General features: G+C 51.5%; 41 protein-coding genes and 1 other RNA gene. 22 read left to right on the top strand and 20 right to left on the bottom strand.

Going from position 1 to position 41,720, the window contains the following annotated elements; genetic code table 11:
• From AADEFJLK_RS24760 to AADEFJLK_RS20665, 9 genes are all read right to left on the bottom strand, one after another.
• Positions 1–1,364, bottom strand: a 1,364-nt coding sequence (locus AADEFJLK_RS24760; RefSeq protein ID WP_211299293.1) for a sacsin N-terminal ATP-binding-like domain-containing protein, incomplete at its 3' end; no start/stop codon positions are given.
• Between the two features lie 76 nt (positions 1,365–1,440).
• Positions 1,441–1,866, bottom strand: coding sequence for a type II toxin-antitoxin system VapC family toxin (locus tag AADEFJLK_RS20700; protein WP_103975600.1), 426 nt, complete (start codon positions 1,864–1,866; stop codon positions 1,441–1,443).
• On the bottom strand, positions 1,853–2,089 hold the full coding sequence (locus AADEFJLK_RS20695) for a FitA-like ribbon-helix-helix domain-containing protein (protein WP_103975599.1): 237 nt from the start codon (positions 2,087–2,089) through the stop codon (positions 1,853–1,855). The genes AADEFJLK_RS20700 and AADEFJLK_RS20695 overlap by 14 nt, the downstream gene beginning before the upstream one ends.
• Positions 2,090–2,329: 240 nt before the next feature.
• Positions 2,330–3,082, bottom strand: a complete 753-nt coding sequence (locus AADEFJLK_RS20690) for a tetratricopeptide repeat protein (RefSeq protein WP_103975598.1) — start codon at positions 3,080–3,082, stop codon at positions 2,330–2,332.
• Between the two features lie 337 nt (positions 3,083–3,419).
• Entirely contained in the window at positions 3,420–3,851 is a 432-nt protein-coding gene (locus AADEFJLK_RS20685) for a desulfoferrodoxin family protein (protein WP_103975597.1), read from the bottom strand.
• A gap of 40 nt (positions 3,852–3,891) precedes the next feature.
• Positions 3,892–4,677 carry a hypothetical protein gene (locus AADEFJLK_RS20680; protein WP_088618319.1) on the bottom strand — a complete coding sequence of 262 codons (786 nt, stop codon included), beginning with the start codon at positions 4,675–4,677 and terminating at the stop codon, positions 3,892–3,894.
• A 72-nt stretch (positions 4,678–4,749) separates the two neighbouring features.
• The gene (locus AADEFJLK_RS20675) at positions 4,750–5,172 is read right to left on the bottom strand and encodes a YqaA family protein (RefSeq protein WP_103975596.1); all 423 of its coding nucleotides are present in this window, start codon (positions 5,170–5,172) and stop codon (positions 4,750–4,752) included.
• Between the two features lie 223 nt (positions 5,173–5,395).
• Entirely contained in the window at positions 5,396–6,313 is a 918-nt protein-coding gene (locus tag AADEFJLK_RS20670) for a cupredoxin domain-containing protein (RefSeq protein WP_103975595.1), read from the bottom strand.
• 96 nt (positions 6,314–6,409) lie between these two features.
• The gene (locus AADEFJLK_RS20665; protein ID WP_088618316.1) at positions 6,410–7,003 is read right to left on the bottom strand and encodes a hypothetical protein; all 594 of its coding nucleotides are present in this window, start codon (positions 7,001–7,003) and stop codon (positions 6,410–6,412) included.
• Between the two features lie 274 nt (positions 7,004–7,277).
• On the opposite strand from AADEFJLK_RS20665, the gene pgi reads away from it, so the two are divergent.
• The 6 genes from pgi to AADEFJLK_RS20635 all read left to right on the top strand — a co-directional run bounded on the left by pgi (position 7,278) and on the right by AADEFJLK_RS20635 (position 13,228).
• Positions 7,278–8,912: a glucose-6-phosphate isomerase gene (pgi, locus tag AADEFJLK_RS20660; protein WP_088618315.1), complete on the top strand. Its 1,635-nt coding sequence runs from the start codon at positions 7,278–7,280 to the stop codon at positions 8,910–8,912.
• Positions 8,913–8,982: 70 nt separating this feature from the next.
• Positions 8,983–9,549 carry a D-sedoheptulose-7-phosphate isomerase gene (locus AADEFJLK_RS20655; protein ID WP_249028102.1) on the top strand — a complete coding sequence of 189 codons (567 nt, stop codon included), beginning with the start codon at positions 8,983–8,985 and terminating at the stop codon, positions 9,547–9,549.
• Positions 9,550–9,887: 338 nt separating this feature from the next.
• A complete protein-coding gene (gene hldE / locus AADEFJLK_RS20650) occupies positions 9,888–11,315 on the top strand; it encodes a bifunctional D-glycero-beta-D-manno-heptose-7-phosphate kinase/D-glycero-beta-D-manno-heptose 1-phosphate adenylyltransferase HldE (protein WP_103975615.1) in 1,428 nt (475 codons plus the stop codon).
• The gene (rfaD, locus tag AADEFJLK_RS20645; protein WP_103975593.1) at positions 11,312–12,268 is read left to right on the top strand and encodes an ADP-glyceromanno-heptose 6-epimerase; all 957 of its coding nucleotides are present in this window, start codon (positions 11,312–11,314) and stop codon (positions 12,266–12,268) included. Before hldE ends, rfaD begins: the two co-directional genes overlap by 4 nt.
• A gap of 4 nt (positions 12,269–12,272) precedes the next feature.
• On the top strand, positions 12,273–12,449 hold the full coding sequence (locus AADEFJLK_RS24755; RefSeq protein ID WP_170065197.1) for a hypothetical protein: 177 nt from the start codon (positions 12,273–12,275) through the stop codon (positions 12,447–12,449).
• Between the two features lie 173 nt (positions 12,450–12,622).
• Positions 12,623–13,228, top strand: coding sequence for a DUF3782 domain-containing protein (locus tag AADEFJLK_RS20635; protein ID WP_103975591.1), 606 nt, complete (start codon positions 12,623–12,625; stop codon positions 13,226–13,228).
• An 18-nt stretch (positions 13,229–13,246) separates the two neighbouring features.
• On the opposite strand, the gene AADEFJLK_RS20630 is transcribed toward AADEFJLK_RS20635, so the two are convergent.
• Entirely contained in the window at positions 13,247–15,112 is a 1,866-nt protein-coding gene (locus AADEFJLK_RS20630; protein ID WP_146054686.1) for a M48 family metallopeptidase, read from the bottom strand.
• Between the two features lie 298 nt (positions 15,113–15,410).
• On the opposite strand from AADEFJLK_RS20630, the gene AADEFJLK_RS20625 reads away from it, so the two are divergent.
• From AADEFJLK_RS20625 to AADEFJLK_RS20615, 3 genes are all read left to right on the top strand, one after another.
• A complete protein-coding gene (locus tag AADEFJLK_RS20625) occupies positions 15,411–16,718 on the top strand; it encodes an NAD(P)/FAD-dependent oxidoreductase (RefSeq protein ID WP_088618310.1) in 1,308 nt (435 codons plus the stop codon).
• 31 nt (positions 16,719–16,749) lie between these two features.
• The gene (locus AADEFJLK_RS20620) at positions 16,750–17,283 is read left to right on the top strand and encodes a YcxB family protein (protein WP_088618309.1); all 534 of its coding nucleotides are present in this window, start codon (positions 16,750–16,752) and stop codon (positions 17,281–17,283) included.
• A gap of 272 nt (positions 17,284–17,555) precedes the next feature.
• Positions 17,556–17,753 (top strand): hypothetical protein, encoded by a 198-nt coding sequence (locus tag AADEFJLK_RS20615; protein ID WP_088618308.1) that lies wholly within the window; start codon positions 17,556–17,558, stop codon positions 17,751–17,753.
• A gap of 82 nt (positions 17,754–17,835) precedes the next feature.
• Here the strand turns inward: AADEFJLK_RS20615 and AADEFJLK_RS20610 are convergent, their stop codons facing one another.
• The 5 genes from AADEFJLK_RS20610 to AADEFJLK_RS20590 all read right to left on the bottom strand — a co-directional run bounded on the left by AADEFJLK_RS20610 (position 17,836) and on the right by AADEFJLK_RS20590 (position 20,611).
• Positions 17,836–18,768 (bottom strand): hypothetical protein, encoded by a 933-nt coding sequence (locus AADEFJLK_RS20610; RefSeq protein WP_088618307.1) that lies wholly within the window; start codon positions 18,766–18,768, stop codon positions 17,836–17,838.
• Positions 18,769–19,716: an Rpn family recombination-promoting nuclease/putative transposase gene (locus AADEFJLK_RS20605; RefSeq protein WP_103975589.1), complete on the bottom strand. Its 948-nt coding sequence runs from the start codon at positions 19,714–19,716 to the stop codon at positions 18,769–18,771. It abuts the gene before it with no gap.
• Between the two features lie 168 nt (positions 19,717–19,884).
• Positions 19,885–20,067, bottom strand: a non-coding RNA gene (ssrS, locus tag AADEFJLK_RS20600) — 6S RNA.
• Positions 20,068–20,088: 21 nt separating this feature from the next.
• A complete protein-coding gene (locus AADEFJLK_RS20595; RefSeq protein ID WP_088618305.1) occupies positions 20,089–20,388 on the bottom strand; it encodes a cell division protein ZapA in 300 nt (99 codons plus the stop codon).
• Positions 20,381–20,611 carry a TIGR02449 family protein gene (locus AADEFJLK_RS20590; RefSeq protein ID WP_088618304.1) on the bottom strand — a complete coding sequence of 77 codons (231 nt, stop codon included), beginning with the start codon at positions 20,609–20,611 and terminating at the stop codon, positions 20,381–20,383. Before AADEFJLK_RS20590 ends, AADEFJLK_RS20595 begins: the two co-directional genes overlap by 8 nt.
• 117 nt (positions 20,612–20,728) lie before the next feature.
• Here AADEFJLK_RS20590 and AADEFJLK_RS20585 point away from each other — a divergent pair, with 117 nt between their 5' ends.
• The 3 genes from AADEFJLK_RS20585 to ubiH are packed head-to-tail and all read left to right on the top strand — an operon-like array spanning position 20,729 to position 23,754.
• Positions 20,729–21,247: a UPF0149 family protein gene (locus AADEFJLK_RS20585; protein ID WP_103975588.1), complete on the top strand. Its 519-nt coding sequence runs from the start codon at positions 20,729–20,731 to the stop codon at positions 21,245–21,247.
• Positions 21,248–21,256: 9 nt separating this feature from the next.
• Entirely contained in the window at positions 21,257–22,567 is a 1,311-nt protein-coding gene (gene pepP / locus AADEFJLK_RS20580) for a Xaa-Pro aminopeptidase (protein WP_103975587.1), read from the top strand.
• Positions 22,567–23,754, top strand: a complete 1,188-nt coding sequence (gene ubiH, locus AADEFJLK_RS20575) for a 2-octaprenyl-6-methoxyphenyl hydroxylase (RefSeq protein ID WP_103975586.1) — start codon at positions 22,567–22,569, stop codon at positions 23,752–23,754. The genes pepP and ubiH overlap by 1 nt, the downstream gene beginning before the upstream one ends.
• Positions 23,755–23,807: 53 nt before the next feature.
• On the opposite strand, the gene AADEFJLK_RS20570 is transcribed toward ubiH, so the two are convergent.
• Both AADEFJLK_RS20570 and AADEFJLK_RS20565 read right to left on the bottom strand, forming a co-directional pair.
• Entirely contained in the window at positions 23,808–25,952 is a 2,145-nt protein-coding gene (locus AADEFJLK_RS20570) for a multicopper oxidase domain-containing protein (protein WP_103975585.1), read from the bottom strand.
• 124 nt (positions 25,953–26,076) lie between these two features.
• Positions 26,077–27,939 (bottom strand): sensor histidine kinase, encoded by a 1,863-nt coding sequence (locus AADEFJLK_RS20565; RefSeq protein WP_146054685.1) that lies wholly within the window; start codon positions 27,937–27,939, stop codon positions 26,077–26,079.
• Positions 27,940–28,047: 108 nt separating this feature from the next.
• On the opposite strand from AADEFJLK_RS20565, the gene AADEFJLK_RS20560 reads away from it, so the two are divergent.
• From AADEFJLK_RS20560 to AADEFJLK_RS20550, 3 genes are all read left to right on the top strand, one after another.
• Complete coding sequence (locus tag AADEFJLK_RS20560; protein ID WP_088618298.1) at positions 28,048–28,653, top strand: LuxR C-terminal-related transcriptional regulator; 606 nt, start codon at positions 28,048–28,050, stop codon at positions 28,651–28,653.
• A gap of 270 nt (positions 28,654–28,923) precedes the next feature.
• Positions 28,924–29,451 (top strand): hypothetical protein, encoded by a 528-nt coding sequence (locus AADEFJLK_RS20555; protein WP_103975583.1) that lies wholly within the window; start codon positions 28,924–28,926, stop codon positions 29,449–29,451.
• A gap of 162 nt (positions 29,452–29,613) precedes the next feature.
• Positions 29,614–30,129: an adenine phosphoribosyltransferase gene (locus tag AADEFJLK_RS20550; protein ID WP_088618296.1), complete on the top strand. Its 516-nt coding sequence runs from the start codon at positions 29,614–29,616 to the stop codon at positions 30,127–30,129.
• Positions 30,130–30,141: 12 nt separating this feature from the next.
• On the opposite strand, the gene AADEFJLK_RS20545 is transcribed toward AADEFJLK_RS20550, so the two are convergent.
• The 3 genes from AADEFJLK_RS20545 to hpnH form a co-directional block, all read right to left on the bottom strand.
• On the bottom strand, positions 30,142–31,155 hold the full coding sequence (locus AADEFJLK_RS20545; protein ID WP_211299292.1) for an MlaA family lipoprotein: 1,014 nt from the start codon (positions 31,153–31,155) through the stop codon (positions 30,142–30,144).
• Positions 31,156–31,167: 12 nt separating this feature from the next.
• Entirely contained in the window at positions 31,168–31,788 is a 621-nt protein-coding gene (locus AADEFJLK_RS20540) for an ABC transporter substrate-binding protein (protein ID WP_408630481.1), read from the bottom strand.
• A gap of 409 nt (positions 31,789–32,197) precedes the next feature.
• Complete coding sequence (gene hpnH / locus AADEFJLK_RS20535; RefSeq protein ID WP_088618294.1) at positions 32,198–33,304, bottom strand: adenosyl-hopene transferase HpnH; 1,107 nt, start codon at positions 33,302–33,304, stop codon at positions 32,198–32,200.
• Between the two features lie 480 nt (positions 33,305–33,784).
• On the opposite strand from hpnH, the gene AADEFJLK_RS20530 reads away from it, so the two are divergent.
• From AADEFJLK_RS20530 to AADEFJLK_RS24155, 7 genes are all read left to right on the top strand, one after another.
• On the top strand, positions 33,785–34,885 hold the full coding sequence (locus AADEFJLK_RS20530; RefSeq protein WP_103975582.1) for a phytoene/squalene synthase family protein: 1,101 nt from the start codon (positions 33,785–33,787) through the stop codon (positions 34,883–34,885).
• 11 nt (positions 34,886–34,896) lie between these two features.
• Complete coding sequence (gene shc, locus AADEFJLK_RS20525; protein WP_103975581.1) at positions 34,897–36,870, top strand: squalene--hopene cyclase; 1,974 nt, start codon at positions 34,897–34,899, stop codon at positions 36,868–36,870.
• Positions 36,867–37,595, top strand: a complete 729-nt coding sequence (locus AADEFJLK_RS20520) for a phosphorylase family protein (RefSeq protein ID WP_088618291.1) — start codon at positions 36,867–36,869, stop codon at positions 37,593–37,595. Before shc ends, AADEFJLK_RS20520 begins: the two co-directional genes overlap by 4 nt.
• Before the next feature lie 259 nt (positions 37,596–37,854).
• Positions 37,855–39,246 (top strand): aspartate aminotransferase family protein, encoded by a 1,392-nt coding sequence (locus tag AADEFJLK_RS20515; protein WP_103975580.1) that lies wholly within the window; start codon positions 37,855–37,857, stop codon positions 39,244–39,246.
• A 1-nt stretch (position 39,247) separates the two neighbouring features.
• Entirely contained in the window at positions 39,248–39,598 is a 351-nt protein-coding gene (locus tag AADEFJLK_RS20510) for a copper resistance CopC family protein (protein WP_088618289.1), read from the top strand.
• Positions 39,599–39,606: 8 nt separating this feature from the next.
• Positions 39,607–41,253, top strand: a complete 1,647-nt coding sequence (locus tag AADEFJLK_RS20505) for a copper resistance D family protein (protein ID WP_103975579.1) — start codon at positions 39,607–39,609, stop codon at positions 41,251–41,253.
• Between the two features lie 327 nt (positions 41,254–41,580).
• Positions 41,581–41,720: 1-deoxy-D-xylulose-5-phosphate synthase N-terminal domain-containing protein (locus AADEFJLK_RS24155; protein ID WP_146054684.1), on the top strand; the 140-nt coding region annotated here is incomplete at its 3' end.

Below are 41,720 nucleotides of genomic sequence, written 5' to 3'. Positions count from 1 at the left end.
TTACACCAATTATGCACATGCTCTTTTTTACATACAAAACTCGGAAATAAATCAAACGTAAATTGCCAAATGTTATTCTGTATCGTTTCAGTATAAGATTTTAATGGAAACCTAAGCTCTTTTATCGATTTTCTATCATCACCCGCATTTTCTGGTTCAACAATTTTTGCATTAAAAACAAACTCTCTAATTGGTTTTTGAATAGCGTCTTTATACCAGGCTTCGTCAAAATACTTGTCATTTGTAGCAGGCATTTTAGTTTCCGCGAGATTGTATAAATCAAAAAAATCACCCTTTGAAATCTCCGAAATTAGATTTTTATACAATTCAACAGCGCACTTTAAAAGCTCCTGATTTTCTCTTACCTCGGTATCATCGTTATGGCTTTTTAGCCATACCCCATCTCTTTCTGTTTGAGGGTGAAAAAAGAAGCTATTTACAATGACAGGAAAATGAAAGTTTTCAGTCCCAATAAGTGGGAAATCACAGAATAATTTTGGAAGATTCTTGATGCATTTGACTGAAAAACCTTCTTTAGTCTTTTCAACCTCAGTTGCAACAGTAACTCTATCGTCCGTAGCCTGTAATATTAATATTTCCGATGTTTCTCCATTTTCATTTTTCTCAATAGCGGTTATTAAATTATTGTTTAATGAGTTAGTGCTTATAAAAGTAGTGGTTAATTTCATGGTGTTGTCCATGATGTCCACACAACTTATCTTTGGGATAAAAGATAATACAAAAGGTATAAGTTTCGAAAACTCATTCAAGCCGATTCTTGCTATTTCTTTTTGTTCTGCTGTATCTAACAAATAGCAAAAAGATGTGTTAAATTGATTATGATCGTACTCAATTTCTAACTTTTTGGCAGAACGGTGAAATTCTGTCCATGCATTTTCAATTTTTGGGATAAGTTGGCTTGTAGTTGCGCCTAATCTATCCAACGGGAATTGAAATGTATAAAAATCGTTACTCTCTGTTTTTACAATGCCTTTTATTTGAACTACTTTCGATAGTAAGTGCGTCGTTAAAAATCCTGTTCCAAACCGACCTGTCCTTTTTGTATGCTCTCCTTCCTCGACTTCTTTAGACGAAATTTGGTTTATTAGCCCTCTAATGTCCCGTTCCGTAAAGTGAGTTCCATTATGTCTAAATTCAACGCTTTTTTCGTCAAGTATAATCTGAACTGATACTGTTCTATCTTCTTCAGCAATACTATCTTTGGCATTTTGCAAGAGTTCCCAAGCCCAACGGCCTTGATTGTTTTCCACTGTTTTATTAAGCTCACCTAGCCGTTTTATTATTTTTTCGGCGATTGAGCGATTTCCATCCTCTTTTCTTCCTGCTTCGATTGATTCAATCATAATGTTTTTATTGGGCATCTGGATAAAGACAGCGCCTATATGCTAAAGCATAAGGCTTGAATTTTTATTTGTGTTGCTAATTTGTATCTGTAAAAGGGTTCAGTAGGCGTACTCCCGTATGCTCAAAGTCTTTAACATTCCTTGTTACTACGGTCAGATCATAAGTGAGCGCGGTGGCGGCAATGAGTTTATCGAGTGGGTGCTGGGCATCTGGAACGCGTAGTTTTCCCCACAGCAGGGCAGTGTCACTGTCAATACCAAGAATATGGTTTTGATAGTCTTGGAGTATGGCAATTAACCAATTTTCCAAGAGTTGGCCTTGGATGCTATCGCCACGATGTAGAATTAAATCAACGCCCCGACGTAATTCGCCAATGGTGATGGCTGAAAGATAGAGCTGTGTATTTTGGGCAATGGCGACCTCGAAAAATTGGCGAACACCTAGATTAGCATTGTTGCCCTTTCTGATTTCACTGATAACATTGGTATCAATTAAATACATCGGCAGCGTGGATCTCGCCGTTAACCCTCTGGAAGTCAGCATCAATACCCACATTGGGAATAGTTGCTATAGCTTCGGCGAAGGATTTACGGGGCGGTTTCAGTAAAGCCTCTGCCAAAATGGCGCGATGTTCTGCTTCTGCCGAGCGATGATGTTCCATTGCCCGTTGCTTAAGCGCATTTATAATGGCTTCGTCAATATTTCTGACAACTAAACTTGGCATTGGACTTTCCAGTAGGTTAATTTACTGTCAATGCTAGCATATCTCAAGGTAATTGCAATAATACGAAATTAATGATTGGATTGGCGTGTGCTTGTCGGATGGGTAAGCCGGAACCAAGGGGCGGCCTTAGCATCTATTGGCTAAGGCGGATTACCTGCGAACGTCATTTGGTTGACTTACCCGAAGAGGGAGGATTTATATCCTATTTTGCTGTTACCACTATTAAGACTTACGGCAACGTTACTTTTTCGCCGCCGCATAAGCATCATAAAGCTGTTTCAACAACGGTTTGTTCAATTCGCGGGTATGGCGGTTCCAGCGCACCATTGACTCGTCGATAGCGACTTTCAGGCGGGTGGCGGTGTCCAAATCGCCGCTGCGTAACGCCCAGATAGCGTATTGCACCAGCGACTCAAAGCTGCCGAACTGTTCGGCGGCTAGGGCGAATTCGATTTGCGCGGCTGTGTTGTCATCGAGTCCGGCGTAGGCGCGGCCCAGTAAAATGGCGAGCTGTTCGGCGCGGAAAGCGGGGTCGTCGGCACGGATGGCGGTCAGGTGCGCTATGGCTGGAGCGTATTGCCCGCATTCGACAAAACACCGCGCCGCGCCAAAACGGATGACCGGATCGGTAGCGAACGGGCCTTTTAGACAGGCTTCGTAATGTTCGGCGGCTTCTTCGGCGCGGCCTGCTTCTAATAGGGCGGCGGCAAAGCGTGTCCGGTTTTTGACCGTGCCGGAGTATTCAAATTCGGCGCGGGCTTCGCGCAATTCGCGGGTGGGGTCTAGGACTTTCGCGGCGACGGCGACGGCTTTTTTCGCCCCGCTTTCTATGCGCGAGTCAGGCAGGTAAATGACGATAAAGTAGACGAGGCTGCCCAACAACGGGAATGAAAATAAGATAAACAGCCAAAACAGTTGCTGGCCGCTACGCAGGGCGTGGATGGCAAAAAATATCGCGATGATGACATGAATACCAATCCCTAAAATCGACATAACTTCTCCAGAATATAGAATGCTTGAGTGGCCAACGTTGCGCCGCCTATTAAGCGGATATGCATATATCTTTTAACGCTTGACATTGGCATCTCTGTAACCCCCTCCCAGCCTCCCCCTTGCCAGGGGGAGGGGCTTGTTCCCCCTGATTTTCGCCTGTTCGACGGGGAAGATGCTCCCTCCCCTGCGAAGGGGAGGGCTGGGGTGGGGTTTAATTCACGAATGTTAAAAGGTATATGCGCACCTACTTAAGCAGTATGCCTTAAAGCGGCGGTTTGGCAATTGGCGCTAGTGGCGCAGGCCGCGCAAGACTGCTTGCCCGGCCTGCCCGATAGGCTTACACTTCGGTGGAATTGACCCATAAATCATGCTTGTTGCACAGGCTGAGCGCGTATAAGGTGCCGCTGTAACCGTCTAAGGTAAACGTCGAGATGGGGGCTTTGTCTTCCATCGGGTTGAACAGCTTTTCGGCCAAGAATTTATGGTTTTTGTCTAACAAGACATGCTTGACGATGTAGTGTTCGTAGCCTTTCATTTCGTGGGCGGTGACGACTTTTACCGTGACTTTGCCGTCGGCTTTACTGATCTCAATAGTCGGCAAATGCGTGGCGACTTTGCCGCTCCAGCGTCCGGCGGAGTCTTTGGTATAGTATAAATCAGCCGTTTCGGCGGCTACGGCGGGTGCCGTTTCGGCTTGGCTAAGGGCGGGAACCAGTAGGCCTGTTGCCAGTCCGGCGGCGCTTAAGTGTATAAAATCACGACGTTTCATATCATTTTCTCGCTATTGATGGGGGAAAGACAGTGCCGGGCTATTCGTTACCCGCACCCTGATAAGCATTTTTTCGAGCTTTTTGTAATTTGCAATAGTCACGCGCTCGGCCTGCCCAAGCCATGACTAACGGTGCGCCACCGATAGCCACCGCATCCACTAAACAGTACCACGCGGCAACACCGCTGGGCGGGTTGCCTTGCGGCAAGTGCAGGACGGGGTCGATGGCCGCCCATTTCCAAGTGCCGACGGCGGTGCCGATCAGCTCCAGCCAAGTGGTGATGAAAAACGCCGCCAAATAGACCATCGGCGAACGGCCTTTAAACAGGTAGGCTAAAAATACCACAAACAGCAACGCCCCGACATAGTCGCCTTGGTCGGGAATGCCGCTGATGCCCCATAATGACCACAAACCGCAGACGGCTACCACAAAGGCGGCGATTTGTCTGGCATGGGTCAGAAAGAAGCCTGACCGCGCCAGTGCCACGGCGGTCAGATAAACCATGCCATGCCCCGGCGGCACATAAGCAGGGACGTTGCTGAAACGGTAAGTGTACCCGCCCATGTAAGGGGAGGCAAAATGTTCGCCGATAGTGGCGAACAGCACGGCAATTAAGACTTGCACCCGGACATCTTTGGCTTCACCCAGCAATAGTCCGGTCAGAAATACCCAGCCGCACACGCCTAAGGCATTTTGCTTCGCCATATCGGCGTTGGCATCGCTGATAAGGCACACCGCCACGCAAAAAAAGGTGAAGGCGGCGATGAAATAATCTCTTTTTTTATGGGGGTAGAGCAAATGGGGTTGGGGAAAATGCCGCAGCACAAGTACCTCTGTCTGATAGTGTAGCGCCGCTTGCCAAAAGTGTAAGCGGCTGTTGTTTAAGAATAGAGCTGGCTAAGTGAAAAACCAAGCCACTGCCGCATAGCGGGCCAATTTGCCCAGCATAATCAGCAGACACGCGGGCCAAAACGCAAGCCTTAACCAGCCGCCAGCAAAGCACAAGGCATCACCCAGCACGGGCAACCAAGAAAACAGCAGTGTCCACAAACCGTATTGCCTGACCAGGTTTAAGGCTTTTTGGCGGTTTTTCGGCAGCAAGTCGGCGACCGGAAATTTTTTCGCCGCCAACACCCCCAAGCCCCAAGTGGTCATCGCCCCCAAGGTGTTGCCTAAGGTCGCCACCAGCAGCAACTGTCCGAGCGGATGCTGGCCTTGGCTAACCAGATAAGCCAGCACCACTTCCGAGCCGCCGGGGGCGATTGTCGCGGAAATAAAGGCACTGGCAAACAGTCCTGTCAAACCGCTTAAACTGTCCATGATGGGTTTTCCTTTTATATTCTAAACGGTTGGTTCAATTTTTACTGCCTCAGAAGAGCGCGAAAACTTGCCCGTTTTAAGCGTCAGACTAAGAACAATAAGGCTAATAAATCTGCCCACAAAACAATAACGATTAAACGCTTAGCCAAATTTGGCAAAAAAGCCACCGCCAAAAAAAACCCCTGTGCGGTTAGAGGCACAGGGGTTTTTCTGATGCTCAGCCTTAAACTTTAGGCAACACGTTGCTTTTGTTACCTGAGACTAATTTTAACAAAGCCGATAACAGCTTAACGCCGCGCTCAACCAGCAGGGCAACGCCTTCAAAAATCGTGGCGATAATTTCCGACGCGCTCATGCCGTGGAATTTACGCGCCAAATACGGCCCTAACAACAAGCCGGCGGCCAATCCGATGACCATTACGCCAGAAAAAAAGCCTTCCGGTTGCGCAGGCACCGCTGTGCTGGCCGCAGCAGGGCTGATGACATCAGGCGCAGGCGGCGCGGCGGCGGCCTGTTTATCGGCTTCGGCGGCTGTGGCAATCAGTTCGGGCAGACCAACTTTATAATCATCGGCGATAACATTAGCCGTCACGCCGGGAATACTCGGCAAATCGCCGTCGCCTTTACCGACCTTAAGCTGGGCTTTCATGCCCTTTTCCATGTGCTGGGCAATATCACAGTGCACCAGATAGGTTTTGTCGCCGGGCGGCAAAATCAAGGTGCCGGAAATTTTCGCAGGTCCTGACACTTCCAAATGGAACATGCCTTTAGGGTACAAATACTTCGGCAAGCCGTGCATCATCCATTGGTGGCGGATTTTGTCCTCATTAACAAAATGCACCGTCAGCTTAGTACAGGGTTTGAATTGGTATTCTTGGGTATCAAAAGCAAACATCCGGCCAGGGAATTTTTCGGCGTATTTATGGCCGGCATGGACGGTAATCTCTTTAGTTTCGGAGATACTGTCGCAACCGCCGGGCAAAGTGTCGGCGTTTTGCCCCATGACCATGCCACCCGCCATGTCCATCAGATGGCCGTCACCATGGTTCATGAGCATACCGTCATGCTCTTGGTAATCTACTGCCGCAACCGAAGCGGAAAACAGGATAGCAAGGCCACCAACCGCTAAAAACTTCACCATTATTTGTCTCCTTTTTGATTAGAAATCAGCCAGATGCAGGGTATTATAGCGTATTGCCCAACATCTGGCACCCCCAAACCCGCCGTATTATAAGCCTTAGAATTTTTTCGCTTTACCTAACAGACCGTCAATAGCGCCTTTAAATCCGGCATGGGACAGATACAACACATACAAGCCAGCGAAGGCAAAGAAGGCGTATAATAACAGACTGCCTTTACCTACCGCCCCGCCGCTGCCGGCCTTAAAGCTCATGTGCGCATCCAAACGCTCGCCTTGGTCAGGGATTAAGGTGATATGAATCAAATACTGGCCCGCTTCGGGTACGCCGTTAGGCAGTTCCAAGTTGACCGTACCGGCTTTATGCTTTGCCGCAGGCAGGAAGAACACACGGGTACCTTCAGGTTCTTTGGTCACTTCAAACTCAACCGTCATGTTTCTGTAACGCATGTCTTGATAGTCGAACACCAATTGGGTTTTAGTGTCAATGCCCGGCAATTTACCGCAAAACTCTTCAGCAGAATAGGCAACTGGCTGATAAGCCGTATAATGTATCCAATGGGTCGGTTCCAATTCAAATTTACATTGGTCGGTATCCGTACCTGCCGCACCACCGTGCGCCCATACTGAAGCGGAAAAAACCAAGCCTAATAGTGCCAAACAACCTTTTTTTACAATGTGTGCGGTTTTCATAATACTTTCCCGTCTCGATAAATAGTAATTATTATATAAATATTCTGTGCCCTTTAACGTAGAGCTAACCGTAAATAACCTTATTTGCTGTATTATTATCGGATAGCAACTATCAACTCTAGCATATCAAGCCCAGCAAATAAAGGCTTCGATAACAGCAAGCTTACCATTAATAATAGCAGAAGCAAATCGTCGTGCTATTGCGCTGGTATTGCTATACTTTCCGCCTTTTCGTAGACTTAAGCCATCATCATTTAACCGGAGCCCCCAGCACATGTCATCATTGACTACATCAAAAGCTTGGTCTGCCTTACAAGACCATTACCATCACATCCAAAATTTTGTCTTACGCGAGGCTTTTGCCCAAGACCCCCAGCGCCATGCCAAATTTTCCTTGACGTTCAATGACATTCTTTTTGACTATTCAAAAAACCGCATTAACGACGAAACCCTGCCTCTGCTGATTGCTTTGGCGGAGCAGCAAGGGTTGGCAGAAAAGATCGCCGCGATGTTTTCCGGCGCGGCCATCAACACCACCGAACACCGCGCCGTTCTGCATACCGCTTTGCGCAACCGCAGCAACCGGCCCATCTATGTCGACGGCAAAGACGTGATGCCCGATGTCAACCGCGTCTTGGCAAAAATGCGCGGTTTTTGCGAAGCGGTGCGCTCCGGCGCGTGGAAAGGCTATACCGGCAAGACCATCACTGATGTGGTGAATATCGGCATAGGCGGCTCCGGCCTAGGCCCGAAAATGGTCTCAATGACACTGACCCCGTACAGCACCAGCGCCTTAAAAGTCCATTATGTGTCTAATATCGACCAGACGGATATTGTTGAAAAGCTTAAGCCGCTTAACCCCGAAACCACGCTGTTTATTGTCGCGTCAAAAATATTTTCCACCCAAGAAACGATGATGAACGCCACGTCGGCGAAAAATTGGTTTTTGGCCACCGCCCAAGACCCTGCCGCCGTTGCTAAGCATTTCGTCGCCATTTCCACCCACGCCGAAAATGTCGCCGCGTTTGGCATCGACACCGAAAACATGTTTGAATTTTGGGATTGGGTCGGCGGGCGTTTTTCGCTATGGTCAGCTGTTGGCCTGTCGATTGCCTTGTACATCGGCATGGATAATTTTGAGGCCTTGCTGGAAGGGGCGTACGAAGTGGACGAGCATTTCCGCACCGCTCCATTTGCGCAAAATATCCCGGTCATCATGGCCTTATTGGGGATTTGGTATAATAATTTCTTTGATGCCGATTCCCACGCCTTACTGCCTTATGACCAATCCATGCGCTACTTCGCCGATTATTTCCAACAAGGCGATATGGAAAGCAACGGCAAAAGCATCACCATGGACGGCGACAAAGTCGACTACAGCACCGGGCCGATTATTTGGGGACAACCGGGCACCAACGGCCAACATGCGTTTTTCCAGCTTATCCACCAAGGTACCAAACTGATACCTTGCGATTTTCTGGTCGCCGCCAACAGCCATTATAAGTTGCCCGGCCACCATGACATTTTAGTGTCTAACTTTTTGGCGCAACCGGAAGCCTTGATGCGCGGCAAAACCCTAGACGAAGTGAAACGGGAATTGACCCCCGCCGAAGGCGAAGACCACGTTTTGGTCGCCTCGAAAGTGTTTGAGGGCAACAAGCCGTCCAACTCGTTTTTATGCAAAAAAATGACCCCCAAAACCTTAGGCTCCTTCTTGGCGCTGTACGAACACAAAATTTTTGTCCAAGGCGTAATCTGGAACATCAACTCCTTTGACCAAATGGGGGTCGAATTGGGCAAAATCTTGGCTAAAGCCATTTTGCCGGAATTGCAAAACGACGCGGTCATCACCAGCCACGACAGCTCCACCAATGGTTTGATCAACGCTTACAAACGTTTGAAAGACTGATAGGCCATAACAAAGCCAGGCGGGGGGCTTGCCCCCTACCGAAACCCCACTGTTTATCTTAGGAGTTTTTTTGCGCACTTTTATAGCTGAGCTTGAGCAACATCAAGCCATGATGACCCGATTGGCCGCTTGTCATGAAGACATTACGGCGGCGGGTGATGTCTTAATCAAGACCTTGCAACACGGCGGTAAAATCCTGCTGTGCGGCAACGGCGGCAGCGCTGCCGACTGCCAGCATATCGCCGCTGAACTGGTGGTGCGCTATGAAAAAGACCGCTCCGCCCTAGCCGCCTTGGCCTTGACTACCGATTCGTCTATCCTTACCGCCCACAGTAACGATGTCGGCTTTGAGAGTGTGTTTTCCCGTCAAGTCGAGGCCTTGGCAAACCCGCAAGACTGTCTTATCGCCATTTCCACCTCCGGCAAAAGCCCGAACATCCTTAAAGCCGCCGAAGTGGCGCAACGTAAAGGCATGGCGGTGATTGCCCTGACGGGCGGCAACGGCGGGCAACTGCTCGCTTTAGCCAGTGCTGCCGTGGTGGTGCCATCTGATGTGACCGCGCGTATCCAAGAGGCGCATATCTTAATTGGGCATTGGTGGTGCGGAGCCATTGAAAGCCATTTTGCGGGCGCATAGCCATGCTAAGGCATGGGTAGGAAATATTTAGGCAAACGTTAAAAGGTACGGAACTTGGAGCGTGGGCATCTTCCCCGCCTTCCAAAGATGCTTATGCCGATGTACCAACGCTTTTTAACCTGGACTTTTTGCAGGACTAGCGTCCTATATTTCAACCAGCCAGTTAAGCAAACATCGCGCTAATCCGCCATCAGGATTGCCAGAAAAGGTTTTGCTTATTGTTATGTTTTGTTAACAATGGGCCGTGTATAACCCTAAATATTTACAAGGGTCAGAAATAGATGCACGCCAACTTACCGCTCAGCCGCGCCGATTTTTTAAAATTAAAGGAACGTTTCATGCTAGCCACTTTACCTGAGTTCAGTCAGGCGAAAATTATTGTTATCGGCGATGTCATGCTCGACCGTTATTGGTCTGGGCAAGCGGCGCGGATTTCCCCCGAAGCCCCCGTGCCGGTAGTGCGGGTCCATAACAGCGAAGATCGGGTCGGCGGCGCGGCCAACGTCGCCCTGAACATCGCCCATCTGGGTGGGCAAGTGACCTTACTGGGCGTGGTCGGTGATGATGCCGAAGGTGAAGAATTAAAACGCCTGCTCCAAGCGCAAGGCGTGGAATGCCTGTTTGTTGTCCAGCCCGGTCTGCGCACCATTTGCAAACTGCGCATTATGGCCCAGCACCAACAACTGATCCGCGTCGATTTTGAAGACCTGCCGCTACAGTTTGACCGTAGCCTGCTGCAAGCGCACTTACAGCAGCTCTTGCCCGAACACGATGTGCTGGTGTTTTCCGACTACGGCAAAGGCACCCTAACCGATGTCGCCAGCCTGATCCCATTAGCCAAACAAGCCGGGTTGCAAGTGCTGGTCGACCCTAAAGGCACCGATTTCCAACGCTATGCCCATGCCGATGTCATTACCCCTAATCTAGGAGAATTACTGGCCGTGGTCGGCAGTTGCGCCGACGAATCGGCGCTTTTGGCAAGAGGCCGCAAACTCCTTGCCGACCAGCAAATCGCCACCTTATTGCTGACGCGTGGCGAAGCGGGTATGACCTTAATCCAACCTGACCGCCACGAATCCCTGCCCGCCCAAGCCAAAGACGTGTTTGACGTGACCGGGGCGGGCGATACCGTCATCGCCGTCATGTCCTTAGGCATGGCACTGAATTTGCCCCTACCCGAATCCATGTACTTGGCAAACTTGGCGGGCGGCATTGTCGTCGGCAAGCTCGGCACTTCCACTGTGTCTAAAGAAGAGCTGACCCGCGCCCTGCACGGCGACCCTAACGACGCGCAATATGGCATCGTCTCCGAAGACGAGCTGGCCTGCCTGATCGAACATGCCAAAGCGGGCGGCGAACGGGTCATCATGACCAACGGCTGTTTTGACCTCTTACATGCCGGCCACGTCAGCTACCTGCAACAAGCCAAAGCCTTAGGCGAACGCCTGATTGTCGCCGTCAATGCCGACGCGTCGGTGCAGCGGCTCAAAGGCGAAACCCGCCCGATTAACGGCCTGCAACAACGCATGACCGTCTTAGCGGCCTTGGCCTGTGTCGATTGGGTGGTGGCGTTTGAGGAAGACACCCCCGAACGCCTGTATTGCCGCCTATTGCCCGATGTCATCGTCAAAGGCGGCGATTACAGCCCCGATCAAGTGGCGGGCGGCGACTGCGTGATTAAAGCGGGCGGGGCAGTAAAAATCTTACACTTTGTGGAGGGGCATTCCACCACATCAATGATTAACAAAGCACGGGGTAGCGAATGATTATAGTGACAGGCGGGGCGGGTTTTATCGGCAGCAACCTCATCCGCGCCTTAAATGACCGCGGCGAGCGCGATATTTTACTGGTCGATAATTTGGCGAACGGGCGCAAAATGCTCAACATCGCCGATCTGGACATTGCCGACTATTGCGACAAGCACGATTTGCAGGCCAAACTTGCCGACCGCCATTTTTTGCAACGCGTCCGCGCCATTTTCCATCAAGGCGCTTGCTCAGCCACCACCGAATGGGACGGCCAGTATGTCATGCAGAACAATTACGAGTATTCCAAGCAACTCCTACATATTTGTCTGGCGCAAGGCATCCCGTTTATCTACGCCTCCTCGGCCTCGGTGTACGGCAACGGCGCGAAAGGTTTTAGCGTCGACCGCGCCTGCGAGCAGCCGATCAATATGTACGCTTACTCAAAATTCCAATTTGACCAATACGTCCGGCGCATCCTGCCCACCGCCACCTGCCAAATTGCCGGGTTCAGGTATTTTAACGTCTACGGCCCGCGCGAGCAGCACAAAGGCGCGATGAGCAGCACCGCCTTCCACTTCAACCAGCAAATCATCGCCAGCCAAACCGCCCGCCTGTTCGCGGGCTGCGACGGCTACGCCGACGGCGAACAGCAACGCGACTTTGTCTATGTCGGCGATGTCGTCGACGTTAACCTGTGGTTTTTAGACCACCCCGACCAATCCGGCATCTTCAACGTCGGTACCGGCCAAGCCGAACCTTTCAAAGCCGTCGCCGAAGCCGTCATCGCGTGGCATGGGCAGGGGCGGATTGAATACATCCCCTTCCCTGAGCATTTAAAAGGCGCTTACCAAAGCTATACCCAGGCGGATATTAGCGGGCTACGCGCGGCGGGGTATGACAAGGCGTTTTTGAGCGTTAAGGAAGGGGTTGGGCGGTATTTGGCTTGGTTGAATGGGGGAGGGGAAAGCTAAAACCATGTGGCAAGACCCGATAGTGAATGAAACCCGTGCGCTCCGTGAAGAATACGCCGCTAAGTTTAATCATGATCCTAATGCCCTCTTTGAGGATATTCTCAAACGTCAGGCTCAGGCAGGGAAGAAAGTGATGCCTTTGCCGCCACGAAAACCCTTATTGGCACCGAAAGCCGCCTAACTACCCACAAGGCCGTTTGAAAGTTTCCGAGGGTTTTTACTGTGATTTGCCCATTCGGCCCATTTCGCTGGTACTTTTGCGTTGAATCCATAACACAATGGTAAAAATACTTGTCACAAAGTTTGGCGTATAATGATGTCTGACCTTGGCATATTTTTAACCCTACCACAACCATGACCGACCAAGAATTAAAAGACCTTGTTGCCAGCCTAGCCATCAACCAGCAAAAAATGTCTGAAGAAGCGGCTCTTTCCCGACAAGAAGCGGCCATTTCCCGACAAGAAGTAGACCGGGCATTAAAAGAAACCGATAAAGCCATTAAAGAGCTGAGCAAGCAAATCGGCGGTATTGCCAATAAATTCGGCAGCTTTACCGAAGGTTTGGCCTTGCCCTCCATGACCAAAATCCTCTCCGAACAATTTGGTATGACTACTATTAACCCCAGCGTACGGGTGAGGGATAAAAGCGGTAACGAGCAGGAAATTGATGTGTTGGCTTACACAAACGGCGACATCAACACGGCGATTATCGTCGAGGTAAAAAGCCATCTGCGCGAAGAAGGCATTGAGCAGTTATTGAAACAATGCCGTAATTTTCGTGTGTTGTTTCCCGAATTAGCCGATAAAAAGCTCTATGGCATTCTTGCGGCGGTAGATGCCAGCCAACAATTACAGCAAAAAGTCTTGGCGCAAGGTTTATACTTCGCCAAAATCCATGACGAGCAGTTTTCTTTATGTGTGCCCAAAGATTTTAAGCCGTTTTGTTTTACTGCGCACTAAGCCCCGCAAAAGCGGCCCTTAAAATAGCTGCACTCCCTCTTTGATGGCCTGCTTGGCGACCACCTTACTCTTGCCGCCTTTCATTACCACAAAACACAGGCCTTCTATCTCCAATTCGGCGACCAGTCTTTTGACTAACGCATCTTCACTGCTATAGAGGGTCTTTTCAAAGGCCAAGACATAGGTTTTGGCTTCTGGGTAATGCCGCATAGGTTTTTCCGCCAACCAAGCGTGTTTTACACCGGGCAGGGTATGGATTTGCTCGCGGATTTGTTGGCATATCTCCGCGTGGTTGCCGGGACTGACCAGAAGGTCGGTATTGGCGACAAAAGCCCGTTCTTGTTGTGCAGCTTGGTTGATGTCATATTGCCGCTCGGCCTGTTCTTGCCAGTACGCGACCGCCGCCGTGTCATTTAGCTCCCGATAATAATAAATCAGCCAATCACAGCCGTTTAGGCGCAAATCCTCCTGCTTGTCCATTGCCTGTTTTATAAAATCCAACCCGGCGGCATCTTGTTTCGCCAGCAATAGCCTGCCGATGGCAAAATCAGCTTTGGCCTGCTCCGGCTCTTGGGTTTTGTACCGCTCAAACAAAGCCAGGCAATCTTGGTCGGGGGCGAATTCTTCCGTCAGCACCGCCAACTGCCACAGTTGTTCCGAGGCCATCCCGGCCAATGGCGTGGCCTGTAAAGCTGCCAGCTTGGCGCGGCCTTCCTGCATATAATGGTAGCGTTCTTCCCAACGGCTTTCATTTTGTTGCCGCCATTGTTGGTCAAAATGCGCCATAATATCGGGTAACTGCCCGACAAACCAAGCCTGGGCGGCGGAATAACTGACCCGCTCTGGCGGGCTGGCAGGGCATTTTAAGGCTGCCAAGCGGTCTTTTAAGGCGGGATGGGTATCGTAATAGCCGGTTTTGACCGCCATTGCCTTATCGATTTTGCTTTGCAAGGCATGGCTGTCAAAGGTTGCCGCTTGTAAAAAATCCAAAAGCTGGCTATACGGTGAACCCGGTGGCTGCGGAATACTGTCTGCTTGGCGGATAAACGGTTGCCAGTAGTGTTCGTTGACCCAACCCTGCACGACATGGGTGTTGATTAAGGCATGGGCAATGTCTTCGGGTGAAGTCAGTTGGGCGGCGACCGCATCGGCGTTATATTCATTGGCGCGGGCTAAGGCGAAAGAATAGGCGGCAAAGGTGGGGGCGTACCAGTTGAAGAAGCGGCGCAGCAGGTTAGTGCCAAAATTATTCTGCTGGCTTAAGCCGTTGACAATCCTGTCCCAACTCAGCCGGACGCGGTAAATCCAGCCGGAAAAACGGCTGTGCTTGCCGGATAAATGGCCTAATTCATGGGCGATGACCGAGCGCACTTGTGCAGGCGATTGGCTGAGCAACAATTCCACACCTAAAATCAGGGTGTTTTTATACCAGCCGAACACACCCAAACGCGGGGTTTGGACAATGGCGGCGTTATATTCGGGGGTAAGGATAACCTGATGGACTTTCGGGGCTTTGAGCTTGCGGCTAAGGCTTTTCAGTTCAGTAAAAATTGCCGGATACTGTTTGGCTTTTACGCGATAGCCGACCGGAGCCTGAAAACGTACCCATAACGCCCGCAACAAAACATAAATCATGATGAGCAAGGCAAAAATCAGCTTAGTCTTGAACAAAAACAGGATGAAAGCGGTACTGGCTAAAGCCGCCCAGCCGAGGCCGCCGACCAAGCCGATTAACACCAGTAACATGCCAAAAATGACGGCATAGCCTAGCAATGCCAACAAAGCGACCTTAATCGTGTAACGTCGGGGATTGTGCTGAATATCGCGTTCGGCGGCGGCGATTAACTGCTCAAACCGCTCTCTGCGTTGGGTGGTCGATTGCATGGGTAGATCCTGCCAAGAGTTACCGGGCCGCCGGGTCAAGCTGGCCCGGCGGGTATGGGACACGCGCTAGAGTTGTTTTTATATTACTAAAAAACGAGGCATGATAGCAGTTTTTTCGCGTACAGCCAGAGCGGCAAGGCATTTTATTTGCGGAGCCTGCCCAGCCTGCGGTTACAAAAACACCCTGCCAAACCCTTACCGTTCCCTAAAGCAAATAATCTCTGCGCAAAACCAGTCAGCGGGTCACGGATTCGTTATAATGTCACCATCGATAATCACAGACAAGGGTGCAAACACTATGGCAGATGAAAGCAATGCGATACATAAAATAGTCATCGTTGGCGGCGGTGCGGCGGGTCTTGAGCTGGCGACGACTTTAGGGTATAAGCTGGGCAAGAAAAAGTTGGCGGAAATTACGCTGATTGATGCCACCACCACGCATATCTGGAAGCCGTTGCTGCATGAAGTGGCGGCGGGGACGTTGGACGAATCGGAACAAGTGGAATATATGGCACAGGCGCACCGCAGCCATTTCCGCTTCCGCCTAGGCAAGATGGAAGGCCTGAACCGTACCGCTAAGGAAATTTATGTCAGCCCGACTTTTAACGAGGCGGGCGAAGAGCTGATCCCGCGCCGCACCTTTGCTTATGATACCTTGGTCATGTCAGTCGGCAGTGTCAGCAATACCTTTAACATTAAGGGGGTTGCCGAGCATTGCCTGTTTTTGGACACCACCTCGCAAGCGTTTAAGTTCCAAAAGCAATTGTTTGAGTCGTATATTAAAAATTATATCGGCAAAGATAGCGCGACAGTTAAGCCCTTATCCATTGCTATTGTCGGGGCGGGGGCGACCGGGGTGGAACTGGCCGCGCAACTGCATGAAGTGACCGACGTACTGGCGATTTACGGCCTGAACGAGACCAGCAATGTTAAACTGACCATTATCGAAGCGGCCACGCGCTTATTGCCTGCCCTGCCGGATAAGCTGGCGTTGGCGACCCAACAGCAATTGGTAAAACTGGGCGTGGACTTAAAGCTGGGGCGGCGGGTGATTGAAGTCACTTCCGCAGGCATCACCACCCATGATGATGAATTTATCGAGGCTAATATTAAAGTCTGGGCGGCGGGCATTAAGGCACCGGATTGGATGAAAAACCTGGATGGCCTGGAAACTAACCATGTTAACCAATTGGTGGTCGACCGCACCTTAAAAACCAGTGACGACAATATTTTTGCAATGGGCGATTGTGCGGCGTGTGCATGGACAGGCCGTACCGGCAATGTGCCGCCCCGCGCCCAAGCCGCACACCAACAAGCCACGGCGGTGGGCAAGTCCATCATCAACCGCCTAAAAGGCGGCAGTCCGGTCGAGTTTGTTTATTATGATTACGGCTCTTTGGTGTCGTTAGGCAAGTACACCACGGTCGGCAACCTGATGGGCAATTTGATGGGTACGGTCAGTATCGGTGGGTTTATCGCCAAAATTGTGTATTTGTCGCTGTATAAAATGCACCAAATTGCTATCCACGGCTATTTCCGCACCGCCATGCTGACGCTTTCCAACGCCTTTAGACGCAGCGTTTATATCAAAATAAAAATGCACTAAGCCCTTTTTTAACAACAACAAAAATAACAATATGTTTGAAATTGAATATGAGTTCCGCGAACAAGACCTGATCCATTTTAATGAGTTGCAGTTCTCTAAAAATGATGAAATCCAGCACAATATCAAAAAGAACCGCCTGATGGTACCCGGGGTGATTTTTTTAATTGGCGCGTTCTATTATTTTTATTATAACGACGTGCAAACTACCGCTTATGTGATGGTCATCGCGTTGTTATGGGCGTTGCTGTCACCGAAGATCATGATGTTGGATTTGCATCGGCAGATTTTGAAAAGCTATACGCCGAAAGAAAAAAATGACATGTTCGGCAAGTACAGCCTGACCATAGACCCCGCCAACCCGAAATATTTGCTGGAAAAATCGCCCAGCGGCAAAAATAAGATGGGCTGGGATGAGTTGTTGCGGGTGGAATATGGCAAAGGCTATGTGTATTTTTACCTCAACCTGACCACCGCGCTGGTGATTCCGGTCGAAACCGTAACCAAAGGCAATTTGGAAGAGTTTTCCGAGCAAGTGGAAAAAATGATTGAGCGGTTTGGCGAGTAAGTTGATGCGTTAAAATGGCGGGCGGATGGCTGACGGCGATCCGCCCGTTTTTTATGGCTATTTTTGTAGTGGCGATAAAGCTTATAGTACGGCTTGTGCCCGCGCTCCGAAGAAGAGGCCGTATTTTATGCACATTCCTTATTCAAAGTCGGATTAAGGAAAGCGTTTGTGAATTATAGAAAACTTAGCTTGTCAGAAAGCTTAAGCTAGACGGGCCGTTATATACGGGGATAGCCAACAATCTCCCTTACCAACACTATCAGGAAACCCCTATGCAATTTTTTGAAATCGAAACGGAAGAAGGCAATAAATTGCTTATCAATAAAGACTATGTCGTCAAATTAGCGGCGGTGGATAATGATTTTAAAAAGGGTGCGGTATTGCACCTGTCCATGACCTCGTCCGAGTGCGCCTGTATCCCCGTTACCGCAAAAGAGTCGGCCAAGGTCAGGTCTTGGCTGTTGAGTTAAGCATCCTAATCCCTATTTATAAAGGCCGCCGCTCATTAAGCGGCACAGAGACAAGCTGGCCTGACAAATTGGGAGGCGCGGGTTAAATAAACGCTTGCGGCGAGTTGTTCAACGCTTGGTCTTGGCCGGCAATCCGCACATCAACATGGTCGCCGGGTGTTAAGCCCTCACCTTCAGCCAAGTGGAACACAAAGCCGCAGTGTTCGTAATAGTGCGGGTTTTGGCGGATGACATCCCGCCGCGATAGCTGAGTGCTGACGCTTTGCCGATAAGTGCCGTTAATAAACAATTCCAGCATGAGCGGGTCGTTATGGAGGGTGGATAAAGCCCAACCCGTGATCTTTTGTGCTTCCAGCAGGTCGATATAGCCCAAATAGGCTTTGTTCGCGTTAATGGCCTTAAAATTGACCAAGGTGTTGGTATAGGTCGGCGGTGACGGGTTGATAAATTGCGCAGCTTCCGTGCGCTGTTCGGGGTTGTCTGCCAAACCGAGAAAGTCAGCCAGACCCGCGATAAAATCATCAGGGAACAGCAAGGCTTTTTCGTAAGAAGCGATAAAGATAGGCCGTTTGGTTGTCCATAAAAACAGCAATAGGGCAAAATTAAGCCCCAACACTTTAAACATTTCCGCCAATAAAGAAATATTGTAGATAGTTGTCCGGCGGTTGGCGGTAGCGAAAATGTCGCGGACAACCACGACATAGACCCGTTCCCGGAACAGCCGTTCCCAACGCCACAAGCGCAGTTTTTTCACGCCCCAGACCGGATAACTGGCGTCGCGCTCTTTAATGATTTTTTTAGCCTGTTTTTTGTCGTTACGTTTCAGGCAATCCAGCAAGGTGCTGTCCTGATAACGCGACGATAGCCCGTCACCCATATAAATGCCCAGCTTAGATAAGACCCCGGCCACCATAGAGGTGCCGCCACGCCCGATACCCAGCACCAGGATAGTTTTTTGCGGCAAAGCGGCGGCGGTGCCGTTGATGGTGGCAAAGCCCGAATTTTTATTGCTCATTTAATTGTTTACCTGCGCTAACAGCCGTTCCACTTCGGCAAGTTCCAATTGTAAAACTCCCGCGATAGTCTCAGCGGAAAGCCCCATGTTATGGGCATTTTGCACCGCCAATAGGCGGGTTTTAGCAATGCCTTTTTCAAGCCCGATCTCCACGCCTGTTTCCAATCCTTGTTTGATACCTTGCTCACGACCTTCTTCTAGTCCTTGCTTACGCCCCCGCTCATGCCCCTCCTCCCAAGCGGTGTCGGTGACATTCTTTAAATCCCAATAATATTTCAAGCTGTCACGGTAGGCCGTTTGCTCCGAGCGGCTGAATTTGGCGATTTTCGCCACGGCGAAGACTTTGGCAAACACGTCTTCTTTCAACTCCGGCGGAATATCGTCGAATTCGTGCAGATGCCTAAACACATACAGCCATTTGTCTTGCAGATTGTCCAGTTGCGCTAAGGTTTTACGAAAATGCGGCAAGGTCAGGTAGATGAAGGTCAGCTTGTCATAAAACACCCGCCCGTGCTGGTTTTTCAGTTGGATAGCGTGGATGACCTCCTGATCGCCTGTTTTGGCATCTTCGTCGAAGACAAAATCTAAGATGCCGATAGTATAGACGGCTGCCAGTTGGAAATCCCACTCGCCCCGCTGCGCTTGTTCTTGGATAGGAAACGTGGCGTAGTAAACGCTACGGTCTTTAAAGAAATTCTGTTTGGCTTTTTGCAGTTCGACGATAAAACGTTCGCCTGTGGCACTTTTGCAGCTCAGGTCGAAGATAGCCTTCCGGTCTAGGGCTGTTGCGCCTTGGTGTTCGTTTTTGCTGTACTGCAAGCTGGCAATCTGGTGCTTGTCCGGCAACAGCGTATTTAAAAAACTGATCAACAAATCTTTATTCGGCTCTTCGCCAAACAGTTTTTTAAAGCCGAAATCGGTGAACGGGTTAACAAAAACGTCTTGCATGGCAGCGGTGCGGCGAGTGGGGAGAGTTGGGCAGAGTGTAGCACAGGCACAGGGCGGCTGTCAGGTGGGTATAAGACAGGCAAATCCTGCGGCACGGGGATTTTTGGGCGACGAAAAAGCCTAACCCGCCAGCCTAGGCAATCAGGCCGGAAAGGTCTTTGAGGGTATGTATCTCCCGCCTGTGCCGATACGCACTTTCGTCCTTGAACCGACAGTTCAAGTGGGGACACGGCTAGCCATTCAGGCTTCTTGTCTAAAACAAGCATGCACACCATGAGCTAAGCAACAAGCCCCCGGGGTTAATACAGGTTCAGGAAACACCCAGCACACTGTCGAACACCGCAGGAGATACAGGCCAATAGTTTAACGCGTTTAAGAGTTTTCCAAAACGTTTTCTATTTTATTGCCGATATTGGCCAAGCTGTCGCTGAGCTGCTGCTTGAGCATTAGGTTTTGATTTTTAGCGATTTGTAGTTCATGCGCCAAATTCAGCGCGGCGATCACGGCGATGCGGTCAGCACCGTTAACTTTGCCGGAGTCGCGCATTTTGCGCATTTGCATATCGAGCTGCTGCGCGGATTGGAGCAAATCGTCCTGTTCTTCAGGATCGCAGGCAATCCGGTATTCTTTGCCCATAATCATTAAGGCAACGGCATGGGGTCGGTTAGTCATGGGCTTGCTCCAAAGCTTTAAGACGCGTAATCATAGCCTCCACACGGCTTCTTGCCAAGGCGGATTTTTCCAAAAGCTGGGTCTTTTCTTCCAATAATTCCTGCTCGCGCAACCGTAACAGGCGATTATCGTTCTTAACGGCCTGGTATTGTTCGATAAGGCGGTCGAGTTTTTCTTCAAGTTCTTGTAATGCTAAAGGTTGGTCAGTATGTGATGCGGTCATGATGGCGGCTCAAGCGTTGCGGTTTGGGATGAACAAACTATTATCCAAGTTAACAATCAATGGTAGCATAAGCAGTATTTTTATTTTAGCGATAGTGCAATTTATTATGCGGAAATTATGCCTTACACAACCGTCAATAGCTTATTAAAGCAAACCCACCCCGACCTAAGCGCCGCCGAGGCGCACGGTATTGCCACCGGCATGTTGTGCGTCAACCGCCAGACCACCCCGGCCTATTGGCTGGACGCGCTGTTGGAGCCGACCGCGTCGCCGTCCGATGCCGAGCCCTTGCTGGTCCGGCTCTTTGAAGAAACGCGCCGCCTGCTCGCCAGCGACAGCTTTGAATTTGCGTTGTTGCTGCCCGACGACGAGCAGCCCTTGCCGGAGCGGCTCTTGGCTTTAAAAGACTGGTGCCACGGCTTTTTGTTCGGCACAGGCTGCGGTCAGCCTAACACCGCCTTAAGCCACGATACCCAAAGCATCCTAAGGGACGTTGCCGAGTTTACCAAACTGGACACCGCCGCCGAAGGCGAAGAAGATGAGTCTGCGTTTGTGGAAATCACCGAATACCTCAAATCTTCTGTCCTGTTATTGCGCGAAGAACTGGGCGATGACAGCGGCAGGGCCCTTCACTAGGAGTGTGATATGCAAGCCAATGAATTTAACAAACGCCGCCAACGCTTAATGCAGGATATCGGGGTCGACAATATCGCCCTGATCGGCAGCGCCATGCCGCGCACGCGTAACCGCGATGTCGATTACCCGTTCCGCCAAGACAGCGACTTTTTCTACCTGACAGGCTTTAATGAAGCTGATGCCTTAGCGGTGTTTGTACCTGGCCGCGAAGAAGGCGAATACATCCTGTTTTGCCGCGAATTTGACCCGACCAAAGCCCTTTGGGAAGGTGCCCATGCCGGCCTGGAGGGCGCGACCAAGCATTATGCCGCCGATCAGGCCTTTCCTATCGAAGACGTGCCGGAACGCCTGCCTGAACTGTTGGCGGGTAAGCGTAAAGTCTTTTATCCGCTGGGCCATGATGCCGATTTAGATGCCAGTGTTTTGGAATGGCTTAAAGAACTGCGCCAAAAAGCCCGTTCCGGCGTGTCCGCCCCGCATGAACTGAGTGCGCTGGAGCAGATCCTGCACGAAATGCGCTTGTTTAAAAGTGCTGCCGAACTGAAACTGATGCGCCATGCCGCCGAAGTGTCGGCACAAGGCCACATTAAGGCCATGCAGACCTGCAAGGCCGGGCGTTATGAGTATCAGGTGGAGGCGGAACTGGTCTACCATTTTATGCAGGCTGGCTTACGCGCCGTGGCCTATCCGTCGATCGTCGCGGGCGGCAAAAACGCCTGTACCCTGCATTACACGACCAATGATTGCGAACTGCAAGACGGCGATTTATTGCTGATAGACGCAGGAGCGGAATGCGACCATTATGCCGCCGACATTACCCGCACCTTTCCGGTGTCGGGGCGGTTTAGCGACGCGCAGCGTCAGCTTTACCAATTAGTGCTGGATGCCCAATATGCCGCCATTGCCGAAGTGAAACCGGGGGCGACCTGGATACAGCCGCATGAAGCGGCGGTCGAAGTCCTGACCCGTGGCTTGGTCAAACTCGGTTTGTTAAAAGGCAGTGTGAAAAAGTTGGTTAAAGACGAAAAGTACAAGGCTTTTTATATGCACCGCACCGGCCACTGGCTGGGTATGGATGTCCATGATGTCGGCGATTATAAAATCGATGACACTTGGCGTACCTTAGAGCCGGGCATGGTGCTGACGGTCGAACCGGGTTTGTATATCCCTGCCGACTATAAAAAAGTCGACCCGCAATGGCGCGGTATCGGCATCCGTATCGAAGATGATGTGTTGGTCACCGAAGACGGCCACGAGGTGTTAACGCACAGCGCCCCGAAAACCATTGCCGAAATTGAAGCTATCATGCAGGGGGTCTAATGGCACACGATTACGATTTGCTGATTGTCGGCGGCGGCTTGGCGGGTAATTGTCTGGCTTTGGCATTGCAAGGCTGTGGCTTGCGCATCGCTATTGCCGAAGCCAATAGCCGCGCCCAATTACAGGCTTCGGCAGCGGGCGACCGCGCCCTAGCCTTAGCCGCAGGTACGGTCAACGCCTTAGAAGCCTTGGGGATTTGGCAAGACATCGGCGCGAAAGCTACCGCCATCGGCCATATCCACATTTCTGACCGTGGGCATTTTGGCAAGACCCGTTTGTCCGCCGCCAAAGCCCAGGTTCCTGCCCTAGGCTATGTCATCACCGCTCGTGATCTGGAAGGCCATGTCGGCGATTTGGTCGCACAAAGCCCCATCACCCGGATCACCCCGGCGCGGGTGGTGGGCTTAATGTCCGGCAGCGAAGCCATGAATGTCAGCCTGAAACAAGACGGCGATTCCCTGAATGTCAGCGCAAAATTAGTGGTCGGGGCTGACGGTGGCCTTTCCTCGGTGCGCACCTTGTTGGACATCCCCCAACACAGCACCGATTATCGGCAAACCGCCTTGGTCACCACCGTCAAAACCACCCTGCCCCACCGCAATACCGCTTACGAACGCTTCACCGCGTCGGGGCCCCTAGCCTTATTACCGCTAGGCAAATACCATTGCTCGGTGGTCTGGACACGCACCACCGATGAAGCTGAAGCGCTGATGCTGGGCAGTGAAGCCGATTTTCTCAGTGAGTTGCAGGACTGCTTCGGTTATCGCTTAGGCGGCTTAACCTTAACCGCCCCCCGCCGCGCCTTTCCTTTGTCACTGATCCGCGCCGACACCATGCAGGCCGACCGCGCCGTAATTATCGGCAACGCCGTCCACCAACTGCACCCTGTCGCCGGACAAGGCTTTAATCTGGGTCTGCGCGATGTCATGCAACTCGCCGAGGCCTTAAGTGCCGCCGCCCACAGCCAGCAAGACCTCGGTAGCCGTGAGGTCTTGTCCCGCTACAGCCAAGCCCGCCGCAAAGATCACGCCCGCGTCATCGGTTTTACCGACAGCTTGGTGAAAATCTTCTCTAATGACTGGTTGGCTCTAGCCGCCGCGCGAAATGTCGGCCTCACCTTGCTGGACCATATCCCCGCCGCCAAAGCGGTGCTGGCGAAACAAGCAATGGGTTTGGCGGAAGGATAAGTTTTTTGTTGTCGTGTCTGGCGGGTACTGTTCACCCTGATCGCCAACCCGCATCAATTTGACACCCTATAGGGCCGCATCATCTCATTGTCTTCGTGATCGATGATGTGGCAATGCCAGACATAATCGCCTAAGGTCGGATCAAATGGGAACAGGTTGCTGCCGATATAGGATTTGCCTTGCACTACCGGGGTGTCGGTTGGAGTCCAGCGCACCAAAACTCTGAGCACTTGTTTGGCGTGGGCGGTCGCCGTGTCCTTCCACCCGGTTTCGCCCACATCAGGCGGGATTGGGCTACCCAAAAGGAAAGGCCCCAGCGCAGGATTGCCGCCGACCGCCCCATCGGCATTAGGGGTGTTGTAAGCCAACGGCGGCCCGTAACCTGGGCAGTATTTGCCGAGGGCACATGAGCTTGGCAGCGGTGCCGGCCCAGTGCCAAATGCACGGTTCCAAGCGGCAAGATACCCTTTCAAGTTGATGGCTTGGCGGTTAAGGACTTGGAATTGCGCCAGATGCGTGTGTATCGGATGGGTTTGGGCGGCCACGCCGGGCGAGTAGATATTAATGATTTCCCACAACTCGACCGCGCCGACGCGCGGGGTCTCGCTAACACCGTCTTGAGGGAATTCGGCGGCGATGCTGGGCGAGAGTAGCCCATCCCATTTGGTGTTGTTGACAAATTCTTCAATATTGTTCGGATAATCAAAATTTTCGTTGATCACGAATTGCCGGACTTTGTCAATTTTAACGCTAGGCAACACATGCCCTTGGCCATCGGTCAGCCGTGCCGCTGGCACTGGCCATGTGCAGTATCCGGGTGTCCCAGGGAGTTTGGCAGGGTTGCAACTGGTGTCGCCAGACTTTAGCGCGGTATTGACACGAAATTGCATAATGTCGGGCAGTTGGTACATCTCGCCCGGTTCATCGTTTGCCAAGGTGACGGTCTGGCCTGCCAATTTACTAAAATCCACAATCAGATCGGCACGTTCGCCAGGGCTTAAATGCACGTTGCTGATTTTTACGGGTTTGCCGAGATAGCCCTCATCCGCGCCGATTTGGTAAGCGGCGGCGCGGCCAAAGGTCAGGTCATAGCTCCTGTGGTTTGAGCCGTTCAGGATACGCAAGCGGTAACGGCGCGGCTCCACATTCAAATAAGGCCAAGGCGCCCCGTTGACCATCGCCACATCGCCTTCAAACATCACCGACCAGTACGGATGGGTCTTAACCGTGGTTTCGGTCGGAAAGTACAACTGACTGTTGGTGTCAAACTGGCGGTCTTGGATAGCCATCTCCAACTCATAGGCACCATTGGGGAGTTTTTTCGGCTCCAGGGCCGGGTTCCTGATGAAATAGAAGCCCGCCAACCCGGCGAGTACGTTAGTGCGGGTCACGCCCAAGGCATGGTCATGGAACCAAAGGGTTCCCGCTTCCTGGTCGTTAACATATTGGTAAATGGCTTCGCCAGTGCCGGGTTTACCCAGCGAATTATAGCTTGAGCCGATTTTGCCGTCAGGTGTGAACCAAGAATCCGGCCCGCCATCAAACCGCGCCGGGATGACTGCCCCGTGCAAATGCACCGTGGTGGGGACGGGCCCCGTATAAGGCAGGCAACAAGCGTTGCTGGTATTTTCCGACAATGAGCAATCCCTGGTGGTCATGCCGCACATTTTCTGTAGCGGATCGGCCCAATGCAGGGTTTGATCCACCGCTATCAGCCCCTGCACCAACCCCGGCCCGTAAGGGCTGGCGGCATTGAAGCTCGGCAACTGATTGACAAACGTCATTTGTGTGGCCACTTTGCTCCGGGTTTCAAGCGTCACCGCAGGCCAATTGGCAGGGCCTAAGACTTGGTTGGTGGCAGAGTCGGCAGTCTCGTAAGCCCAGACGCGGGTTTTGCCAAACGTCACCCCTTTGCCGCAAGTGTCGGTAAGCCCCTTAGGCAAAACCGTCTGGTCAATTTCCTTCATCGTGACCGTCAGCTTGCGGTGCGTGTAGGCATCGACACGCGGAATAGAATCCGCCGGCCCGAATACAGGCAGTGAAACTGAAAATTTCGGTATGCAACTACCGTCCAAATGGGTCTGGGGGACAAGACTGCTCGCCTGGATATTGCCGACTGCCCAAACCGACAGGCAAGCCACGGTAAAGGCGCGGCAGAGTCGCGGGTAACCGCCTGTTATTGCGTTAATTTTTCGCATTATTTTATCCTCGTTTATTGAAAACCCAACAAAATTTTTACGGGATTTCACTATAAAGGCAGATAGGTTTGGCAACAATAAGGTGATGTCCGTAATTTAGTGACGGGCGCGTAACTGCCGGGGCTTATCGTTCAGTAATACAGTCCGCTAAGGGGATTTTGATGGCAAACACACTGCCCTTGCCCAATTTCGAGGTGACTTTTAACTCATAATGGCATTGTTGGCACAGGGTTTTGACAATAAACAACCCTAAACCGTAACCAGCCTCATCACGGTGCTGCCCTTGCCGGAACGGCGACATCAAGGCTAAACAATCGGCGGCAAATAAGCCCACCCCGCTATCCAGCACCTGAATTTCAATAGCATCCGCCCGGCGGCGCACGCCCACCAACACACGGCCCTTGTGGCTGTAACGGATGGCGTTGCCAATTAAATTACTGAGGATGCGGTGTAACAGCAAGGCCGAGCCCTTGATTTCAATAGTGCTGCCCACGGTGTCAAGCCGCAAACCTTTTTTGGCGGCGGCGGCGGCAAATTCACTGTGCAAGCGGTCAAACAATTCAAATAGCAAGACACGGTCAGCCTGGTCATCGCCTATCTCCTGGCGAGCCTGGTGTATTAAGCCCTGGATCAGGCCTTGGGCATAATCCAAGGTTTTATTGATGTGCTGGGCGACAGGGTCGGCCTCTTCCCTAACGCGTAATGCGTCAATGGCAAACCGTATCGAGGCTAACGGTTGCGATAAATCATGGCTTGCGCAAGCCAATAAAAGCTGCTGGTTTTTGGCTTCTTGCAGGGCGGCCAAACGCTCTTGCTCGGCTTTGACCAACAACTCGGTTTCGGCTTGCCGCTTCACCCGCAACTCGGCTTTTTGTTCATCAAAACGCCGCAACTGGTTCAGCACCGCGATGATAAAAAACACCGGCTCCAGAATATAGGCGATTTTGGGATAAGTGAAAATTGACAGCATCGGGAACGGGTTTAGGCCAAAAATACTCAACAACATCAAAACGACATTAAAAACAATCAGGGAAAGCGCCCCCAACAAATAAAACCGCGCCGCCGGGACGTGCCGGCGCACCGCCAAAACACCCGCCACCACCGCCACCGTGGCGTATAAGACCACGAGCAGGGATACCCATTCGGTGAAATAGGCGTTGCCATATAGCGGCACACTGCAAAAGGCTAGGCCGATAAGCGCGACAAAGCTAAAATATAAGCGCCGGAACCGTTGCTGCACTTGTAAAAACCGCAAGCTAAACCAAGCATGGGTAATGACGGAACCGATGCCTATCAAACCGGGGGCGAACCTGTTCCAAGCGGCCTGTTCAGGCCACAAAAACTGGAAGTTATAGCCTTGGACTTGGCCTAAAAACAATAGGCTAAATACAATCAAGCCTGCATAATTGCGGCTTTCGGCATGGCCTACGCCTTTGTGGTTGAAAAACAAGAGAGCGGCCAACACCAGTAACACCCCCAACAAAACACCGTTGAGGACATCATTTTTCGTGTCCTGTTGCGCGAGGGTTTCGGCAGTCAACAGACGCGCTTGCAAGGGGGTTTTGCCGTGGGTGCGGTAGGCAAGATAAAGCGTGGTAGGGGCGTTTGCCGCCAAGGTCAGCGGGACATACAAAAAGCGGTTAATGACCGGACGTTGGGTAAAGGTCGTGGTTTGGTCTATGCTGTACACGGTTGCCAAACGGCCATTTTGGGCTTGAAAAACCGCCAGAAAAAACGCATCGGGTAGGCCGACCGCCAATAAACGCCGTATGTCGGAAGCATTGGCGTTATCGATGTCAAGCCTTAGCCAGTGTGCCGCGCCAGAATTAAGATTGTCTGCCATTAGGGGCTTGCCCGCCAAACCGACCCAAGGAACCGTAGCCGGATCCAGCGTCTGCATACAAGCAGTTAAGGCCAATTCTGCTTGGGTTTGTAATTGGCAGACCGCCTTAGCCTCTGCCGTTGCTATATTATTAATGGTTAACAACACGCTAAGGATAAATAGTTTAATTGCTAAGGCCAATCGTCCCCCTAATAGACATATCTGTGCTACATTCGGCACTTTACCGTATTATCCTGACCTATATCCAATCCCATGCGCATTATTTTGGCAGACGATCATGCGATTTTTCGCGAAGGCTTAAAGCTGTTGTTACACAGCCGCCCCGATTTTTGCGTGGTTGCAGAAATTGCTGATTTAGAACACCTTAAAACGCTATTGTATAGCCAACAGGCCGATTTGCTGATCTTAGACTACCATATCCCCGGCGGCGATGCGGTGGCCTTACTGGCTTATTGCAAGGCCCGCTATCCTGATTTAAAAGTCATTGCCCTGACCGGTAGCCACTCAGGCCCTATTTTAAAACAATTGGTCGCGGCCAAAGCCGATGGCGTGTTGTTAAAAGACAGTGCGGCAGCGGAATTGTTGCTGGCTATCCAGCAGGTGATGCGGGGCGGACATTATGTGTCCGAAGCGGTGGGTAACACCATAGCTGATATTGAACTGCCTTTAAGCACACGCGAATTGCAGATTTTAAAACTGATTTTTTCCGGTCTGGTGACGCGGGAAATCGCCGAAAAACTCGCTTTGTCACCTAAGACCGTTGATAAACATAGGGAAAATATCATGCGCAAACTACAGGTTAATAATCTGGTCGAACTGATTAATAAAACCCATCAGCTCAAGTTGTTTGAGCTTTGATTGACCGTAGGCCCGTTCTTTTTCAAGGTCGGCAGGGTGAAGCGGACAGATACCGACAAGGCAAATGGGGATTGCCTGACGGCAACATAAATAAGCGGCGCAAACAGCTACGCCGCCGTGCTAATTGCCGCCGCCACATTGACAAAAAAATCCCCGCATTGTAGCTTAGTGCCGCATTTTGCTATTTTAGCACCGCCGTTGTCAGCCAATGGTTTTGAACGGTTCCGTGCCGCATAAGACACTTTTCACTCTACTCAAATCAAGATGACTATGGACAACGACCAACAGAAAGTGCTGCTTGCCGCCGCCAGTTTCTTTAACGAGACCGCAAAAAAACGGCTGACGACCGAACGCGGCTTACACGCGGAAACGCTGATTATGTCGGTGGCGCGGCTATCGGGTAGCCTGATGTACAAAAGCTTTGGCCTTGATGACAAACTGGCTCCCGGCACAACGGTGTTATCCGAGCAGGCCAACCAGCACGGCCCCAAGCTTATGGATATGATGCTGGTGACCTTACAACAACTGGGACAACCCATCACCGAAACTACCGTCGATACGAAATATTTGGATGCCAAGTTTTCGCAACTGAGTTTCCAAGAGTCCTACGAACGCTTAGCGCCGTTTTTTCTTGCCTATTGCCAAGCCGCTCCCTTGCCGTTTCGGGAGGCCGCCATAGCGGGGGCTGTGGCCACAGGCATCCTGATACAAGAGTGCCGCACGGTTTTACCCGTTGCTGGCGGTGCCGCCTTGGGTATTTACGGTTTTATTGAGGGCACTAAAACCGTGCCCTATTAATCGTGGCGCAGAAAATCTATAGGGCGTTTTAGGGCCGCTATCTTGCAACGGTTTAACAGATACCCTTGGCTAAAGAGACCCAAAAACCGCTATAAAGCCTTTGCTTAGATACACTTGCCCTGCTTCATGAGTACCCCTATCCCAAACCACTACGAGGCCATTATGCACCGACTCCGCAGTAAAATACGCGACATCCCTGACTTTCCGATACCCGGAATTATTTTTAAGGACATCACCCCCTTAGTCAAAGACCCGGCGGCATTACGCTTGGCAGTGCATTTGTTGTTGCAACCATTTTTAGGCCGCCCTATTACGGCAGTGGCAGGGATGGAGGCGCGGGGCTTTATTTTTGGTTCGTTGGTCGCGTGGGAACTGGGCCTACCGTTTGTGCCGCTGCGCAAACCCGGCAAATTGCCTTATGATGTGCAGAACGTGTCTTATGATTTGGAATACGGTTCGGCGATGCTGGAAATACACAGCGACGCGCTGGCAGACACCGACAGGGTGTTGCTCATTGATGATTTGCTGGCAACTGGCGGCACGGCAAAAGCCAGTTGCGAGTTGATTGAAAAGCTGGGCGCAACGGTGGAAGCCTGCGCGTTTGTCGTGGAGTTGGATTTTCTGCAAGGCAGGGACAGGCTAGACGGTTACGAAACCCATTCCCTGCTGCACTTTTAGATTAACCCGAAACTAATGGGCAGACCCGTTTTTTAGCTTACTTAGCCTGTCCAGTTTCGCATTAATGCCTTGAAAGGCTTGTGCCGTCGCATCAAAAGATTGCGCCGTCCCCGCAAATGACGGTGGGGCCGACGCAGCGGTAGGCTTAGGTTCGGCAACAGGCGCAACAGTCCTTGGGCTAGAGCTGACCGCCGGGCTAGCGGCCTTGGCGGCTGGGATTTTTTCGGGCGGTTTTTTCGGACTGGAACTGGCCTCGGCATCATTCGCGTCTAACTCGGCATCCAGATCGGTGCCCTGGGTGTTTTTGCCGTCGCTCGCCAAACTTTCGCGCCATTGCAAGTATGATTCGCGGGTGAACACATAAGGGTCTAAGGCGGCTTCGTCAATAAACTTTAACGCCCCTTCGGCATTGGAACGGGTGTTAATCAGCGACGCCACAGCCACTTGCACCGGGTAGGCGGTATAAGAGGTCGGGGTCAAAGCCGCGTCAAGAATCATCGCCGGAATACCGCGCGTGGTGCTAGGCCCCACTAAAGGGATGACCCAATACGGGCCGCGCGGCATGCCCCAAACCGCGAAGGTTTGCTCAAAATCCTCATCATGTTGCTCAAGGCCTACTGACTTGGCGACATCAAACAGACCACCCAAACCCAGCGTCGAGTTCATCAGCAAACGGCGGCTGTCTTCGCCGCTTTGCTGAAGCTTACCTTGCAATAAATCATTGGTGATAACGTCAACGTTTCTGACGTTATTAAAGAAATTAAAAACCCCGTCCTGAAAAAACTGGGGCGTTATATACCGATAAGCTTTAGAAACGGGTTCGGCAATATAATTGTCAACCGTATCGTTAAAGCCATACATGGCCCGATTGAACGGCTCGTAAGGGTCATCAGGACTGACTGCGGCAGCTTGGCCGTCCTTAGTAGCCGTCGCTGCGCAACCGCTTAACGCCATAATGCCAACTAATGCATAAGATAGCGGCAAAAGGGCGGCGGCACTGCGCCTAATAGTACGATATCCGTTCATTGCGGGTAAAACCTATAATTTTGAATAGTTGTCGATTTTCTCGTTAATCTTCGCTATTAAAGCATCAAAGCCATCACGTTGTAAAATACTGGTATATTCCGAACGTTTTAACGCCAGATCACTGACACCGTTGGCGATGATGTTAATGATGCGCCAACTGCTGCCTTTTTCTTTCAGCATATAATCAAACTTGACATCTTTGTCGTCCGGGATGGTCAGGTGGGCATGGATAACCACGCCGCCCCGGGTAGTTTCTTCCTCAGAATCAAAAACAAACGTTTCGCCGCTAAACTCTTTAAAATTATGGGCATAAGAAGCGACACTCAATTTACTGAACACATCGATCAATTGCTGCTGCTGTGCCTCGGATAATTTTTCCCACTCTTTGCCGACGACAATACGGGCAATTTTAGTCAAGTCGTGGCTATTGGCGACGGCATCAAATAATTTAGCATAGCGTCCGGCATAACCGAGCTGTTTGCCTTCTTTCATCACCGCCACTAATTGCGCCTGAAAATTATCGACAATTTGCCGGGCAGTGGCCACCTCTTCGGCAACTGCCGATCCCAACAGCAGTGCCGAAAGAACCACCGCCCCTGTTATTTTCTTTAATACATCTTTAAAAACAATCACCGCGAACCTCCTAGGTCATAGTTTGCTTTACGTCATCAGTCGATTTGTGTTTTTGGGTTTTGCCAAAACCGGACGCTGGGCCGGCAAATAGGCCGCGAAGCCCCACCTACCGTATTAACCGCAAGGCACACAAAACCTTTGCCGATTAATGGCTTTATACACATCGTGGTGCGGGCTGGCGAAACGCCTTTTCAATAGGGGCTACGGTTTTCAGGCGGGCAGGGAGACACCCCAATGCACTTGGCTTAACCCACACGCACCAACAAGAAAAAAGACAGAATGGCCCGTTTACGCTGCATTGGTACGGCCATATCAGTATGCCTATCCTAAACCCTATTAACGATAAAGTTTATCGGTTGGCATGAACAGGGGAGCCGGGCAGCAGCCCGGCACTCCCAAAGCGGGCCGCTTAGTCGGCCATTTCCACACGAATGGGAATGCCCGCCAAAGTCGGGGTTTTGGCCACCACCAATTCGGGCATAGGCTCAGGCACCATATCACCGTCGGTTTTTGGCCCTCTCAGCGCGGTCAGCAAACCTTTTAAGGGATTTCTCAGCATATCCTCAACCGCCGTCGCCTCATAGCCGCAATGTGCCATGCAGCTAGCGCATTTAGGGTTGGTGCTGTTACCGTATTTTTCCCAAGGCGTAGTGTCCAGCAATTCTTGAAAGCTGGCGGCATTGCCTTCGTCAGCCAGCAAATAACACGGTTTTTGCCAGCCAAAGACGTTGCGGGTAGGGTTGCCCCAAGGCGTACATTCGTAGCTTTGGTTGCCCGCCAAAAAATCCAGGTATAAGGACGAATGGTTGAGCTTCCACTTGCGGTTTTTGCCGATTTTGAAAATCCCCCTAAACAGCTCTTTAACATCGCGGCCTTTGATAAAGACATTTTGTTGCGGGGCGCGTTCGTAGCTGAAACCGGGAGCGATGGTCACGCCCTCAACACCCAATTCCATGACATAATCTAAGAATTCGGCAACCTCTTGGGCATTTTCGCCCTGGAACAGGGTACAATTGACCGTGACCCGGAAACCTTTAGCCAAGGCCAACTTAATGGCTTCGACGGCACGTTCAAACACGCCATCTTGGCAAACCGAGGCATCATGGCGTTCTTGCATACCGTCTAAATGGATAGAGAAGGTCAAATACGGCGACGGCGTGTAATCGTCAATACGTTTTTTCAGCAACAGTGCGTTGGTACACAGATAAACGTACTTTTTCCGTGCAATAATGCCGGCAACGATTTGCGGCATTTCCTTGTGGATCAGTGGCTCACCACCAGGAATCGACACCATCGGCGCGTTGCATTCGTCAACCGCCTGCATACATTCCTCAAACGACAGGCGTTTGTCGAGGATCTCATCGGGATAATCAATTTTACCACAACCGGCACAGGCAAGGTTACAACGGAACAAAGGCTCCAGCATCAGCACCAGCGGATATTTTTTGACACCTTTTAATTTCTGCTTGATCAGGTAAGTGCCGACGGTTAATTGTTGGCGTAAAGGAACACCCATTTGTAAATCCTCCAAAATGATTAAGTTGGCGGCAGCCGATGTGACTCGCCCTGCCGCTTAGCCTCTGTGAAGCTAGGGGAAAATAATAAGCCTGTGGCAATAAAGCAACAAGAAAACAGCCGTAGCATAAATGCAACCCTCTCCTGACGCGGCCTGCCACAAGCCCAAAGCCAGCGCGTGGGCTTTATATAATACAAACGCTTAGCTATTGCTGACTAGAATACTATCTTTTAACAATCGACTCCAGTCTTTACTATAAATAATCCGCAAACAGCGGCAAACCGTGGCTTTATAGCCATTTTCACATAAATACAACAAAGACCTTTAAATAACTGTTTTTGTTCCCAATAATTGCCTTGTAAAGCCTATCAAATCAGGATATTGGCAATAAAACAACATTACTTTGCAAAATACCAACAAACAGTCTATTATTGCAAGCAAGCAACTTAACCTTAAGCCAGATGATTTAACCGTACTATTATGGGCACATCTCGAATTTCCCTGGACAACCCAAAATTACTGAGCCAGCTCTCGGATGACGACTTTCAGGCCGCTTTGCTCGAAGGCGTGTCAAGAACGTTCGCGCTGACCATTCCGCAATTGCCGGTGCCGTTATACCGGGCCGTGGCGAACGCTTACCTGTTGTGCCGGATTGTTGACACCATAGAAGACGAAGTGTCACTGAGCGCCCAACAAAAAGCCTATTTTTGTAACGAATTTATTGAAGTGGTCAGGACGGGCGACAATTCCGAGCCGTTCGCGGTCGAACTCGCGCCGTTGCTGTCCGAGCAAACCATTGCCGCCGAACATACCTTAATCCATCTGCTGCCACGGGTTATCCAAATCACCCACAGCTTCGAGGGCGAACAGGTCGCGGCTTTAAGCGATTGCGTCAAAACTATGGCGGCGGGCATGCCGATTTTTCAGGCACAAAATTTACATAACGGCTTGGCGACGCTGGCTGATATGGACCGCTATTGCTATTACGTTGCCGGCTGTGTCGGCGAAATGCTTACCCGGCTGTTTTGCCATTATTCGCCGGACATCGCCCGCCACCGCACCGAGCTGCTGGAGTTGTCGGTCGCGTTTGGCCAAGGCCTGCAAATGACCAACATCCTCAAAGACATTTGGGACGATGCCGGAAGGGGCGTATGTTGGTTGCCGCAAGATATTTTTACCGAAACCGGCTTTGACCTTAAAGACATCCGCACCGCCAACGCTTGCCCTGCCTTCACCACAGGGCTGGAGCGCTTGATAGGGATTGCCCATGCGCATTTGCGCAAGGCCTTGGACTATACGCTGCTGCTCCCCGCCCACGAGACGGGCTTGCGGAATTTTTGTTTGTGGGCAATCGGTATGGCGGTGCTGACCTTATGCAAGATCAAGCAAAACCTTAACTTTACTGCATCCGAGCAAGTCAAAATCACCCGCAATAGCGTCAAAACGACGATTATCGCCACCAAACTGATGGGCCGCAGTAATCTGTTGCTCAACGTATTGTTCAATTGGACTAGCCGAGGACTTGCCACACCCGGCTGGTCGTACCCGATATCCTCCTCAAAAGCTAATCCCGATTTTTAAGGACATTATTTATGTTTACTGATTCTACCCATTACCTTGACCATAGCCATGCACCGAGTGCATCCAATGCGATCCACTCCAATGCCTTCGACCTGAACAAAGCCATCAGCCAAGCCCAAGACACCTTGCTGAAACTCCAGGATAAAAACGGCTATTGGGTGTTTGAGCTGGAAGCCGACTGCACCATCCCGTCCGAGTACATTATGATGATGCACCATATCGGCGAGATTGATGAAGTCTTACAGGCTAAGATCGCCAACTATTTACGCTCACGCCAATCCGAAGACGGCAGCTACCCACTGTTTACCGGCGGTATCGGTGACCTTAGCTGTAGCGTTAAAGTGTATTACGCCTTAAAGCTGGCGGGTGACGCGCCGGAAGCGGCGCACATGACACGCCTGCGCAATTACATCCTCAGCCAGGGCGGCGCGGCTAAGGCCAATGTCTTTACCCGTATCGCCCTCGCCATGTTCAAACAATTGCCTTGGCGCGGCGTACCGTATATTCCGGTAGAAATCATGCTGTTCCCAAAATGGTTCCCTTTCCATTTGGATAAGGTGTCGTATTGGTCGCGTGCGGTGATGGTACCGCTGTTCATCCTCTGCACCTTAAAGGCGGAGGCAAAAAATCCGTTGCAAGTGGGTATTTTGGAACTGTTTGTCACCCATCCTGACCAGGAGCGGCATTATTTCCCTGAGCGGACAGTACTGAACAAAATATTCTTAGGTTTGGACCAATTGGGCAGGCTCACCCGCCCGTTAATCCCTAAGGCGATGCACCAACGCGCCATCACCAAAGCGCACGATTGGTTTGTCGAACGCCTGAACGGCGAAGACGGCTTGGGGGCGATTTTTCCGGCCATGGTCAACGCTTACGAAGCCTTGTTACTGCTCGGCTACGCACCCGAACATGAGCGGGTGGTCACAGCACGCAAAGCCATCGATAAACTGTTGGTGGTCAACGAGTACGATGCCTATTGCCAGCCTTGTTTGTCACCGGTTTGGGACACGGCCTTAGCGGCCTTGGCTTTGCAAGAAGCCGACAAGGCCAAAGCCCCTGAACAGCGGCTTGCCTCCCCCGCTTTGACCCGCGCCTACGCGTGGCTGAAATCGACGCAACTGAGCGATGAGCCGGGCGACTGGCGCATTACCAAACCGGACTTGGCGGGCGGCGGCTGGGCATTCCAATTTGCCAACCCGCATTATCCCGATGTCGATGACACGGCGATTGTCGGTTTTGCTATGGCCGACTCGCAATTGCCCGAACTGGACGAATCCATCCACCGTGCGACCCGCTGGATAGTCGGGATGCAGTCGGCAAATGGCGGTTATGGGGCGTTCGATGTCGATAATACTTACTATTATCTGAACGAAATCCCCTTTGCCGACCATGGCGCTTTACTCGACCCGCCCACTGCCGATGTCAGTGCGCGATGTGCGATGCTGATGGCGCGGGTTGCCCAAGACCATGACGAATACCTGCCGGCCTTAGAACGCGCCTTAGCGTATCTGCGTAGCGAACAGGAAGCCGACGGCTCTTGGTTTGGCCGCTGGGGGACTAACTACATTTACGGCACTTGGTCGGTGCTGTTGGGCTTAGAGCAAACCGCCCTGCCGAAAACCGACCCGCTGTACACTAAGGCCGCACAATGGTTAAAGAGCGTCCAACGTGCCGACGGCGGCTGGGGCGAGGACAATTTCAGCTACCATGACTTGAGCTACAGCGGCCAATACCGTTTCAGCACCGCGTTCCAAACCGCTTGGGCAGTCTTGGCGCTGATGGCGGCGGGCGAAGCGCGTAGCCCCGAAGTCAAGGCGGGCATCGACTTTATCTTGCACCACCAACAAACTGATGGCTTGTGGAACGACAAGTGCTTTACTGCACCCGGCTTTCCGAAAGTGTTTTATCTGAAGTATCATGGCTACGATAAGTTTTTCCCCTTGTGGGCGTTGGCAAGATACCGCAACGAGCTGGCTAAAAAATGATCTCCGGCATCGTGGTCGCGCTTCCCGAAGAATTGGCGACGCTGACCTCTAAACGGATAGACAAAGGCCATTGCGTCTTTATTGCCAATACCTTGTTGGTGGCGTATTCCGGTACGGGCAGCAAAAATGCCCAAGCCGCCGCCGAACTGTTGGTGGCCAAAGGCGCGACTCAGCTCATCAGTTGGGGCTGCGCCGCCGCCTTACAGCCGGGCTTAAAGTCCGGCGACCTGACGTTGGCGGATACCTTAGTCGGCAGCGATGACCAAGAAATCACCGTCCACCCGGCTTGGCACAGCCATAGCAAAAAGCTGCTGGCGCAAGCCCAACAGGTACACACCGGACGCTTGGCGGAAAGCCAGACTATCGTCTCGACCAGCAAAGAGAAACAGTATTTACAACTCATTACCAAGGCTCAGGTTTTGGATATGGAAAGTGTTGCTATCGCCAAAATCGCCGGACGTAACGCCTTGCCGTTTTTGGCGATCCGTGCCATTGTCGATCCCGTCAGCATGGATTTGCCCCGCGCCATCCAATATGCCGCCAATACCGAGGGGGATATTGTCCTCAGCCGCCTCTTGCTGTTTCTGGTTTTGCACCCTTTAGAATTGCCCGGACTCATTAAGCTAGGTCTGCACTTTAGCGCCGCCAAAAAAACGCTTAAAATCGCTGCCCGGCAACTTGTCGCCATCAGCGAATTTTTTCACAGCCGCAGCGTGGCGCGTTAATAGGCCAGGAATGAAAGGGCCAGCTTTTTCATAATTGGTTTTTTTAATCGCCAGAAAACGACTGTGTAACACCCATTATTAACACCACTAGCCCTCTTCTTCCGGGCAGGTTACAAGCTATAATTTCTTGCAATAGGGTCGGCTAGGCCGGCCCTGCATTTTTAATCACGGTTACACACGGGAACCATACCTGTCAAAAAGCCTCTAATTAGGTTGACGGCTTTTCAAACAGCTCCCCGTAACCCTTTCGAGGCAACCCATGACATTCAGCATCGCCGAACTGTTTGCGCAACACAGCACAGATAAGTTTGATTTACATGAGCAATATTTAAACAATCAAATGGTCAGGGTCTTAAAGACCATAGGCTATGACCGCCATTACCAACGCGCGGTCGGCCAATACTTGTATGACCAAACCGGCACCGAATATCTGGATTTACTCAGCGGCTTCGGCGTGTTTGCGGTAGGCCGGAACCACCCTACCGTCATAAAAGCCTTGCAAGAAACTCTCACCCTAGAATTGCCGAATCTGGTGCAATTGGACGTGTCGGTGCTGAGCGGCCTGTTAGGCAAAGAAATCTTAAAAACTACGCCAGAAAACCTCAACAAGATATTTTTCTGCAATTCGGGTACTGAGGCCGTAGAAGCGGCGATCAAATTTGCCCGCTACACCACCAAACGCGAAAAAATCGTCTTTTGTGAGCATGGCTACCATGGTCTGACCATGGGTGCTTTGTCCCTAAACGGCGAAAACATCTTCCGCGAAGGCTTCGGGCCGTTATTGCCCGGATGCAGCGCCATCCCGTTCAACGATTTGGCGGCACTGGAAGCGGCTTTGAGCCAAAAAGATGTCGCCGCCTTCATCGTCGAGCCTATCCAAGGCAAAGGCGTAAACTTGCCTGACGACAACTACCTGCCGGAAGTGGAGCGCCTCTGCAAAAAATACGGCACGCTGTTTGTCGCCGATGAAGTGCAAACCGGCTTAGGCCGGACTGGTAAATTCTGGGCGGTAGACCATTGGCAAGTCCAACCCGATATGATTTGCATGGCCAAAGCCCTGTCCGGCGGTTTTGTCCCGGTCGGCGCGGTCGCCATCACCCAAAAAATCATGGACACGGTCTATAACCGCATGGACAGGGCAGTCGTGCATGGCTCGACTTTCTCGAAAAACAATATGGCGATGGCGGCGGGCTTGGCGACCTTGCATGTCTTGGAAGAAGAAAAACTGGTCGAAAACTGCGCTAAAGTGGGTACGGACATTATTGACAGCTTAAATGCCATGAGCGGCCAATACGAATTTTTAAAAGAAGCGCGGGGCAAGGGCATGATGATCGCCATTGAATTCCAAGCCCCGAAAAGCCTGACCTTAAAAGCGGCGTGGGCGATGTTGGAAGCCGCCAACAAAGGCCTGTTCTGCCAGATGATCACCATCCCGCTGTTTAAGGAACACCATATCCTGACCCAAGTGGCGGGGCATGGTATGAATGTGGTCAAACTGTTGCCGCCGCTAACCCTGACCCAAAAAGACCGCGACCATATCATCAGCGCGTTCGCCAAGACCATTGCCGACACCCACCAAGTCCCCGGTTCAATCTGGGACTTGGGCAAAAACTTGGCCGGACACGCCCTGAAAGGTAAAAAAGGCGGTTAATATGACGAAATATTGGCTTATTTGTTGTTTACTTTACTTGGGCAGCGCAGGGGCTTATGCTCATGCGGTGGTCACCCAAGACTCGCTAGCGCATACCCCTATCCATGCCCAACAACCCGCGCAAGTGCAGTTAAGCTTCAATTCCAAAATTGAACTGGCCTTGTCGCAAATTTTTCTGGTCAGCAAAGGCGACAAACATCAGCTGTTGGCTACCCATAAAAGCCCACAACGCGGTCAGATCATTATTGATATACCCGCTTTGGTAACGGGCGATTACGCGCTACGCCTAAAAGTATTTGCCGCCGACGGGCATTTGACCGAAGATGTCATCCACTTTTCTGTTACCCCATAGGCTATGTTATGGCAGGTATTGCAGATTTTCTCGACTCATTGATTGGCGGGTTTGACCTGATATGCTTCGCGCTGATGATTGGCGGTCTATTATGGGGGCTATTTGTGCTGCGCCCTTGGCAACAGGCCAACACCCCGGCTATTTTAGCGGCCACCACTATCCGCTTAATTTATCAAGGCGGGTTTTGGCTTGCAGCAGCGCAAGGCTTTAAGATTATTTTAAAAATTTGGCTGATGGCGGCGATACTGGAAAAATCACCGTTCCCTGAATTTGCCGACACCAGCCAATTTATCGGTGGCCTGATCCGTGCCGCCCTGACCCTATTGGTGGCGGCTTATGCCTATTATTATTTAAGCCGCCATCCCGACTCCGAAGACCATTGGCAAAACACTGGGCTATTGGCTGTACCTATGGTGGTGTCGGGGGCGTGGCTCGTCCATGCCGCCGGACGCTTTGACGACCGCCTGCTGCTGATGGGTTTGACCGTACTGCATCAACTGGCCGCCGCCGCTTGGATAGGCGGGGTATTTATGCTCTTGAACCTATGGCAGTTGCAACGCCGCCAAGCTGTCGCCGCCGAATTATGGCCGCTGTTGCTTAAGCGCTTCTCCTTATTTGGCGGGTTGGCAGTGGGCGGCATCTTGCTGTCCGGTGTACCGATTGCTTGGCAATACATCGACTCGTGGAACGGCTTGGTCGGTACAGGCTACGGCAATTTATTGATGGTCAAGATTATCCTGTTAGGGCTGGCCTTAACGTTTGCTTGGCTGAACCGCACTGCTGTCGCAGACTTCCTGCTGTCCGGCAACCAGCACGCGCTACGCCGACGGGTGCCTTATTATATTGAGGCCGAAGCCTTAATCTTAGTGACCTTATTGTTTACCGCCGCCAGCTTAGCTTCGCAACCGCCCGCGATTGATATCCCCAACCTGACTGCGGCTTGGCAAGAAGTTTTAGGGACATTTACGCCGCAATGGCCGCAAACCACCTCACCCACCCATAGTGCCTTACTGGCGGGGGAAGCGGGGCGGGTGGCGATTGTCGGCCAAACCCCGTCCTTGGCGGCGACCGAATGGTCAAACTACAACCATAATATTTCGGGTATTTTCATTACTGCGATGGGTCTGTTGGCGATGTTTTCCTACAGCCGATGGGCCCACAGCCACCCACTATTGGCGCTGAGCCGCTATTGGCCCATCGGTTTTGTCGGCTTAGGGATTTTTCTGTTTTTCCGTAGTGATGCCGAAACCTGGCCCTTAGGCCCCATCGGCTTTTGGGAAAGCACTTTCAATAATGGCGAAGTCTTACAACATCGGATTGCCACCTTACTGGTGCTGGTGCTCGGAATATTTGAGCTGATGGCACGACGTGCCAAAAATGCCGATAGTGCCTTGCCGCTAGTGTTTCCTATCTTGGCGGCGTTCGGTGGCCTGATGCTGCTGACCCATTCCCATATTGGTTTCCAAGCCAAAAGTGCGTTTCTGATCCAGGTGGGCCACACTACAATGGGAATTTTTGCCCTGATTTTGGCCTGTGGCCGCTGGCTGGAACTCAAGCTCGACTCGCCGGGCAAAGAACTGGCCGGCTTTGTTTCAGTCGCCGCCCTGTTTCAAATTGGCTTTATCCTGATGTTTTACCGCGAACCCCTTTACTGACTAACGTTACGCAGTAACGTGCTTTACCCCCGTTTGCCGCGCCGAGCATCGCAGGGTTTGTCGGGATCAGCCCGAAGGGGCGCGGCAAGGATGCCGCGCGTCGGCAGGTGGGCAGGAGCCCACTCTGCCGACCCCCGACAAAACCGAGAAGCGCAGGATTAAGCGGCAACCGAGCCGCCTTTTCTTTGGATACTTTCTTTTGGCGGAGCAAAAGAAAGTATCTCGCCTTCGGGTGCGAGAACCCGATTAAAAAGCCGTCGCGACAGCGACCCATCATTATTTGTTTTCAAATCGCAGAAAATGTCTGCGTAACATCAGTTACTAATTATGAACGCACTACAATTCCCCCTGCTCGACGACATCGCCAGCCCCGCCGATGTGCGCCGCCTGCCGAAAGACCTGCTCAAGCCGCTCGCCAAGGAGCTGCGCGAATTCCTGACCCAATCGGTGAGCGTGTCGGGGGGGCA

Origin of the sequence: Methylovulum psychrotolerans (assembly GCF_002923755.1) — a bacterium.
Taxonomy (GTDB): domain Bacteria; phylum Pseudomonadota; class Gammaproteobacteria; order Methylococcales; family Methylomonadaceae; genus Methylovulum; species Methylovulum psychrotolerans.
The sequence above is the reverse complement of the archived record's forward strand: the minus strand, read 5'-3'. Positions and strand labels throughout refer to the sequence as shown.

Excerpts from the sequence above, each read along its gene's own strand:
- rfaD (WP_103975593.1), top strand. The coding sequence starts at position 11,312 with ATGATTATAGTGACAGGCGGGGCGGGTTTTATCGGCAGCAACCTCATC.
- hpnH (WP_088618294.1), bottom strand. The coding sequence starts at position 33,304 with ATGGGTGTTCCTTTACGCCAACAATTAACCGTCGGCACTTACCTGATC.
- AADEFJLK_RS20670 (WP_103975595.1), bottom strand. The coding sequence starts at position 6,313 with ATGGTGAAGTTTTTAGCGGTTGGTGGCCTTGCTATCCTGTTTTCCGCT.
- AADEFJLK_RS20610 (WP_088618307.1), bottom strand. The coding sequence starts at position 18,768 with ATGAGCAATAAAAATTCGGGCTTTGCCACCATCAACGGCACCGCCGCC.
- AADEFJLK_RS20620 (WP_088618309.1), top strand. The coding sequence starts at position 16,750 with ATGTTTGAAATTGAATATGAGTTCCGCGAACAAGACCTGATCCATTTT.
- AADEFJLK_RS20510 (WP_088618289.1), top strand. The coding sequence starts at position 39,248 with ATGACGAAATATTGGCTTATTTGTTGTTTACTTTACTTGGGCAGCGCA.
- shc (WP_103975581.1), top strand. The coding sequence starts at position 34,897 with ATGTTTACTGATTCTACCCATTACCTTGACCATAGCCATGCACCGAGT.
- AADEFJLK_RS20685 (WP_103975597.1), bottom strand. The coding sequence starts at position 3,851 with ATGAAACGTCGTGATTTTATACACTTAAGCGCCGCCGGACTGGCAACA.
- AADEFJLK_RS20515 (WP_103975580.1), top strand. The coding sequence starts at position 37,855 with ATGACATTCAGCATCGCCGAACTGTTTGCGCAACACAGCACAGATAAG.
- pgi (WP_088618315.1), top strand. The coding sequence starts at position 7,278 with ATGTCATCATTGACTACATCAAAAGCTTGGTCTGCCTTACAAGACCAT.
- AADEFJLK_RS20520 (WP_088618291.1), top strand. The coding sequence starts at position 36,867 with ATGATCTCCGGCATCGTGGTCGCGCTTCCCGAAGAATTGGCGACGCTG.
- AADEFJLK_RS24755 (WP_170065197.1), top strand. The coding sequence starts at position 12,273 with ATGTGGCAAGACCCGATAGTGAATGAAACCCGTGCGCTCCGTGAAGAA.
- AADEFJLK_RS20560 (WP_088618298.1), top strand. The coding sequence starts at position 28,048 with ATGCGCATTATTTTGGCAGACGATCATGCGATTTTTCGCGAAGGCTTA.
- AADEFJLK_RS20530 (WP_103975582.1), top strand. The coding sequence starts at position 33,785 with ATGGGCACATCTCGAATTTCCCTGGACAACCCAAAATTACTGAGCCAG.
- AADEFJLK_RS20595 (WP_088618305.1), bottom strand. The coding sequence starts at position 20,388 with ATGACTAACCGACCCCATGCCGTTGCCTTAATGATTATGGGCAAAGAA.
- AADEFJLK_RS20505 (WP_103975579.1), top strand. The coding sequence starts at position 39,607 with ATGGCAGGTATTGCAGATTTTCTCGACTCATTGATTGGCGGGTTTGAC.
- AADEFJLK_RS20550 (WP_088618296.1), top strand. The coding sequence starts at position 29,614 with ATGCACCGACTCCGCAGTAAAATACGCGACATCCCTGACTTTCCGATA.
- AADEFJLK_RS20585 (WP_103975588.1), top strand. The coding sequence starts at position 20,729 with ATGCCTTACACAACCGTCAATAGCTTATTAAAGCAAACCCACCCCGAC.
- AADEFJLK_RS20605 (WP_103975589.1), bottom strand. The coding sequence starts at position 19,716 with ATGCAAGACGTTTTTGTTAACCCGTTCACCGATTTCGGCTTTAAAAAA.
- AADEFJLK_RS20690 (WP_103975598.1), bottom strand. The coding sequence starts at position 3,082 with ATGTCGATTTTAGGGATTGGTATTCATGTCATCATCGCGATATTTTTT.
- AADEFJLK_RS20625 (WP_088618310.1), top strand. The coding sequence starts at position 15,411 with ATGGCAGATGAAAGCAATGCGATACATAAAATAGTCATCGTTGGCGGC.
- pepP (WP_103975587.1), top strand. The coding sequence starts at position 21,257 with ATGCAAGCCAATGAATTTAACAAACGCCGCCAACGCTTAATGCAGGAT.
- AADEFJLK_RS20545 (WP_211299292.1), bottom strand. The coding sequence starts at position 31,155 with ATGAACGGATATCGTACTATTAGGCGCAGTGCCGCCGCCCTTTTGCCG.
- AADEFJLK_RS20635 (WP_103975591.1), top strand. The coding sequence starts at position 12,623 with ATGACCGACCAAGAATTAAAAGACCTTGTTGCCAGCCTAGCCATCAAC.
- AADEFJLK_RS20665 (WP_088618316.1), bottom strand. The coding sequence starts at position 7,003 with ATGAAAACCGCACACATTGTAAAAAAAGGTTGTTTGGCACTATTAGGC.
- AADEFJLK_RS20570 (WP_103975585.1), bottom strand. The coding sequence starts at position 25,952 with ATGCGAAAAATTAACGCAATAACAGGCGGTTACCCGCGACTCTGCCGC.
- AADEFJLK_RS20700 (WP_103975600.1), bottom strand. The coding sequence starts at position 1,866 with ATGTATTTAATTGATACCAATGTTATCAGTGAAATCAGAAAGGGCAAC.
- AADEFJLK_RS20630 (WP_146054686.1), bottom strand. The coding sequence starts at position 15,112 with ATGCAATCGACCACCCAACGCAGAGAGCGGTTTGAGCAGTTAATCGCC.
- AADEFJLK_RS20555 (WP_103975583.1), top strand. The coding sequence starts at position 28,924 with ATGGACAACGACCAACAGAAAGTGCTGCTTGCCGCCGCCAGTTTCTTT.
- hldE (WP_103975615.1), top strand. The coding sequence starts at position 9,888 with ATGCTAGCCACTTTACCTGAGTTCAGTCAGGCGAAAATTATTGTTATC.
- ubiH (WP_103975586.1), top strand. The coding sequence starts at position 22,567 with ATGGCACACGATTACGATTTGCTGATTGTCGGCGGCGGCTTGGCGGGT.
- AADEFJLK_RS20695 (WP_103975599.1), bottom strand. The coding sequence starts at position 2,089 with ATGCCAAGTTTAGTTGTCAGAAATATTGACGAAGCCATTATAAATGCG.
- AADEFJLK_RS20615 (WP_088618308.1), top strand. The coding sequence starts at position 17,556 with ATGCAATTTTTTGAAATCGAAACGGAAGAAGGCAATAAATTGCTTATC.
- AADEFJLK_RS20590 (WP_088618304.1), bottom strand. The coding sequence starts at position 20,611 with ATGACCGCATCACATACTGACCAACCTTTAGCATTACAAGAACTTGAA.
- AADEFJLK_RS20675 (WP_103975596.1), bottom strand. The coding sequence starts at position 5,172 with ATGGACAGTTTAAGCGGTTTGACAGGACTGTTTGCCAGTGCCTTTATT.